Source organism: Simplicispira sp. GW247-4R2A (genome assembly GCF_059424465.1).
In genome coordinates this window covers 133,936-190,348 of record NZ_JBWKZM010000001.1, presented here as the reverse complement: position 1 = coordinate 190,348, position 56,413 = coordinate 133,936, and the positions used below count along the sequence as shown (strand labels likewise).

The following is a 56,413-nucleotide window of genomic DNA, read 5'->3' as shown; positions in this document are numbered from 1 at the left end:
TTTTGCAGATCTTTGATGATCACCTTGGCCTCGGAAAACGCCTTTTGGTGCTCTAGCAACGAGGCAAGTTCGCTTTCGCGCCGCAGGGTAAGCGCCTGCAGCTCTTCACGCAACTGATCCACCTGCGCGCGCGCGGCGGCGCCTTCCCATGCAACTGAATTGTTCGACGCGGTAGCCACTACCATCCATTGGTATACGTCAAAATCCTGCCAGCCGTCGCGCAGACTCGCGCGCTGTGTGTCGGTCAAATCCTTCCAGCATTCGGCGAATTCGCTTTGCTCCAGCGGGACCCGGTTGGCCTCCCAGACCCTGGGCGCCCAACCGCAGTCAAGCAGGTTTCTCTCCAGACTGCGCCGGGTAAAGAAGTGCACATGGGTGCGGTCGAGCTGCCCCTTGTCTGCATAGTCGAACAGCCCCTGCCGCAAACCGGCCACCACCCCGGCGTACGCAATGTTGGGTACGGAAATAATCAGGCTACCCGTGGGGACCAGCACCGAGTTCAAGGCGCGCAACACGTCTTCCGGCCGCCGCAGATGCTCCAGCACGTCGCACGCCAGGATCACGTCAAACTGCCGGCCCGCCAGAGCAGCCATCCAATCGCTGCCATCGAGATCGCCCGCAATGCACTCTGCACCCAGCGCCTGCAGGGCGGACAGCGCTTGCGGGTCGTTTTCGACCACCGTCACAGCGTAGCCGCGCGCACGCAGCACGCGCGTCATGGCGCCTGGGCCAGGGCCGAGCTCAAGCACCGAGCCTTGCGCTGGAATCCGGCGCAGCACGCGCGCCGCCCAGGCGTCGCCCTCGGGGTCAAACGCATAGTCGTAGCGGTCAATGTGCGTCACGGTTCACCTCCTGTGCTGCAGGATGCCACATCTGGTCCCACAATCCCCAATGCCACCAGGCCCAGGGGCGCGCCTGCACGTCGCAATGCAGTCTTTGAATAACCTGATCAATCGCCTGTTCGGGGTCATCCGGCAGCGGCTCTACCATCACTTCAAGCTGATCTGGTCGATGCGTGTACGTCGCCGCATGCAGCAAAGGAACTCCGGTAGAACGCGCCAGGCGCTCAATTCCCGTTGGCAATTGCAAAAATCCACCCAGAAAACTGTGCGGCCTCAAGCGCGCGAAATCGGCGCGCCAAGCATCTGCCAAAATCACCCAAGCTTGGCCAGCTCGCAGACTCTCGTGAACCGTTCGCATTCCATCGTCCGTGGTATGCCAAAGACCGCCGGTAATTTCTGTATATCTATTTATTTTGCGCAGCAGAAAACGCCGATGTGCAGGATCGAGGTCGGGATTGGTGAGCACAGGCATCGTCAACACATTGGACTTGATGCCATGCTGCGCCAAAGCAATGGGAGCAGTGAGCAAACGATCGAAATGATTCAGCACCAAAATGAAGCCCTTCCCCGCTTGCGCCAAACTCCGAGCATGTTCGATGCCCCTGAGTGCAATGGCGGGCCCTCCAGAGTGACCGAGCCGATGAAAAGCCATGGCATCGATTCGCTCCTGACCCAACATGCGAACGTGAAGCTTTGCCCACAGGGTTTGTTCAGCACGCGTTGACTGCGGAAATATGTCTTCAAATCGTTTCTGGAGCCAGGTCAGCAGTTCTTGATTTCGCCTGTCTGCCCTGCCTGCCAGCTGCCATGGAAGCGCTGTAGGCAGTTTGGCCATACAGGGAATGGCAAGATCAAGCGAGAAATTGAAGTTCATTCAACCAACAACCATTCGTGCTCGAGCCAGGCGACACCAAACTCGCGGTGCTTCTGATTGAGCACCGTGAACGGCTGAATCAACTCAGCCATATCCAGCACCTGGATCCCCGTATCATCCAGGGCATAAACACTCCACAGGTACTCGCCGGACAAAAGTACCAATCTGGGAAAACGCACGCGAATACGGTGAATCCCCACGCCGACGATGGCCTGTCCGCCCGGCCGAAACTGCGTGCTTGTACCGAAAACGTTGTCCTTGTCGGGTCGAACAATCGAAAAAAGCACGTGAAACGCAGACTCCCCGTAGGCCTCTAGTTCAAGCGCGACCGTGACATCCTGAAAAGTGTCCACCTGCGCTGGATTAATGCCGTCTCCGGTTTCTAATGTGAGACTGAGAATCTTGACAAGGTTCACTGTCGCCGTGGCTCGCGGAAGCGCTCCGTCGGGCGCAGAGCTGTCCTTCTCATTGCCCGGTTCTACGCGCAATGACACATAGCGTCGCCGCTCATGCGCTTCGTAGGCCGTGACTACGTCTTCGGTATTGCCAATCGCCTCAATGCGCCCCCCATGAATCCATGCCACTCGCTGGCACAGGCTGCGCACCTGGTACAGGTTGTGGGAGCAAAACAGCACCGTCGCCCCCTGCTCGCGCAGCGCGAGGATGCGGTTCAGGCTCTTCTTCTGGAAGTGCAGGTCGCCCACCGACAGGGCTTCGTCCACGATCAGCACCTCCGGGTCGATCGCCGTGGCCGCCGCGAACGCCAGGCGCATGAACATGCCGGACGAATAGGTCTTCACCGGGCGCTCCAGCGTCTCGGCTGTCAGCTCCGAGAACGCCGTGGCGCGCTGGTGGAAGGCTTCCATGGCCGCGCCCTCCAGCCCATGGAGCGCTGCCATGAAGCGAATGTTGTCGTAGCCCGACTCCTCCGGGTGAAAGCCCGCGCCCAACTCCAGCAGCGCCGCCACCCGGCCTTCGCGCGCCACCTCACCCCGCGTCGGACGGATCGTGCCAGCAGCGATCTTCAGCAAGGTGCTCTTGCCGGCCCCGTTTTCGCCGATCAGCCCAAAAGTCTCGCCTGCCTGCACAGCAAAATCGATACCGGCCAAGGCCACATGCACGCGGTGGCGCTGCCGCCCGGTGAGCCATTCCAGCAGGCGGTCCTGCGGCCTGGCATAGACCGGGTAAGTTTTTTCCACCCCCTCAAAGCGAATGCTCATGGCCTACAACGCCTCACCCAGCACGGGTTTCATGGAACGGAAGAACCACCAGCCCCCGCCGCCTAGCAACACCACCCAGACCGCCAGCGCCCAGCCAGTCCCCTGCGGAACGGGCATATGAAGGACCACCGATTGCACGGCCAACACCAGGCATGCCACAGGGTTGAGCAGAAACAAGATGTGAAACCGCTCGGGCACCTGGGCCAACGGGTACACGATAGGCGCCAGGTAAAACCCGAGCTGCAGCGCAACCGCCACAGTGGAGCCTACATCGCGCCACAGAAAATGCGCCATACTGAGCACCAGGGTCAGGCCAAACGTCAGCACGACCTGTGCCAGTACCAACAGCGGTAGCCAGGCCCACGACAGGAAGGGCCCCACGCCTTGCCCGATCGAAAGCACCAGCAGCAGCCCATAACCGATGCCCAGCACCAGCAGGCTGCCGCCCACCGACACTGCAGGCAGTATCTCGGCGGGCATGGGCTGCTTGCGCAGAAAGTCCTCATAGGCGGCCAAACTGCCGACCCCCCGACCAATGGCATCGGTAAATGGCAGCCAGATGGCCAGGCCAGCCAGCAGGTGCAACAGGTAGCCGTTGCTCGCCGCCAGGCCCGGCACCCGCACCGCCAGAATCAGGCCAAACAGCACGTAGAAAATGGCCAAGCTTGCCAGCGGCTGAACGAAGGCCCAAGCGAGGCCCAACACCGAACCGGCGTAACGCGTCTTGAACTCGCGCAGCAGCCAATAGCGCCACAGCACCCAGGCGCGCTTGGCGCCCCCCGCCGACTCCGCCCGAGACACCCCGGCCTGGAGCTGATCATGGAGCTTTACATTCATTGGCGCCTCGCCTGCCCCGAGGCCAACACGCGATACAACTCAGATCGATTCCACTGCATTCGCTGGTCCATGGTTCGCTGCTGCGTCAACAGCAGGGGTCAGTGCCTTGCGCGCCGCCAGCAGGCCTTGCGTGAAAGCTTCAGCCGACGCTTCCCAATGCTGCTGGCGCGCGAAAGCCAGAGCCCGTTGGCACAATGCGTGACGCGCCCCATCGTCCTGCAGCACATGGCACAACGCATCCGCCAATGCCTCCAGCGTGGGATCGGTCAATAGCGCCACATCGTCATTGAGCAGCCACTCGACGCAGTCACCCCGGTTAGACACCACGGCACAACCGCTGGCCATCAACTCCAGCGGCATCAGCGACAGGTTGGTCAACGACAGTATCAACGCAGCGTCGCACTGGCTGAACACATCCGCCAGCTCTTGCGGCGAAACAACGCCGGCAGACAAATGAGGGAATGGAATGAGGTAATCGCTGACGTCCCACCCGGCCAGGATGAACTGCGTATCGGGCAGCCTGCGAGAGACCGCATCCAAAACCAACAAACCAAACTCGAAGGCCCGCCGTGGTGTGGGGGGGCGTGCATAGAAAAACACACGCTTGATTTCTCGCTCCCGTCTCGGTCGCTGGCGATAGCAATCATGATCGACACCGAAACTAATGGCGTGCGTCCGCATGCCATAGTCATCCTTCAGTTTTTGCGCCAGCCATCCGCCAGCAGTAATTCCAAAGAAACCAAAACGATAGGTATTTTCAGCAAGAACCGATTCTGTTCCCATGGGATAAAAGCTGGGCTCGAAATCCTGAACAAAATACAGCTTTTTCGCTTCCCCTGCGACCGCTCGCACCGGATACGCCGTTTGCCAACCGGTGGCAATCACGAATTCACTGTTGGGCAAGCCGTCGAACCCCATGAAGACCTTCGCCTTCAGAGAGAAGAAATGCTCACAGATATCCTGGCGCGCCGACTCGGCGCTTGCATGGTTGGTCGGACTGACGATGACGATATTCGACTCCCACCCCATGCGCTCCAGATGCATGATGGTGCGGAAAATCGTCTGATGTCCGCCAGAGCCGATGTTGAAGTCTGGAATGAACCACAGCAAGGTTCCCGCGCGCGCCGTCCCCGAGGCCAGCTCCACCTTGGCAACGCGAACGAAATCGTAATGCGTGAAAACGTTGCGGCTCTTCAAGCTGCCGGGCCCTTGGCTCAGCCGCCGCTTCACCATGGACATAGCGCCCCACACCCCATGGCGTCGCGCCAAATCCCACACCTGCCGCATGCGCAGCCCGATCAACCCTGCCATAAACACTCCAAAAACGCATCGCTCACGCGCATCCCGACATTTCCCGACAACGGCGGTAAGAGCCAATTTCAAACTGACCCTTGACGCCAACCTCTTGCCAACGATGTTGCCTGATACCGTTCATGTTCTGTGCCACAGAACCTACGCAGGGCGGCCACGCTGCAAGGTCTGGTCGCGAGAGAGCACCCCCAACAGCCATCCCGGCAAACGCCGGTGCTGTGTCCCCAGGAATTGCCCCGAAGTGCGCGCCAGCTCAATGCCCGCCATATGGATGGTGCTCTTCACCCAGCTCCAGCCACGCTGGCCCGCCTGGCGCAGCCAGCCGGCATCACGCCGCGCGAGCAGCCCGGCGCTCGCCCAGGCACGCAAAAGACTGCGCTGCATGTCATAGCCAAAGTCACGTTGAAACGAGCGTGCCTCGTCAAAATTGCGTTGCAGGGTTTCCCAGATGCCGAAATCGTGCGAGTGGTACACCGCTGCCTCTGGCGCATAGGCTTTGCCATACCCCGCTTTGACAGCAGCAAGCGCCCAGGTCTGGTCTTCGGCAAAGGCGACATCGGGAAACGGCAAACGCTGCCAGACCGAGCGGCGCAGGCAGGAATTGTTGTTGGAGAAAAAGTGCAGCCACTGGCGGTAGCCCGGATCGCTGGCAAAGCGGGCGCGGTCGTCGAGCCGCACCACGCTTTGCGTCTGCCCAAAGCCGGCAAAGTGCTGCGCCAGTTCGCGCTGCGTGACGAGGCGTGCATCCGGGTGGGCCCTGTGCGGGCCGAAAGCACCCGCCACGTCGGGCTCGGCGTCGCAGGCCGCGACCAGGTTAGCAAGCCACTCTGTGCTCGCGGGCCTCGCGTCCTGCGTGATGAAGACCAAAAACTCGCCAGTGGACAAGGCTGCCAACTGGTTGCGCGTGCGCCCATGGCCAAAGGCTTCGGGTGCAATGGTCTCGCAGCGCACGCCGCGTGCGCGCACCAACGCAACCGAACCATCGGTGGAACCCGAATCCATCACGATCACCTCAAACGGCCAGGGGGTGCGCTGCGCCAGCACGACGTCCAGCACCTCGCCCAGCAAGGCGCCACCGTTCTTGACGGGAATCAGCACGGAAGCGCGCATTTTGGTCTCGGTCATGGCCAGGGGTTCGCTCAACAAGTCGCAGTTCCAACCCGGAGCGCCTTGGTGTGGCTCCTGCTCACAGGCTGCAGTGAACGAAAAATGGATAACCGAGAATTCTACTGTGCGGGTCCGCCCCCATGCCAGCGCTTACCAAGCGTTGCCGAAATACGTGATTTATTTCTTCACTTCGGATTGCGGACTCTTGAGGGCCTCGTCCGAAAACAGATTGTCAATGGCCTTCTGGTCGAATTCCACACTGTATTTCTTGAACATGGTGTCGAGCAGCTTCTCGTTGGCTTCCTGGCGGCACAGGTTCACCGCGCGCGTGGGCACAGAGACCGCCACCTCATCCCATGCAAGCTGGCGGCTCTCGCGCTTGGCCGCCACATAGAAAAGGTAGCCGAAATCCCCTTCCCGCACCGGCCCGACCAGTTCGCCCTGTTTGGCACTTGCGAGTGCACGCAAAATCTTTTCGTCGTCGGTGAGCGTCACCCAGCCGATATCGCCTTGCGCGTCGAGTTGGTGCACGACCGCCGCCTGCGCCACCACGTCGTCGAGCTTGCGGGTGCCCGATGCGATGGCCTGTGCCTGCTTCATCAGCCAAGCCATGGCGTGCTCGCCTTCTACGGTGGCCGATGTCGGCAGCATGACGCGGCTCAGGCGCGCCATGGGCGGCACGCGGAAGGCCTGCGGGTGGTCATCAAAGAATTTGCGTGCAGCAGCGGCGTCGGCTGGCGGCTCGCAAGCGGGAATCAATTTCTGGTAGATCGCGTGGCTGTAGATGTCATCAAACCGCTCCTTGGCGTGCTCGGCGATCCGCGGCACCCGCATGGCGTCACCTTCAAGACCCAGGGTACGTGTCAGGGCCATTTCGCGCAAGATGGTCTGCACGCCCCAGACGTTGCGCCGAGCTGGCCGCAGGTCGATGCGCCGGTCCAGATAGTCCGACAGGTCTTGCGCGGTAATGGTTTCCGCTTTGCCAAGGTGCACCAACACGGCCTGGTTGTCGACGGCCGCTGTGGCAGCCACAGCCGAGGCCAGGCCCATCAGAATCATTGCAAAACGGCCAATTTTTTGAATCAGTTTCATAGTCAATAAAGGATGAATCACATTGCTCAGGGGCGTGGTGTCGCGTGCTCCCAGAGGGGGCCATAAATCACGTCTGAGCGCTCGCCGGATGAATTGAGCACGACCAGATCCAACTGGCCATCACCATCGACATCTACCAATTGCAAGCCGGTAGAAAACCCGCTGGTGCGCAGCCCACGGGTTTCCAGAACCGCTCCCTGGGCATCCAGGCGCTGAAGGGTGAGTTGGCTGTCTTCTCCCCAGATCACCAGATTGTCCGCCAGAGGGGCCACGGAAACCGAGCCATTCGGAGTACCAGCAAGCCACTGAAGTTCCCCGTTCACCATGTTGATGCGCGCATTGCGCCCCCCAGTCTCCAGCGCCACGTAAAGCCAGTGCCCAGAGGGCGAGGGGCGCACTTGGCGTGGCACCGCTGGAAAGGTGGCGAGCACGCGCGGGAGTTCTGTCATGGCCTGCCCCACCTTTCCATCGGGCACGGCGACCACGCGGCGGCCATCCAGGCACGCCACGGCAAATCCACCGCCACTCACGCCAGGAAGGTGATCGACATGCACCGGGTGCCACGGGGTTTCACACCAGCGCTGCGTTTGCACCTTGGCTGCTGCGGGGTTGCCCTCTGGCCAGTCGACCCAGGCGACCGCGCTTCCGCTGTACGGCGTGGCCAGCACGCGGTGGCGCCCAGCCTCGGAGGGCGCCACGACCACGTCGCGCGGAGAAAACCCGACGCCAACTTGGTGCACGCGAACCAAGTGGTCTTGTTCAATGCGGAAAATATCAATGCCCGCAGAGCCCTCAACGGCGGCGGCGAGCAGCGTGTCCGTCAACCAGACGGCCGAATCGGGATGGTAGGCAAGCGGCTGGTGATCGAGCAGTCGATAGGTGCGACCATGCAGCGCGTACAGAACAAGGACGCCGTCTTCATGGTCCACCACCGCCAATCGGCACGATGCGCCGCTGCAGCGCACCTGCCCACCCCAAGCCATGGGCGAATCCAGGGCGATGCGCGCAGGCACGCTTTCGGATGCAGCCACCGGCGCCACAGACGCGGCAGACCCTTGCACCACCTGTGTCTGGCAGCCCGCCGCCAACGCAGCGACAACCACCACCAGCAGCAGCCTGCCATTTACCCATTGAGCCAACTTCATGCGACTTCTTTCCAAAAAAATAGCGCCTTTCGGCGCTATTTTTTTTGCAACAACCCGAAAGCTGCTGCTGTGCAAAACTTCCGTTTGCGGGCGGCGTAAGCACCGCCAGCATCAGGAAAGATTAACGGTGTGCGCCCAGGACGGACTGCAGAGCACCAAAGGCGGGAGCAGCGATCACAGAGTACGTGAACGCAGAACCACCAAGGGTAGCCAGGCCTTGACCAGCGACGCCTGGGTAATCTGCAGGCAGAACACCAGAATTCCAATCGATGAAACCATCGGTGAAGGTAGCAGGACGGCCGGCAATGGTTTCAGGGTCAAACCAGTCGAGCTCAGCAAAGCTCAGCTTGAACTTGACCGACTTGCGGTTTTGCGCATTGTCGTACATGTTGACAGTGTGCGTGCCGCGTTGGTCGCCCGTGGACCAGACCACGATACGCGTGTCGTTGCCACCGGCAGCGCCGTCCACAAAGTAGCGCATGCTGAAGGTTGGGCCAGCGCCAGGAACCACGGTAGCGGCACCGGCCACAGCGGTCAAGCTCACGTTGTTCATCGTGCTCAGGTTGGTACCAGCGGCCAGCGTCAGAGGGCCGTCGATCACGGGGGTGAATGCAACAGACTTGCCGACTGCATCCACATAGAAGGCGTTGGCCGCCAGCTGACCACCCACCAAGCCTGCAGCGGCGGAAGCAGCCGAGCAAGCAGTCGGGCCAGGAGCCGGGGCTGCAGCACCCGTAGCAAACACGAGGTAACCGCGCATGCCTGCCAGACCCGTGCCCGACTCAGCCGACCAAACGAAGGACCGGTAGGCCTTGTCGGTCATGGGGAAGCAGCCGTCGGTGACGTGCTGGGAGTTCTGGTCAAAGAACGTCCAGAATACGGACACGGTTGCGCCGGATTGGTTGATCAGGCCAACAGCCGTGGTGTCGGCTGCGCCGTCGTGAATGACGTTGGGAACCACAAGACCGTTGCTGAACGTGCCAACGGTGTATGCCTGCGCGACGCCAGCGCCCAGTGCGGCGGCGGCCGCGACGGCTGCCAGTGCAAATTTTTTCATCTTCTCAGTCCTTAAATAATTGAACGAAGCTTTCCCAGCGTTGCGGGATCTGCAACCCATCCGTCACTCCGTTTGGGTTGGCGCCATCTTATCCCGAGACTTTTACGTTTTCAATCGAAACCCAGGAGAATTTGGCCGTTCGTGATTTTGTTGTCAGTCAACAACGTTATTTGCAGCCTCACGAGGGGAACATTGCGCTTTTCTTGATGACATGGAACCACACACCGTCAATCAGGCGCCAATGGTCCTGCGCCAGCGCCTCTTGCCCTTTGATACGCAGCAGGGGAACAGAGAAGCGCATCTGTACGTCCACCACCGCTTCATCCCCTTCGATGCTCTTGACATCGCGCACCTCGACCGAGTCGTACACGATACCGCCCCGCTTGAGGTAGGCCTCCAGCGTCCAGGCCGGGTCCTTCGATACCTCTTCAAACGACCAGGCTGCCACGCTGTCGTTTTTCTGCTGTATCGCCCAATAGGCCTGTGCGCGCTGCAGCAACGCTGCCTTGTCGCCACCAGCGCCGGCATGCGCAACACCCGTTGCACCGCCTATACCCGTGGCGCAACCCGTGGCCAAAGCCAGAACAACGGGAGCGCAGCAGCGCAGCACCCAGCGGCGGCGAGAGAGTGACATGCCCATGAAGTAGATCTCCTAAATGAATAAATGACGGATGTTGACCTGGCTTCAGCCCAGGAGTTCACTGCTTGGCAGCGGGCGCGACGAGATCGCCCCGTGGCGGGAAGGCGGTGTTGTCGAGCGACATGGTGTGCATGCGCTGGCGCATTTCGGCGCTGGCGGCACGCAAGTCGTCGTCGTTTTCCAGCACACGCGGCGTCAGCATCACCAGGAGCTCGGTACGCGCACGGTTGTTGGTTTTGGTGGAGAACAAGGCCCCCAGCACCGGAATGTCGGCCAGGCCTGGTATGCCGCTGCTGCCGCGCGTTTCGTTGTCGCGAATCATGCCGCCCATCACGACGGGCTCGCCCGAGCGCACCGCCACACGGCTTTGAATCTGCCGCGTCTGGAAGCTCCGCTGGCCGGTGGCGGAGTCGATGGTACCGACATCGGTGACCTGCTGGGCAATGTCCATGGTGATCAGGCCCCCGGCATTGACCGATGGAGTCACCGAGAGCATGACCCCGGTGTCCTTGTAGGTGATGGCCTCGGTGATCAGGTTGCCGGTGGTCACCGTGGTGGAGCTCTTGATGGGCTGCTGGCTGCCAATTTGAATGGTGGCGTTGTGGTTGTCCAGCACCAGCACCGAGGGGTTGGACAGCACGCGAAGCTGAGATTTCGCGGCCAGCGCATTGAGCGTGGCTTTGACGATCCCGGCCTTGTTGAGAATGGTGTACGAGAAGCCGGGCTGTTTCGCGCCAATGCCGCCGCTGTCGTTGAGGTTCAGCAGTGCCTGGCCGGTGCGACCGTTGCTCAGGCTGTTTTCCACAAACCATTCCACGCCGTAGGCCAGGTCGCCAGTGAGGCTGACCTCGACGATACTGGCTTCAATGAGCACCTGGACAGGCGCTGTGTCGAGCTCGCGCAGCGCTTTTTCGATGCGCCGGTATTCGGCGCGCGGCGCGCGGATCAGCAGGGCATTGCGTTTGTCGTCGGCGACCACGCGCACATTGCCTTCGAGTTGGCTGGTGGTTGTCGAGGGCGATGCGCTGGCCGCGGTATTCGTGGCCTTCAGTGGCGTCATCCCGGTGGAGCCAGAGGCGCTGGACATGCTGCCAGCACTGGCGCCGCTCATGCCCGATGTCCCGGTGCCAAGGCCGGAGGCGCTGGAAGTACCGCCAAATGGGTTGCTGCTGCCCGTGGACCCGCCAAACTGGGTCGGCGCCGAGCCCGCGGCCACGCCGCTCTTGGCACGCGTGGTGTCGTTGCCAAACAGGCCGTTGAGCATGTCGGCCAGGTGCTCGGCCGAGCCGTTCTGCACTGGGTAGACGAACAGGCCGGGCTCGAGTGCGTCGCTCGGCTGGTCGAGGCGGCGAATCCAGGTTTCCACCTGGCTGAGCAATTGTTTGCGCGGCGTGACGACCACGAGCGCATTCAAACGCTCGACGGGAAATACGCGAATGAGGCCAAACAATGGGTTGGTCGCCGCGGCAGCGCTTGCGGAACTTGCGTTCGCCGCGCTTGCGCCCGGTGCGCCAGCGGCCGACCCAGACGCCGCTGCGGCGCCAAAGGGCGACGCACCGGCAGTGCCCGACCCGCCATACGGGTCGGCCGATTTGTCCGGGCCGAGCATGGCCTGCAGGGCATCGCGCACCACAGTGACGTTGGCGTTTTCCAGCACGAACACACCCAGCGACATGCCGGAGAGGAAATCGACGTCAAATGCGTCCACCATTTCCAGCCAGCCAGCCAACTGCGCCTTGCTGCCCTGCAGCACGAGCAGGTTGCGCAGGGTGTCCACATAGACAATGGCCTCGCGCGGTGCGATGGGCGCCAGAATCTTGGCCATTTCGCCAGCGGCAATGTAGCTGAGCGGCACGATCACGGTGCCCGAGCCGGTCAAGTCTTTGAAGTGCGACGCCCCCAGGACAGGGCGCGCGCCGACCGTCACTGTCCGTTTGGTGACGTGGTAGACGCCCGCGTTGTCGCGCACGATGGCAAGGTCGTGCGGCAGCAATACGGCGTCGAGCACATCGAGCACCTCTTTGCGCGGCAAAGGCTGGCTGGTGCGCAGGCTGACCACCGTGTCGCCCCCCGCATCGACGGTGTAGTTGAGCTTGAGCAGGTCACCCAGCAAGGCAGTGGCCAGGTTGCCGACGGTGGCATTTTCGAAGTTGAGGGAAACCTTTTCGCCTTTGGCCAGCACCGGGTCGGGCTTGGGGCCAATGTCGCGCTTGAAGAGCTGGTCGTTCCCCGCAAAGATGCGCGTTTTGGTCTGGGGCTTGGCCTCGGGCTCGGTGGCGGGTTGTTCCTGATCCTTGGGCGTTGCATCGGCCGACTCTGTCTCGCGGGCTGGTAGCGGCGCCTCCTGGACAGGCACTGACTCGGTCACGATGTTGGAGGTCGTCACCGCGGCCTTGGCGCTGGCAAATTGGGCCGAGAGCGAGCCCGGCGGTGGCTGCTGTGTGGTGGCGCAGCCTGCGGCCAGCAAGGCCAGGAAAAGGATGGAAGGCCGAAATGTCATGAACAGAAGCTCCGAATAGAGGGTGTGCGTGGTTTATTGACCCGCTGGTGGCATAGACGGCCGCCCTTGGGGTTGGCCAGGCTTGGGCTCAGGGCTTGCGGCGTGCTCCAGGGGGCGCTCCACGCGTTGCTGATCGACAGACATGAAGACTGCCTTGCGTCCGTCAAAGGATTCAATTCGCCAGGGCCTGGAATCGGTGCTCAGCTTCAAGGTGCTGCCGTCCTTGCGCTGCAGGACGGCCAGTTGGTCTTTGCCCGAAGCGAATACCGCAGTAAGGCGCGATTCCATCAGTTCCTGGGCCAAACCACCTTTGGCATCGCCCGCACCCGTGGGTCGCCGTGACGTCCAGAGCACCGGACGCTTGAGCGCCTGCTGGGCATGAAACACCGGTGGCGAGGGAAGTTCAGCCACCGCTGGCAGTTCGGGCATGCGGGCAGGTGGCGCGCGCCAGGCGTCTTTGCCTGTCTGCCACCACCAGGCGCTTGCCGCGAGCGTTGCCACCGCCAGTAAGGGCGCTACTTGCCAGGGTTTGGTCATGGCTGCCCTTTCTGCGGCGCAATTTTCTGCGGGGCAATGGGCGCTTCGAGTTGCAAGGCGAGGCGGGCGCTTTGCGGGCCGGGGCCGTTGCCGGCACCGTCGCGCGATACGATGGCAGAGCGCACCCAGAAGGGTGGCAGGTGCGTCTGCAACGCTTCCAGGAACTGGACGAGTTTGGACCAATCGCCCGTGATGGTGGCAGTCAGGCGAATACGCGCCATCTGGCCATCGGCGCCGGGCTCGAGCGCGACCTGCGAAGACACCAGGGTGCTGCCCGAGTTGACGATGAGTTCACGCAGCTTTTGCTGTACGTCGTTGGGGGCATTTTCACCACCGGGATGCACCCAGGGAGTCACATTGGCGCGTGCCTTGGTCAGCAGCGCTTCGATTTGCGGCCCGGATTTGACAATGCCGTCAAGGCGCTCGCTGCGCGCCTCGAGTTGCTGGAGACCACTGTCATAGCGTGTCCAGAGCGAACGGTACACCAGCGCCCCCGCAGCCAACAGGCACAAGGCCAGCAGCGCCAGCGCGATACCGGTCCGGCGCATCCAGATATTGGGCGTCATGGCTGCGCTCCATCGGCGCGCCAGCGCATTTCAAAGGTGAAACGTTCCTTGTTCAAGGTGTTGTCGCGCACGTTGGCGCCAGTGGCACGGGCATCTGCCAGACCCGGCTGGCGGCCAAGCTGCGCCAGCAATTCGTTGGCGTTGCCCGTCAAACCCGTGACCCGAATATCACGCCCATTGACTTCAATGCGGTCAAGCCAGGCGTCGTCTGGCAGCGCAGCCGATAAACGGTCGACAAGGCTCGCCAATGGCAAGTCGTCACTGATGCTCTTCGAAATCTCGTCGCCCACCCGGGCCTGGTTGCGCAGCTCGTCAAGCTTCTGGCGCAGCGGCGCGGCCTGTGTCTCGAGCCCCTGGACATGCTGCAGGGCCAAGACCACCGCCTGGCGCTTGAGCATCAGCGGCATGAGGGCTGGTGCGAGGAGCATGGCGAGCATGAGTAGCAGGGCCGCGCCTGTCAGGCCGTCCATGCGCCGCTGGCGCTTTGCCTGCGCCTGCAAGGCCGACCCATGGACAGCGAAAACCCGGCCAGAATGGGTCAGGTACACCGGGGCGTCGTCGGCAAGGCTCTGCTGTGCCAGCATGTCCTGCTGCAGGCCGCGCCGACACATAAGCCATTGCACCTGCCAGCTCGAAAACGTATCAGGGACCGCGGCCCACGCAAAAGAGATCTGGTCCGGCGGTATGGGCGAAAGGCGCCACAGAGCCTCTTGCACGGCAGCTCCCAGATCGGACCGGCGCACGTCGGGCAACCGCATCTCGCCGCTGAGGCAGTTGGCCTCGGGCACCACCAGGCCAGCGGCTTTGCCTTTGCCGCTGCGTGGCAGCACGCGGTTTTCGCGAACGGAGGCAGGTTTGCCTTCAGCAGTGACCACGGCCACTTCGTAGGCAGGCCAAAAACCACGCCCGACCAGCGCGCGCCGAATCGCGCCCAGACCCCATACGAGCCGATCCGACGCCCTTTGCACCTGCAGAATGAATTGCCCCCAACCTGTCATTGCTTGAATTCCTGTTCTGGCCCATCTGCGCGGCGCGTCGGCTCCAGCGAGAGCGTTGTCCATGGAGTCAGGGTGTCTGGCCGGGCGCTGAGATCCAGCCAGGCCTGCCGCTGCCACCAACGCCCATCCTCTGCTTGCATGGCGGCTTGAACTCTCACGGTCTGCCCCACCGCCGACGCTGTCGCGGTGAAAAACGGGGCGGCTGCTCCCGAGAGCAATTCGCCAGCCCGCATTTCCGGGGAAGAGGAGTGAACACGCGCGCCAAAACCCTGCTGGCCCGTGAGTGCGTCGATGAGCGCCGGGGGCGCAGAACCGATTTCTATGCCCTGCTGTCCGTTGATGCCCAAATAGGGCGCGATTGTCTCATACAGCGCAGCCGTCATCCCCATGACGGACTTGAGTTCGGAGAGGTCTTCCGGCGCCGAATTTCGGGGCAGGGAAGGCCAGCCGGCAGCGCGGTACTGGGCGGCTTCGGCACCACCGATGCCACTCGGAATATCGTCCGGGTCGATGTAATCGTGGATGCGGGAAACGAGTATGGCCGCTTCACCCGGCGCCAAACCGCCCACTCTCTGCAGCAAGGTTTCCAGCAAGGCGTCGCTGGCCACGTTCACGTCCACGAGGCCTCCTGAAGGCGTGATTTCAACCCGCACCTGGTTGGTCCCCAGTACCATCTGCTCAGTGCTGTACTGCGCGCCGAGGCTTTTGTCCGCCGTCAAACGCTGCGCCGTGAGTTGAATGGCGGCATCGAGCACCGATTCGGCGCGCATGCGTGCAAGACCGAAGCCGACGTTCTGCGTCTGCTGCCGAATCCCGCGGGCGCTGGCCAGCACGACCAGAGAGAGCGCGGCCACCAGCCACAGCACCAGCACCAGCGCGGCGCCAGAATGGGCACGCCGGCCTGTCATCGCGCCCTCGCCAAAGCAAACACCAGGGGGGGCCAATCGCCACGTTCGTCGCCGATTTCGAGCTTGATGCGGGAGGGGAACTCTTTGCGCGTCGAATCCCAGTTGCGGGTCCACTCGGCGGTGCGGCCGTCCTGGTAGTACCACTGCAAGGTCCGCACGTCGCTGAGCAGGGTTTCGCGCAGGGCCACGCCCCAGTCGAGGGCCATGGAGCCGCCGTCGTACGGCAGCGCCTCCACCACCAAGTCGGTACCGCCACCCTCGTGGCGCAAGGGACTGGCGCGAAAGACGTACAGCCCCCCCGCATCGCCACGTTCCGGCAGTGGCGCCACCCAGAGTGCCCCGGCAGCATTGCCGGTGAAAAAGATCACTGCGTTGGCCCCGTCGCTGCGCCCGAGGAGCCGCAAACCATCGAATTTGCGCCCCAGCCACTGGCTGACCACCAGCATGTGCTCGGAGCGATCCATCAGTTGCTGGTTGCGATCCTCAGACTTGCCGATCAGCGCAAAGCCGGCAAACATCAAGGTCACGACGGCAGCGGTGATGGCCAGCGCTATGAGCAGTTCCAGCAGGGTGAAGCCGGACTGCAGCCGGCGCGTGGAATGCCTCATGGAGCGGTCCGCCAAGGCTTCCAGGTGGTCCAGCTCGCTACCGGAGCGCCACCGCTGGCGCGGGAGACCTCAATCGTCACACGGGCCGCCGATACCGGAGACGCAGCCGGGCGACCGCTCTCTTCGGTGATCTGCACCTGTTCCGGTGCCGTGCGCACCACCCAGCGCCAGGCGCCCGCCTGTCCAGACGCCGACCGGGCCAGATCTTCCGCGTAGGTGGCGCCGGCAAGGACCGACCTGGCGAGCAAAGTGGCCTCGACCCGGGCCTCGACATCGCCGACATTCTTGGATCCCTGGCCCACGCTTCGGTACAAGGTGGCCAAGGCTATGGAGGCAATGGCCATGGCGACCAGCGCTTCGAGCAAGGCAAAGCCGAGGCGCCCTTTGCGCGGTACGCCACTGCGGCGACCGATTACCGCCGCGCGGCGTGAGGAAGAAAGCAGCGTGGTCATGAGCTGCCGTCCACTCCAACCTGTTCGACTGTACCCAGCAGCCAGCTGACACGGAACATCACACCACGGCCGCCGCGCAACACGGCCAACTGCCCGCCCTGGGCACCCCCGTCGGCGTTGAACACAAACACCGGTTCACCGGGCGCCGGGGAGGCTTTAGGGTCGTGCGCCAGCGGCTTCCACGTCACCTCGAGCGACGGCGGAATCACCAGGGGCGGCTGTCCCTGCACCAGCAATTGCCGCGCCTGCGGTTCATAGGAGACGGAGATGCGCTTTCCTTGCTGTACACAGAGCGCACGCGCCTGGCTGAGGCGGCTGGCCACGTCCCTGACGGTCTGGTGGTACCGCGCCCGGTCCATGAAGGACTGCGCTCCGCCGCCCACCACAGCCGCAGAAAGACCAGCCAGCACCAGCACCACCAACAGTTCGAGCAAGGTAAAGCCCGCCACCTGGGAACGGCAGCGCATCGCATGCACTTCGCGGCTGCCCGCCACACAAGTCCGCAGGTTCAATTGAAAATATCTGCGTTGTCGCCGTCACCGCCGGGCTTTCCATCGGCCCCGAGCGAAAACACGTCCGGTTGGTTGTTGCGACCAGGGTTTTTGTACAGGTAGGCTGCGCCCCACGGGTCGGTGGGCAAGCCCTTCTTCAAATAAGGGCCGCTCCAGCCGGGAGCCGTACTAGGGCGCTCAACCAGCGCACGCAGACCTTCGGCATCAGTCGGGTAGCGACCGATATCGAGTTTGAACAAATCGATGCTTTGCTCGATTTCCCCAATCTGGATGCGCGCCGTTTTCACCTTGGCACCACCGAGCTGGTCGAGCACGCGCGGACCGACGAGGCCGGCCAGCAAGGTGAGGATCACCAGCACCACAAGCAGTTCGATCAGCGTGAAACCGGAGGACCGGCGTGCGCGAGCGGTGATCTGGGGAGCCGAAAAGAGAGTCTTCATGAATATTCCTTGTATTTACTATTTAAATGGTGTCGTTAATAGACAGGACGCCACCCAAAATCGCCACGATGATGAAAGCAACCAGAGCCCCCAATAAAATAATGATGATGGGCTCCATGGTGGCCAACACACGGTCCATGGTCCGCCGCCCCTGATCTTCATAGCGATCCGCCAAGCTCAACAGCGTCGAATCCATTTGCCCGGTTTCCTCGGCAACGCGAATCAATTGCGGTGTACCGGTCTTATCAAAGTGCGGCGATAGTAACCCCGTAGACAGGCGCTTGCCGGCCTTTACCCTGTCAACCAATGGCTCGAAATCCTTGCGCAAGGCGGTGTTGGTCAGGGTATCAAGCGCAATACGCAAGGCATCCACCATGGGAACGCCACGCTGCAGCAAATTACCGAAAGTCCTGAAATACACTGCAAATTGCAGATTCTTAATCACCTTGCCCATCAAGGGTATTTCAATCAACATGCTGTGCAAACGGATGCGCCCGCTTTCGGTTGCGCTCCAACGGGACAGCAAGAGCATCAGTGTGGCGAGTCCAGCCAGAATCGCCATCCAGTGGAATCGCACAAAATCGCTCAAGCCAATAACCAGTTTGGTTGAATAGGGCAGCGCGTCGCCCATGGAGTCAAAAATTTCGCGAAACTGCGGTACGACGAAGGCAAGCAAAAGGGTTACAGAGAGTACCGACACCACCAACAAGATGATGGGGTAGGTCATGGAGGATATGACATAGTTGCGCAACTTGTCGTCCGTTTCCAACTGCAGCGCAAGCTCTTTTAGCACCACGTTGAGGGAGCCCGAAGTTTCTCCGGCTCGAATCAAAACCAAGTACTGTTTTCCAAAATCTCTCTCAAATGGCAGCATGGATGCGTAGAGGGACTTGCCGCCACGAATACCTTCTTCCAGCGCCGAAATGAAATGCTTCAAACGCTCGGTTGCGGCTGTTTCCTTGAGCAGTGCCAGCGCCCTGTCCAGCGGCATGTTCGCCTGCTTCAGATGCGCCATTTCCCGGGTGAACAACAGCACTTCGGTGCGCTTGAGCTTGGCACCGCCGCCGCGTGCCACCTCGCCTGCAGGCGCATCACTTGCGGTGTCGATGCGGATCGGTGTGACGCCTTGCCCTATGAGTCGCAAGCGGGCGGCCTCCGGCGTCGGCGCGCGAACCGTTCCCTGGCAGGACTTGCCGTCGCTCGCCAGCCCTGTGTATTGGAAATCAATCATTCTGACGAGCGACGCGCAACACTTCTTCTGCAGTCGTCATGCCTTGAAGCACCTTGGTGGCCCCATCCTGCAACAAGTTCCCTGCCGCATACACACCGTCCTCCTGCGCCAGGGCAGCGCCCTTCTCGAGCACTTTTTTCTTGATCTCCTCAGACATGGGCAGCAACTCGTGCAGTGCGAGGCGTCCGCGGTAGCCTGTGCCCCGGCAGGCCGGGCAACCCACCGCGCGGTAGAGCGTCTGGCCTGCACCAAGCTCCACGCCGAGGGAGTCCGCCGCAGCTTGCGCCTGCTCTGGCGCAAGCGCTTGCCGGCAATCGCCGCAGAGCCTGCGCACCAGGCGCTGGGCCAGCACGCCAATCACCGATGCGGTGATCAAATAGGGCTCCACTCCCATGTTGATGAGGCGCACCACGGCGCCCAGCGCGCTGTTGGTGTGCAAGGTGGAGAGCACCAGATGCCCGGTCAGCGCGGCCTGAACGGCGATTTCTGCCGTTTCCCCATCGCGCATTTCCCCGATCATGATGACGTCGGGGTCCTGGCGCAGAAAGGAGCGCAGCACCTTGGCGAAAGTCAGTCCGATCTGGGGCTGGACCTGTACCTGGTTGAGCCATTGCAGGCGGTATTCGACCGGGTCCTCGACGGTCAGTATCTTGAGGTTGGCGCCTTCAAGCTCTTGGAGCGAAGCGTACAGCGTGGTGGATTTGCCGGAACCAGTAGGACCGGTGACAAGAAAAATACCGTGCGGCACAGTGAGCACTTGCCGCAAGGCTTGCAGCGTGGGCGCCGTGAACTGCAGACTCTCCAGAGAGAGCAGATCAAAATTCTTTTCCAGCAAACGCATCACCACCGACTCGCCAAACATGGTCGGTATGGTCGATACACGCGCATCCATTTCCTTGCCATGCACACGCAACTTGGTACGTCCGTCCTGCGGCATGCGGCGTTCGGCAATATCGAGCTGGGAAAGAATCTTGATGCGAGAGACCACGGCCGGCGCGTCTTTGTTGTCCAGTTCATCGACCTGGAACAACTCGCCGTCCACCCGAATGCGAACTACCGATTTTTCTTCATAGGTTTCAATGTGGATATCGGATGCCTGCGACGCCACTGCGTTGGAGATGATCTGGTTCACCCGTTGGATGATGGGCGCCTCCGATGCCATGTCGCGCAGGTGCTCGATGAACTCTGCCGCCTCGGGCTGTCCATCACCACCCATGCCCTCATCGTCTGCCTCCTGAAGGTACCAGGCATTGAGTTGTGAAGATATTTCGGTCTCTAAACCCAAATAAATATCGGGTACGCGGTCAAACACCAGCGCCAACGCGTTTTTCAGAGAATTGCTTGTCGGATCTGGACTGGCAAATGCGGGGGGCTCCTGGGTTTGATCAATATCCCCCAGCGGCAAAAGATGGTTGGCCAGAAGAAAACTCGTGTTCAAGCTGGATGTTTCCGGCTTGGTTTTGGGAAAATTTTCCGACCGCACCAGCGGCAAATCGAATTGGTGCGCCAGCGCACCAAATACATCAGCTTCCGAAACAATACCCAGATTGACAAGCAAGCGGCCCAGACGCGCACCCATCGAACGCTGCACTTCCAGCGCGCGATCGAGGTCGTTACGGGATATTTTCTGCGCTGCAAGCAGAATTTCTCCAAGCTTCAAAGGCTTGGCATCCAGGCTTTCTACAGCGCCCGCATCAGTCATAGAGTTCATTGTCCGTGCCTATTTCTGATTTTTTTGAATATTGTGAGTGGCAAATATTCTCTAGCGAGAAAAGAAACAATAAATCACACGTTCCGCATGAATGTTTCTATTTTTTATCAGCAATGGCCGACCCGAAAAACCGTGCAATTTACCACGAAGCGCCGGCCCGGCGCCCGGTCGGTACGCTTGCCGATGGGGTCACAAAGGCCCCGCCCTGCCGCATGCGCCATGCCAGAGGCCACGCAGCGTCGCTTTGAAATGCTGCCACCGACTGCGCCCGGCGACGCAGTTGAAGCCGATCTTCATCAGCAGCCGCCAGGCAGACGCCAACGCCCAACGCAACGGCACGAAGGGTTGCCGGTACAGCAGCACCGCATTGCGCACCTGAAAGTAGTGCCGCCATGGCGGATACGCCAGAAACCGGCGCCCCATGAACACAATGGGCGGTCCCCCCAGGCCATGCGCCATACGCGCAGAGCAGACGCCCAGCAAATCCCACCCTGCGGTACGCGCACGCAGGCTCCACTCCACATCGACGAAGTCGATGAACCAGTCGGCGCGCATGGCCCCCACCTGATCGAGCACGGCGAGAGGAATGAGGCAGCCGGAAGCGATCAGGTGGTCCACCACATGCACCGTGTCTGGTGTACAGGGAAGCCGGCGAAAACGCAGGCCTTCTAGCCATACGAACGGGGAATGCGCAATGGGCTGGCGCGGGTCGGCGTGCAGTGGGCCGGCAGCGCCAGCGCTGGGATGCATCTGCAGCGCGCCGAGGAGTTGCCCGACCATGTCGGGCTCGGGCACGCTGTCCTGGTCCATGAGCAGCACATGGCTGGCGCCTTGGGTTCGGGCCCAGGTGATGCCGTGGTTCTGGGCGCCCCCTATTCCCAGGTTGTGCTCCATGCGCAGGACGGCATCGACCTGTGGAGCCGCAGCCCGGCACCACGCAGCCAGGTCGGCAGTCGAGGCGTTGTCCACGATGACCAAGCGCGCTACCTGCGGCCGCAGGGCCTTGATCTGCACCAGCAGCGCCGCCAACTCGGGCTGAAAAGTGATCACCACCGCCACGACAGACGCCGAAGGCTGGGGCACGGCCTCTGACAGTGGGATGTCCAGCAGACTATCGGCAGAGGGCTGCCGCGCCAGCGTGCGCTCGGTCATGTCGAGCACTCTCGCCGGCAGAGCAAGGCATAAGCCCCTGCAATGCGCGCCCACTGGTAGCGAGCGGACAATTCTCCCTGCGAATCTGGCGTCCAGGCGGGCGCATCCGGCTTGCGCAAGCGCTCCGCAAGCTCTGGCACGCTTGCAAAGTACCCGCCGCGCCCTCCCAGGGTGTGGCGGTTGAAGATGCAATCGAACACCAGAATGGGGCGACCGTAGGGCAGCATCTCGATCAGCGAAGGGTTGGTGCCGCCCACGCTGTGGCCGTGCAGGTACAGGCGGCAGCCGGTGCGCAGGGCCGCAAGCGCCTGTGGTTCGAACAGCGAATCGATGCACCGGATGCGCGGCTCGTTGCGGCAGCGCTGCAGCAGGTGCCGCCCGAGGGCCGTGGTGCCGAAGTTTCCCACCACGACGTAGCACTCGGACCCGGCGGCCAAGGCCGCCTCCATCATTTCGGCAATCTGGTTTTCGGGCTCTATGCGGGCGACAGTCAGCAGGTAGCTGCCGGGCTCCAGGCCAAAGCGGTGCCGCAGGATGCCCTGCACCTGGGCGGGTTCCAGGTGCAGCACATGGTCGTTTCCGTAGGGGATGACGGTGCTGGCGCGGCCATAGGTGCTGGAGACGATGTCGGCAATGCCCTGGTTGTCGCTGACCACGTGGTGGGCGTGGCGGATGGCGAGCTGTTCGCTCAGGCGCAGAAAGGCACGCGGCAACCCTCGCCACTTGCTGCGCCGAGCCTCCAGGCCATCGACGTTCACCACGATCCGCCGCGGCCCGGCGAGCCAGCGCATGAGCGGCATGAACACTCCCGCCGAAACCCCCATGACCACGATAGCGTCAGAGCGGCGGTAGCTCAGCAGGAAACTGAGCAGGTCGTAAGGTACCGACGCGGCCCCGTTGGCACGCAAGGGCAGGTAGCGGTGCCGCAACCCAGGGCCATCGGCCGCCCGGGCGCTGCGCCCGTGGGAGGACCCAAACACCTCCACCTGGTGCCCGAGCGCCGCCAGACGCGGGGCAAGCTGTGCGACACAGGTTTCAAACCCTCCGTAGCGCGCCGGAAGGCCATCCGTGCCTATCAGGGCGATTCGCAGGCGAGGCTGCAAGGCGCCCCTGTCCACCACGGGGTTCGAGCCGCCGAGGTCTTCAGGTGCGGCCCATGCGGCACCGTTCGGCGTGGTGGCATTCACGTCATCAGGCCGCGGCTTGCACATGGGCAAGGCTCAGGCCTGCAAGGTCCTTGGCCGACAGCACCGGCGCTTTGCCCAGATCCGGCCAGGCAATGGCCAACTGGGGGTCGTCCCAGACGATGCAGCGCTCGTGCTCGGGGCTGTAGTAGTCGGTCGTCTTGTAGAGAAAATCAGCGGACTCGGACAGCACCAGGAAGCCATGGGCCAGGCCCGGCGGAATCCAAAGCTGGCGATGGTTGTTCTCCGTCAGCTCAACACCCGCCCATTGGCCGAAGGTGGGCGAACCCTGGCGAATGTCCACCGCCACATCGAACACCGCGCCACGCACCACGCGCACCAGCTTGCCCTGCGCCCTGGGCGGCACCTGGTAGTGCAGGCCGCGCAGCACGCCCTGGCTCGAACGGCTGTGGTTGTCCTGCACAAACTGGAAGTCGGTGCCGGTGGCTTCATTGAAGGCGCGCTGGTTGAAGCTCTCATAAAAGAACCCGCGTGCGTCGCCAAACACCTTGGGTTCAATCAGCAGGACGTCGGGGATGGCAAGGGGTGTGGCTTGCATGGCGTTCAATACACTTTCTCTTTGAGCAGGCGCATCAGGTACTGGCCGTAGCCGTTCTTGGCCAGCGGCTGTGCCAGGCGTTCGAGCTGGGCGTCGCCGATCCAGCCGCTGCGCCAGGCGATCTCTTCGGGGCAGGCAATTTTCAGGCCCTGGCGGCGCTCCAGCGTGGCGATGAACTGGCCGGCGTCGAGCAGGCTGTCGTGCGTGCCGGTGTCAAGCCAGGCGTAGCCCCGGCCCATGATTTCCACGTGCAAGGCGTCTTGTTCGAGATAGAGGCGGTTGAGGTCGGTAATTTCCAGTTCGCCACGGGGTGAAGGCGCCAGGTGGCGCGCCAGTTCCACCACGCGCTCGTCGTAGAAGTACAGGCCGGTGACGGCGTAGTTCGACTTGGGAACCTGGGGCTTTTCTTCGATGGAGAGCACCTTGCCGGCGCCGTCGAACTCGGCCACGCCATAGCGCTCGGGGTCGTGCACGTGGTAGGCGAAGACTGTCGCTCCGCTCGTGCGCTGGCCGGCGCTGGAGAGCAGCTCGTGGATGTCGTGGCCGTAGAAAATGTTGTCGCCCAGCACCAGGGCGCTGGGGTGGCCGCCCAGGAATTCCTCGCCGATCAGAAACGCCTGCGCCAAGCCGTCGGGGCTGGGCTGCACCGCGTACTGGAGCTTGAGGCCCCATTGGCTGCCATCGCCCAGCAACTGCGCAAAGCGCGGCGTGTCCTGCGGCGTGCTGATGAGGAGGATCTCGCGGATGCCGGCGAGCATCAGGGTGGCGAGCGGGTAGTACACCATAGGCTTGTCGTACACCGGCAGGAGCTGTTTGCTGAGCGCCAGCGTGGCAGGGTGCAAGCGGGTGCCGGAGCCGCCGGCAAGCACGATGCCTTTGCGGGTGGGGGTCGTCATGTCGGGGCTTTCAAAGGATTTCGCGCAGCATGCGGGCCACGCCCTGCTGCCAGGGCGGGAGTGTGAGGCCGAAGGTATTCCGCAGGCGCGCGGTGTCCAGGCGCGAGTTGTGGGGCCGGGCGGCGGGCGTGGGGAAGGCACTGGTGGGCACGGGCGCCACTTCGGTTGCTTTTAATTTGATAGCTGGTTGCGCAATAGCAGCCTGCGCTAGCACCTCTTTTGCATACAAATTCCAGTTCGTTTCGCCGGCGGCCACGCAGTGGTACAGGCCGCCGTCCTGGGGGCGCGCCTGCAGGTGGCGAAGGGCGTGGGCGGTGACGTCGGCGAGCAGGTCGGCGCCGGTGGGCGCGCCCCACTGGTCGTCGATGACGGTGAGGCGCTCGCGCTCCTGCGCCAGGCGCAGCATGGTCTTGGCAAAGTTGCTGCCGCGCGCCGCATAGACCCAGCTGGTGCGCAAAATCAGGTGCTTGGCGCCCGATTGCTGGATGCGCTGCTCACCTTCCCACTTGGTGCGGCCATAGACGGAGAGCGGTGCGGGCCGGTCGGTTTCCACCCAGGGGCGAGTGCCGCTGCCGTCAAAAACGTAGTCGGTGCTGTAGTGCACCAGCCAGGCGTTCAAGCGCGCGGCCTCACCCGCCAGCACGCCGGGCGTGGTGGCATTGAGCAACTGCGCCAGCGCGGGCTCGCTCTCGGCCTTGTCCACGGCCGTGTGGGCGGCGGCATTCACGATGATGTCGGGCCTGAGCGCGCGCACGGTCTGGGCGATGCCGTCCGGGTTGGCAAAGTCGCCGCAACGCTCCTGGCTGTCAAAGTCGAGTGCGGTGACCCGGCCCAGCACCGAGAGGCTGCGCTGCAGCTCCCAGCCGACCTGGCCGCTTTTACCGAAAAGAACAATGTTCATGCGCTGGTGGCGGCGGGGGCCGCTTCGTAGTGCTTTTGCACCCAGTCGCGGTAGGCGCCGCTTTGCACCTGCGCCACCCATTCGGGGTTCGCCAGGTACCACTCCACCGTCTTGCGAATGCCCGACGCGAAGGTCTCGGCGGGCTTCCAACCGAGTTCGCGCTCGATCTTGCGCGCATCAATGGCATAGCGGCGGTCGTGGCCGGGGCGGTCCTGGACGTAGCTGATCTGCTCGGCGTACGGCTTGCCATCCTCGCGCGGACGCAGTTCGTCGAGCAGGCGGCAGACGGTGCGCACGATCTCGATGTTGGGCATTTCATTCCAGCCGCCGACGTTGTAGGTCTCGCCCGGCTGGCCGGCTTCGAGCACGCGGCGGATGGCGCTGCAGTGGTCGGCCACGTAGAGCCAGTCGCGCACCTGCATGCCGTCGCCGTACACCGGCAGGTTCTTGCCGGCCAGGGCGTTGACGATCATCAGCGGGATGAGTTTTTCCGGGAAATGCAGCGGGCCGTAGTTGTTGCTGCAGTTGGTGGTCAGCACCGGCAGGCCGAAGGTGTGGTGCCAGGCGCGCACCAAATGGTCGCTGGCGGCCTTGCTGGCCGAATAGGGGCTGTTGGGCTCGGTGGCGTGCGTCTCGGTGAAGGCCGGCGCATCCGCCGAGAGGGTGCCGTAGACCTCGTCGGTGCTCACATGCAGGAACCGGAACGCTTCTTTTTCGATAGCTGGTAGCGCTTGCCAGTATTGCCTTACAGCCTGCAAAAGCCTGAAAGTTCCAACCACATTGGTCTGAATGAAGTCTTCGGGACCGTGAATGGAGCGGTCCACATGCGACTCGGCGGCGAAGTTGACCACGGCACGCGGCCGGTAGCTGGAGAGCAGGCGCTCGACCAGCGCCGTATCCGCAATGTCGCCTTGCACGAAGACGTGGCGCGCATCGCCATCGAGGCTTGCCAGATTGCCGCGATTGCCCGCGTAGGTGAGCTTGTCGAGGTTGAGAACAGGCTCCTCGCTGGCGGCCAACCAGTCGAGCACGAAGTTGGCGCCGATGAAGCCAGCACCGCCAGTAACGAGGATCATGGAGTTGCGAGGGGGCAAGGAAAGATGGCGCCGATTATCCATCCCCCCCGCAACCGCCCGGCGCCTCAGAAATGGATGCCGCGCATCATCTGCTGCAGTGCCACCGCCTCGGCCGAAAGCTGGGGCTTGGCGCCCTTGTCACCCTTGGCCGCGGTCGAATCCGGGAACATGCGAAAGCTGGTGTTCATGGTGATCTGCGCGACGCGTGGCAGGAAGGCATGCAGCACCTGGCCAACGACACCGAGGCGGGTGGCGATGCGCACCGGCTTGAAGATGCAGGCCTGGGCAATCATGTCCGCCGCCTCCTCGGGCGCCAGCGTGGGCACGTTGTTGTAGATCTGCGTGGGGGCGATCATGGGGGTGCGCACCAGCGGCATGTTGATGGTGGTGAAGGTGATGCCCTGGTCGGCAAACTCGCTGGACGCGCAGCGCGTCCAGGCATCGAGCGCCGCCTTGCTGGCGACGTAGGCCGAGAAGCGTGGGGCATTGGTCAGCACGCCAATCGAGCTGATGTTCACCACATGGCCCTTGCGCTTGGCGGCCATGCCGGGGAGCAGCCCCATGGTGACGCGCAGGCAGCCGAAGTAATTGAGCTGCATGGTGCGCTCGTAGTCGTGAAAGCGGTCGTAGCTCGACTCGATGGCGCGGCGGATGGAGCGGCCGGCGTTGTTGATCAAAAAGTCCACGCCGCCATGGTCCGCCAGCACCTGCTGGATGAACCGATCGCAGTCCTGCATGTCGGCGATGTCCACCGCGTAGGCGATGAAGCGGTTGCCGCGCGCCTCGGCCTCGGCGCAGGCCTCGTCGAGCTTGGCCTGGTCGCGCCCGCAGATGAGGGTGGTGGCGCCGGCTTCGGCGAACTTGTGCGCGGCGGCCAGGCCGATGCCCGAGCTGCCGCCCGTGACCAGCACCACCTTGCCGACCACCGTGCCCTTGAGGCTGCGGTCGATGAAAAGCTCGGGGTCGAGGTGGCGCTCCCAGTAGTCCCACAGGCGCCAGGCATAGTCCTTCAGGTTGGGGCAGGTAACGCCTGTGCCCTTGAGCGCCGCCTGCGCCTCGCGGCTGTCGAAGCGCGTGGGGTAGTTGACGAAGGTGAGCATGTCCTCGGGCAGGCCCAGATCCTTGAGTACGGCGTCGCGCACGCGGCGCACCGGCGCCAGGGCCATCAGGCTTTTCTTGATGCCGCGGGGCAGAAACCCCAGCAGCGCCGCATTGACAAACAAATTCATGCGCGGCGCGTGTGCGGCGCGGCTGAAGATGTCCAGCACATCGCCGACGCGGTAGCCGACCGGATCGACCAGATGAAAGCACCGGCTGGCGATGCCCGCCTGGTGGCTGATGGCATCGAGCGCATCGACCACGTAGTCCACCGGCACGATGTTCACGCGGCCGCCTTCCAGGCCCACCGAGGGCATCCAGGGCGGCAGGATCTGGCGCATGCGCTGAATCAGTTTGAAAAAGTAGTACGGGCCGTCGATCTTGTCCATCTCGCCGGTCTGGCTGTCGCCCACGACCATGGCGGGGCGGTACACCGTCCAGGGCAGCTTGCAGTCTTCGCGGACGATTTTCTCGCTCTCGTGCTTGGTGCGAAAGTACGGGTGATCGAGCCCTTCGGCCTCCGCGAACATGTCTTCGCGGAACACGCCTTCGTACAGGCCGGCAGCGGCGATGGACGAGACATGGTGGAAATGCCCGGCACCAATGGCCTTGGCAAACTCCACCGTGTTGCGCGTGCCGTCGATGTTGACGGCGACCTGGCTCTCTTCGTCGGCCGACAGGTCGTACACCGCGGCGAGGTGGTGGAAATGGTCGATCTGGCCCTTGAGGCGCTTGACGTCTTCCGCGGCCACCCCCAGGCGCTTGGCCTTGAGGTCGCCAAACACCGGCACGGCACGTGCCGACCCCACACCCCAATAGCGGCGCAGTTCCGCCACCTTGTCTTCACTCTCGCGTCGCAACAGGAAATGCACCACCGAGCCCTTGCGTGCCAGCAGCTTTTTGACCAACCGCCGACCGATGAACCCCGTTGCGCCCGTAACGAAATACTGCATGAATCTCTCCCTTTGCGAAGGTCTCCATTCTTGCCCAGCATGGCACCGGTCGGTTCAGCGAAAACCCGTGTCAGGACTGGAGCGCTCAGTCTAGGTTTTTAGGAGCCCCCCCCTACACCTGACCCTGCTGCGCGCGTACAGTGGCTCCATGCGCTCTGGCTCCTGCCGCGGCGTCCAATCAACCCTTCGGAGGAACCATGGTCAAGAAGCTTCAAAAAATCAGCAACGACAAGAAAAAAAGCGGCGCACAGCTCGCAGGCACGGTGAAGGAATCGGCTCAGCAAATCTGGCTGGCTGGACTTGGCGCGTTCTCGAAAGCGCAAGAAGAAGGCACCAAGGTTTTTGAAGCCCTGGTCAAGGAAGGTCTGTCCATGCAGCGCAAGACGCAATCGGCTGCCGAAGAAAAGCTCTCCGAAGCCACAAGCCGCATGACCAACATGGCCAGCGACATTGGTTCGCGCGCTGCTGGCCAGTGGGACAAGCTGGAAAACATCTTTGAAGACCGCGTCGCCAAGTCGCTTGCCAAGCTGGGCGTGCCCTCGTCGCGCGACCTGGACGTGCTGAACGCCCGCATCGACGCGCTGGCCAAGAGCATGGGCAAGAGCGTTCCTGCTGCTGCAAAGCCTGCCGCAAAGGCGGCCGCCAAGCCGTCGAGCGCCAAGCCTGCTGTCAAACCCGCTGCCAAGGCCGCCGCCAAAGCGCCTGCCAAGAAGCCTGCGGCAAAGGCTCCTGCCAAGAAGGCTGCCGCCAAGCCGCGCACCGCTCGCACACCTTTCCCCAAGGCAGCACCGCGCGCTGCAGAAGCGCCTGAGGCAGCAAGCGCCTCCTAAGCCCGAACGCACTGCGCCGGCCAGTTCCGGCGCGCACGGCCGCCACACCCACCGAGGGTCTGGCGGCCGTGGCGTTTGCGGGGCATCAAGATGGTGCACCGCAGCATCAGAAAGACACTTGCGCGTCGGTTAAAGTGGCCTGCACACCCCCCAACGCCCCGCCCGAATCGCCCGACGCAACAGACCGCACTCCATGGTGAAAAAAGCGCCACGGCGCACCGCAGAACGCATTCTTGAGGTCACGCTCGAACTCTTCAACCGGTTCGGCGAGCCCAACGTCTCGACCACGCTGATCTCGGCCGAGCTGCGCATCAGTCCGGGCAACCTGTACTACCACTATCCCGCCAAGGACGAGCTCATCAACTCCTTGTTCGAGCGCTACGAGCGCGCGCTGGGCGAGTTGCTGGCGGCTGCGGGATCGGTCCGCAATGTCGAAGACGCGTGGTTCTTCATGCACTCGCTGTTCGAGCTCATCTGGCAGTACCGCTTTCTGTACCGCGACCTGAACGACCTGCTCTCCAAGAACCGCTTGCTGGAGACGCATTTCCAGACGGTGCTCGCGGACAAGACACGCGCGGTGCGCAGTCTGCTTGTGGGCATGGAGCGCGCTGGTGCGCTGCAAATCGACTCGCGCGAGGCTGGGCCCACGGCGACCAGCATGGTGGTCGTGCTCACCTACTGGCTGAATTTTGAATACGTGCGCGACCCGCGCCGAGCACTGGAGCCGGAAAGCGCACAGGCCGCCCTGCTGCGCGGCGCACACCATGTACTGAACCTGCTCATGCCCTACCTGCACGCCGACCAGCGCCAGCATCTGCTCGCCCTGGCCGATGCCTACCAGGACAAGGGCGATTGAACCCTCTCAAACGGAGATCCCCATGGCGAAATGGACCCCTTTCCCGCATGCAGGCCAGTACCACTATGACGCGGCACAGTTGAAGAAACACTGGGTGCGCCTGCATACCGGCGACGCCGAACCCCTGCCCAAGGATGCCAAGGTGCTACAGGCGTGGACACATTTTCACAACGGCGAATTTCAGGAGGCCGCACAGCTCGGCCTGGCCGCCGGTGGCGCTGGCGTGACCGCGGCCAACAAGGCCACGGCCATCTACGCCAACTATCTAGAGAAAAAGGAAAAGACGCGCCTGGAACTCTTCATGCAGGTCGCCGAGCAGGCCCAGGCACAGGCCCAGGAAGACCCGGACAACGCCAACGCCTGGTACTGGAACGCCTACGCGCTGGGCCGCTACAGCCAGGGCATCAGCGTGGCAAAGGCGCTGGCACAGGGCCTTGGCAGCAAAATTCGCGAATCGCTGGAAAAGGCCATTGCCCTGGCACCTGCGCATGCCGATGCCCACATTGCCCTTGGCGCCTTCCACGCTGAAGTCATCGACAAGGTGGGGGCACTGATCGGCGGGATGACCTATGGCGCCAAAAAGGACAAGGGGCTCAAGCTGTTCCAGGAGGCGCTGCGCCTGAACCCTGATTCGGCCATTGCCATGATCGAGTACGCCAACGCACTCGTCATGCTCGAAGGCGACCGCAAGATGCGCGAAGCCACTGCCTTGTACGAGAAGGCTGCTGCCTCCAAGCCGCAGGATGCCATGGAACAGCTGGACGTGGACCTGGCCCGCGCCGAGCTGGAGGAATAGGGGACAACCCCCTGCGCGGCTTCGCCGCTCCGAGCAAGCGCCAGAGGCGCCAGCCCTTCGGAGCCGTCCAAGCCTGCGCAGGCAGGCTTGGAGCCGCAGCCCTCAGCCCCTTCTCTTGCATCGCTGCGCGATGCGGAAGGGAGACACCGCCAGCGCTGCGGGGCGGCCCTTGCGCGGCGGTCGCTGGTCTAAGCCACGCCGGTTTCATGCGCTGCTGGCGCTCAGGCGAAGCGCCGGGCAGCGATTTCCAGCAATCCGTCAAAAATCAGGTTGTCCACCAGCTCGAACGGTCGCGTCATGCTGGGCGCCATTTTCCAGCCGGCGCCACCAGTCATCATGCAGGCCGGCTCGCTGCCGCAGTGCGCCATCACGTGCTGCACCATGCGCTCGACCGCCCCGGCAATGGCGTAGGTGCCGCCGCTGGTGAGCGCATCGCTGGTGTTGGTGGGAAACAGGCAGACCTCCCCCGTCGGCACGTGCAGACCTGCCGTGCCCGATTCAAGCGCCCGCAGCATGATGCCGTGGCCCGGCAGGATCAGTCCGCCCAGAAACCGCCCGTGCGCGTCGATGGCTTCCACGGTAACGGCCGTGCCCACCATCACCACCACCAGTGGACGCTCGGGGCCCTGGGCAAGCATGCGGTGGCGCGCGCCAATCATGGCGACCCAGCGGTCGCAGCCCAGGCGCGTGGGGTGGTCGTAGCCGTTGATGAGGCCCGCCTCCTGCGCGCTGGCCACCACCCATTGGGGGGACACGTCCCACAGTTCCATCTGTTCTTCGACACGGCGCTTGACAGCGTCGCCCGCCACCACGCAGCCCAGCATGCGTGCCGGGTGCGGCAGCTTCGCCCACGCCCCTTCGGCGAGACGTTCGATGTGGTCCAGGAATTCCGCGCCCTGAGCCAGCAGCGCGGCGCCAGGACCGGGGGCTTCGTACAAGGCCCACTTGAGCCGGGTGTTGCCCACGTCGATCGCAAGAAAGGTCATGGCGGGAATTATGCGGAGTTTCGTGGCACGTGGGCGCTGCACAGGGGACATGCCCAAAACCGGCATGATGCCGCGTTTGCGGCCTCCTCCCACATGCGGGCAAGCGCGAGCGCGTGTATGGTTCACAGGCGCGCTCACGGTGCGCCATCAACAGACCGATTCAACATTCGACATCAGGGAGCTCACACCATGGGTTTTTTCAGTTTCATCAAAGAAGCCGGCGAAAAACTGTTCGGCGGTAAAGAAGTCGAAGCCGCTGTCACGAAAGCCGCAACCGACGCAACGGCCAAGCCGTCGCTCGACGCGCTCAATGCACAGGCAGCACGCGCCATCGAAAGCTACATTGCCAGCCAAAAGCTCGGCGTGGAAGGCGTGCATGTGGACTACGACGGCGCGACCGGTACGGTGAACGTCAGCGGCCAGGCGCCATCGCAGGAGTCTCTGGAAAAAGTAACCCTCTGCTGCGGCAATGTCGCCAGCGTCAAGCAGGTCAACAACCTGATGGCAGTATCCGCGCCGGCGCCGGAAGCGCAGTACCACGACGTGGTGCGCGGCGACACGCTCTCGGCGATTGCCAAAAAATACTACGGCGACGCCAGCAAATACCCGAAAATCTTCGAAGCCAACAAACCCATGCTGAGCGACCCGGACAAGATTTATCCGGGCCAGAAACTGCGCATTCCAGCGCTGTAAATTTCAGAAACTGCTCAGGTCTGCCGCCAAGGCAGGCCGCGCGCACGCCAGCCACCGCTGTGGTTGCGCTGCGCGCTGGCATCGGGGTCGCCCTCGAAGCCTTCCAGCACGTTCCAGGCTTCAAAGCCTAGCTGCGTCGCGCGCTGCGCCGCCGCAATCGAGCGTACCCCGCTGCGGCACAGCAGCACAGCCCGCTGGCCGGCAGGCACTGCGGCGCGCAGCTGCGCATCGAAGTCGGGGTTCAGCAGCATGCCGGGCCACTGCTTCCAGGCCACCGCTGCCGCACCCGGCACTTCGCCAACCCAAGCGCGCTCGGCATCACTGCGCACATCCACCAGCACCGCTTCGCCTGCGCTGACCCAACCCCACGCCTGCTCGGGCGTCACGTCGCCAGCGTAGCCCTGCTCGCGTCGCGCAAACGTGGTCGGTGCAGCGTGTACAGGCGCGGCCGGCTGGAGCAGCCGCGGCGTATCGCACAAGGTGTCGCCGGGCAGGTCAGCCATTTCCTGCAGCAACTGGGCAAGACCTGCCCCTGCAGCTTCCACCAGCGCGCGTCCCTTTTCTGATGTCGCCGCGGCGGCATTGCCCACCGCACCCGCCAGGTTGTAGTCCTGCATCTGCCAGCCGAGCTTGGCACTCTTGCCGTTGCCCAGCAGCGGGTAGCGCGCCGCGCGGTCTTGCGAGGTGGAGTGAAAGTGCTGCGCCTGCTCCATGCGCACGGTGTGCGGTGCAAGGTGCAGCATCATGGACGTTTCGATATCGCCTGCGTGGATGCCAAAGCGGTGCTCTTCGGCACTGAAGCGCGCGCTCACTTCCTGCGGCAGCGGCAGGCTGAACCAACTGGCGCTATAGACCAGCAGGCCACAGCGGGTGCGCAGCTCGCGCGCGACGATGTCCATCACGCTGACCTGGCCGCCATGGCCGTTGAACAGCAGGAGCTTCTTGATACCGGCGCGCGCCACGCTCTCGCCCAGCTCGGTCCAAAGCGCGATCAGCGTGGCGGGAGCAAGCGTCAGCGTGCCCGGGAAGCGGATGTGCTCCGGACTCAGGCCGACGTTCTGCGGTGGCAGAAACAGCACCGGCAGTTCGGGGGGCAGCAGCGCAAGGGCCGCGTCCATCACGCCCTGCAGCAGGGTGGCATCGACCGATACCGGCAAATGCGGGCCATGCTGCTCCGTGGCGGCCACCGGCAACACAGCCACAGTGCGCTCAATGCCAGGGGAGGCGGCGAGTTGCGCGAAATCGCGCGTCCCCAGCTCCGACCAGAAACGGGAGGGCAGCGCGGGAGGGGAAAGTGGTTCGGTCGGCATGGTCGCATGGTAGCGGCGCGAAGACAGGTTCGGCATTGCGCTATACGATTCGCCCCATGACAGAAGAGCTTTTTCGCAAGGATGCGCGCTTGGCCATGTGCAGTGCGCAGGTGATCGCCACCACGCCGCAAGGCATCGTGCTGGATCGCACGGTGTTCTACCCGCTGGGGGGTGGCCAGGCAGGCGATGCCGGCATGCTGCTGCTCGAAGACGGCAGCGAAATCGCCATTGCCGATACCCGCAAGGAAAAGGACGACGCCGGCACACCCACCGGCCGCATCGTGCATATCGCTGCCCCCGGGCAGGAGGCGCTGCTGGCGCAGCTGCAGCCGGCCGATGGGGTGGCCGCGCGCATCGACTGGGAGCGGCGCCACCGCATGATGCGGCTGCACAGCGCCACGCACCTGCTGTGCCACCTCGTGCCGCAACTGGTCAACGGCTGCTCCATCACGCCTGACTACGCACGTATGGATTTCGCCATGACCGATCCGCTCGACAAGGATGTGTTGACGCAAGGCCTGGCGGCCCTGGTGGCCGCCTCGCTCCCTTTTGCGGTGGAGTCGATCAGCGACGAAGAGCTGGACGCCAACCCGCAGCTCGTGAAAAGCATGAGCGTGCAGCCCCCGCGCGGCACGGGTCGCATCCGCACCATTCGCATCGGCGGTGCGGAGGGCGCTGCGCTGATTGACCTGCAGCCCTGCGGCGGCACACATGTCGCCAATACGGCGGAAATTGGACGCATCGCGGTCACGAAAATTGAGAAGAAGAGCGCCACCACCCGCAGGGTGGTGCTCGGCTTTGCCGAGTGAGCAAAGCGAAATGCGTTTTTTTGAGACAGCCTCATAGGCGCGCAGTGCATGTGACGACTGCACATTGAAAAGTGCCACGATACGGAGGATCGCCCCGAGCCTTGTCTGAACACGACTGCCACCCACGTGGCGCCTGATGCGGATAATCGCCTCCCCGTCTTTGCTCGCAGCGCTCCCAATGCCCCATTCCCTGTCTTTTCCTGCGCTAAGCCGTCTGCACAAGCACCGCTGGGTACGCCGCGCTGTGTGGGCCGTTGTGACCTTGCTGCTGCTGTGGCTGCTGAGCTGGCTGCTGGTACCGGTGCTTGCCAAGGGCCCGCTGGAGCGCAAAGCCAGCGAACTGCTGGGGCGGCCTGTCACGCTGGGCGCCATCGAATTCAAGCCCTGGACGCTGGAGATCACGCTGCGCGACCTCGTCGTTGGCGGTCTCAATGGCGCAGCGCCGCAATTGGAGATTGCGCGGGTGTATGCCGATGCCGAGCTGCAATCGCTGGTGCGCCTGGCGCCGGTGGTGGATGCTTTGGCCATTGACAGCCCCCATCTGCGGCTGACATTGCTGGCGGATGGCCATTACGATGTGGACGACATCCTGGCGCGCTTTGCCACCCCTGCCGATGCGCCCAGCACCGCGCCCGCACGGCTGGCGCTGTACAACCTGACGCTGACGGGTGGTGCCATCGACTTCACCGATCGCACGGTGAACCAGAGCCATGCCGTGCGCCAGCTGTCGCTGCAAGTGCCCTTCCTCAGCACCCTGCCCTCGCAGCGCGATATCAAGGTGGAGCCCCACCTGTCGTTCGATCTGGGCAGCAGCCACTTCAGCTCATCGGCCCAGGCGACACCGTTCGCACAAACCGGCAAGGGCGAAGCGACGATCAAATGGAGTGGTCTGGACCTGGCGCCGTATCTGGCTTACCTGCCCGCCAGTCTGCCCGTGCGATTGCAGGGCGCCGTGCTCGACCTGGACCTGAAGCTCGCTTTCGAGCAAAAGCCGGAAGTTGCCGTGAAACTGACAGGCACGGCCCAGGCGCGCAAGGTGCAGATCGCCGACCGCAGCCAGCAGCCTTTGCTTGCCTGGGACCGCCTGAGCGTGGCGCTGGACGATGTGCGTCCGCTGGATCACGTTCTGCGCCTGGGCAGCATCGAACTGGATGCGCCGGTGCTGAGCGCGGCGCGCGATGCCGCTGGCGCCGTCAATCTGGCGCAACTGGGCGCGCCCGCGCCTGCCCCGACACCCGCTACAAGCGCCCTTGCAAGCACCCATGCCTCCGCTGCACCTGCACCTGCACCTGCACCTGCACCCGCAGCCAGCCAAGCGGCGAGCAGCGCCAAGGGGCATGCTGGCACCCCCGGCAAGGCGCCTGCCTGGTCGGTCTCCGTCGCGCAGATCGCCGTGCGCCAGGGCACGGTGCACTGGGCCGACCAGAGCACGCGTCCGGCCGCCGCGCTGGAGGCCACGGGGCTCAGCGTCGATGCCAGCGCACTGGCGTTTCCGTTTCAGAAGCCGTTTCCATTTCACGGCGCGCTGGGCCTGCAGGGCAGCACGCTGTCCTTCGAGGGCCAGGCCAGCGACCAAACTGCGCAGCTGAAGCTGTCGGTCAAGGGCCTTGCCCTGCCACTGGCAGCGCCCTACCTGGCCCAGGTGCTGGAGCCCGCACTCGTCGGACAGATCGACGGTGACCTGGGTGTGCAGTGGGACGCAGCGGCAGCCGGAAAGCCAGGCGGGACGGGCGTCACGCTGGAGGTGGGGCCGCTGACCGTCTCGCAGCTCGCGCTCAGGCAAGGCAAGACCAGCCTCGCAAGCGTGGACCAGATCGCGCTTGAGGGCGCCAAGGTGGACCTCGATGGCCGTACGGTGGGCATTGAGCGCCTCGCCATTTCCCAGCCCCAGGCCAGCGTGGAACGCAGCGCGGACGGGCGCTGGATGTTCGAGCGCTGGCTGAAAGGCGCTTCTTCCGACACCCCCCGTACCAGCACTCCCCCCGATGCCGCCGCGCGCCCATGGCGCGTGCAGATCACAGAAGCCAGCGTCGAAGGCGGCAAGCTTGGCTTTGCCGACCGCAGCCAACCGCGCCCGGTGGCGCTCAACGTCTCAGCCCTGGACCTGCAGGCCAGCAACCTGGCGCTCGATGGCAGCAAACCCGAAGCCTTCGCAGTCTCGGCTCGCGTGGGTGCGGGCACGGGCAAAGGCAAAGGGGAGGCCGGCAAGCTCAGCTACAAGGGCACGCTGACGCCCCAGCCCTTTGCCACCCAAGGCCAGCTGGACGCCAGCCGCCTGCCATTGCAAGCGCTCGACGGCTACCTGGCCGACCGGCTGGCGATCGAGCTGCTGCAGGGCGAAGCCGGTTTTCGCGGCACGATGGCCTTTGCGCAAACCGGGCGCGGAAATACCTTGGGCCTGAACGGCGACGCCGCCATCGACCAGCTGCGGGCCAACAGCACCGGCGCCACCACGGCCAAGACCGCCTCGCAAGTGGGCGAAGAGCTGCTGGCCTGGAAGAGCCTGGGCCTGCGCGGGCTGCATGTGGCGCTGGCCCCCGGCACCGCGCCGCGCGTGGAGGTCAAGGAAACCAGCCTGGCCGATTTCTACGCGCGCCTGTCCATTGACGAGACCGGCCGCATCAACCTCGACCAACTGGTGAAAGCACCGGGCCAGGCGGCAATACCACCCGCTGCCGGGGCGGCTGCACCGACGAACCCTGCTCAGGCGCAGGCCACTCCCGCCGCGCCCGCAGCACCTGTCACGGCCCAGGCCGCCGCGCCAGACCCGCTGGCCCCGGTGCTGCAGTTCGGTCCGATGAGCCTGGTCAACGGCAAGGTGCTGTTCTCGGACTATTTCATCAAGCCCAACTACTCGGCCGACCTCAGCGAGCTGACCGGCAAACTCAGTGCGTTTTCGTCGCAACCCGCTGGCAGCGAGCCCGTGCTGGCCGACCTGGAGCTGCGCGGGCGGGCCGAGGGCTCGGCCTCGCTGGAAGTGACCGGCAAGCTCAACCCCCTGGCAAAACCGCTGGCGCTCGACATCCAGGGCAAGGTGCGCGACCTGGAGCTGCCACCGCTCTCGCCCTACGCCGTGAAATACGCCGGCCACGGCATCGAGCGCGGCAAGCTGAGCATGGACGTGGCCTACAAGGTGCTGCCCAATGGCCAACTGACCGCCAGCAACAAGCTGGTGCTCAACCAGCTCACGTTTGGCGAGCCCGTGGCGGGCGCCCCGAACAGCCTGCCCGTCAAGCTGGCAGTGGCCCTGCTGTCGGACAGCCATGGCGTGATTGACCTGGACCTGCCGATCAGCGGCTCGCTCAACGACCCGCAGTTCAAGCTCGGCCCGGTGATCTTCAAGATCATCGTGAACCTCATCGGCAAGGCGATCACGGCACCGTTCAGCCTGCTGGCGAGCGCGCTTGGCGGCGGCGACGAGCTCAGCAGCGTGGCCTTCGCCCCAGGCAGCGCCGAGCTTTCCCCACAGGCACAGCAAAGTCTTGGCAAAGTGGCGAAAGCCCTGACGGACCGCCCGGCGCTGAACCTGACAGTCACTGGCACCGCCAGCCTGCCGCGCGAGCGCGAGGCCATGCAGCGCGAACGGCTGCAGCAACTGGTGCTGGCGGAAAAGCGGCGCGCCAATGCTGAAGACGACACGCCTGTGCAGGCCGCCGAATACCCGGCTCTGTTGAAAAAGGTCTATGGCCGCGCCGACATGCCCAAGCCGCGCAACCTGGTCGGCATGGCCAAGGACCTGCCGGTAGCCGAGATGGAGGCCCTGCTGCTGGCGCACCTGCCCGCCGCAACCGAAGCCCAGGCCAGCGCACTGGCGGCCGAGCGCGGGCAGGCGGTGAAGCAGTTTCTGGTGGCGCAAAAGCTACCGGAAGGGCGGCTTTTTCTCGCCGCGCCCAAGCTGGCCGCAGACGGCGCAGGGTGGACGCCGCAGGCCGAGCTGAGTCTGGCGGCAAAATAGGCGGCTTAGGAGCCTGTCGGACTTGGAAATCGTCGGCTGCAAATCCGACAGGCTCCTAGGCAAGCGACTTCAGGCTTTGGATTCGCTGCCACCGCTGGAACCCCTCAGGCTCCCGGCACTCACACTCTGGGACCATGCGTACCATTTTCTCGCCCCGGCAACTTTTTGCTCTGCTTTTCATAGCTTTATGCGCTTGCGCATCAAGCGCTAGCGCCCAAATAAGCTTCAAATCTGGCGCCATGGGCAGCAGCCTTGGCAGCGCCAGCAACGTGGTCACCACGCCGCGCGTGCGGGCAGAACTCGTGGCACACGCCCCGGACGGCCTGGCGCCCGGCGCATCCGCCTGGCTGGGCCTGGTGCTCACGCACCAGCCTGGCTGGCACACCTATTGGAAGAATGCCGGCGACTCCGGCCTGCCGACCGAGCTGCGCTGGACGCTACCCGCCGGCATGGACGTGGGCGAGATTGCATGGCCGGTGCCGCACCGCATCCGCGTCGGCCCGCTGGCCAACTACGGCTACGAAGGCGAGGTGCTGCTGGCCGTGCCGCTGCAGGTCTCGCAGGCCTTCAAGCCGCCACTGCTTGCCGGCGCGGCCGACGCGCTCACGGTGCGCCTGCACGCCAGCTGGCTGGTGTGCCGCGTGGAATGCATCCCTGAAGAAGGCGATTTCGAACTGGCAGTGCCCCTGCGCGGCTCCACGGCGGGCGACGCGGCCCGCTTTGCCCAGGCAGCGGCGCAGCAGCCCGTCGCGCTCGTCGGCGCGAGCACCGTGCGTGCCGACGGCGAACGCCTGCACTGGCGCATCGCCGGCCTGCCCCAGGCCCTGCAGGGCAAGGCGCTGGATTTGTTTGCCGAAACCCCTAGCGTGCTGGTGCCCGCCGCCGAGAGCGGCAAGGACTGGACGCAGCGCTGGGACGGCGCCGTGTGGACCGCCGACACCCCCCTGTCGCCAGAGCGCGATGCCGCCCCGCGCAGCGTGCCGGCCGTGCTCACGCTCGCGGACGGCAAGGCGCCGGGCGGCGCCGCCGGCTGGCGCGCTGTCGCCACGGTGGAGGCCGGCTGGAGCGCCGGCGCGCCGCGCGCCGAGGTATCGCCGGCGCTCGCAGCCGCACTCGAAGCCAACCGCACCGCAGCGCCGCCGCCCGCGCCCGCTGCGGCGCCCTCACTGGCCGGCCTCGCCACCGCGCTGCTCGGGGGCTTGCTGGGCGGGCTGCTGCTCAACCTCATGCCCTGCGTGTTCCCGGTGCTGGCCATCAAGCTGCTGGCCCTGGCGCGGCACGGTGGCCGGCCGCGCGCGCAGCGCCTGGCGGCGCTGGCCTATACCGTCGGCGTGGTGCTCTCCTTCCTGGCCCTCGGTGGGCTGCTGATGGCGCTGCGCGCCGCGGGCGAGCAGCTCGGCTGGGGCTTTCAGCTGCAGTCGCCCCTGGTGGTGGCGCTGCTGGCCGGGCTGTTCACGCTGATCGGGCTGAACCTGGCAGGGGTGTTTGAGTTTGGCCAGTTCGTGCCGGGGCGCCTGGCGACGCTGCAAGCGCGCCACCCGGTGACCGACGCACTGCTCTCGGGCGTGGTGGCCGTCGCCATCGCCTCGCCTTGCACGGCGCCCTTCATGGGCGCGTCACTCGGCTTTGCCATCGCCATGCCCGCGCCGCAGGCCCTGGCCGTGTTTGGTGCGCTGGGCCTGGGCATGGCACTGCCGTACCTGCTGGCCGGCTTTATTCCAGCGCTGGCACACGCCCTGCCGCGCCCGGGCCCGTGGATGGGCACCTTCCGCCGCGCCATGGCCTTCCCCATATTTGCCACCGTGGTCTGGCTGGTGTGGGTGCTGGGCCAGCAAAGTGGTATCGATGGCGCCGGCGCGCTGCTGGCACTGCTGGTGGCAGGCAGCAGCCTCGTCTGGACGTTGACGCTGCGCGGCCGCACACGCCTGCTGCTGGGCATCGCAGCAGCCGCCGCCAGCGCAGCGCTGCTGCTGGGCCTGGGGCCGAACGTCGTGCGCATGCTGCCAGCCGGTGGCACGTCGGTGGCAACCTCGCAAGCCTGGCAGCCCTGGTCGGCCGCGCGCGTGGCCGAGCTCACCGCGTCGGGCCAGCCGGTGTTTGTCGATTTCACCGCTGCCTGGTGCGTCACCTGCCAGTACAACAAGCGCACCACCCTGGCCGACCCCGAGGTGCTGGCCGACTTTGCCCGGCGCAAGGTCACGCTGCTGCGCGCCGACTGGACGCGCCGCGACCCGGCCATTACCGCCGCCCTCACCCAGCTCGGGCGCAGCGGGGTGCCGGTGTATGTGCTGTACGCCAAGGGCAAGCCGCCCGTGGTGCTGAGCGAGATTCTGGGCAAGAGCGAAGTGCAGGCGGCGCTGGCCGGGCTTTGAGGCCTGCCTGAAGGAGGGCGTGTCGCCGCCTGCGACAATCGCCCCATGAGCTTCGCACCCCTTACCAACGACACCTTTTTGCGCGCCTGCCGCCGCCAGGCCACCGACTACACGCCTTTGTGGCTGATGCGCCAGGCCGGGCGCTACCTGCCCGAGTACAAGGCGACGCGCGCCAAGGCCGGCAGCTTCATGGGCCTGGCGACAAACGTGGACTACGCCACCGAAGTCACGCTGCAGCCGCTGGAGCGTTTCCCGCTCGACGCCGCCATCTTGTTCAGCGACATCCTCACCGTGCCCGACGCCATGGGCCTGGGCCTGTCGTTTGCCGAGGGCGAAGGCCCGCGCTTTGCCAAAGTGGTGCGCGATGAAGCCGCTGTGGCAGCGCTCACCGTGCCCGATATGGACAAGCTGCGCTATGTGTTCGACGCCGTCACCAGCATCCGCAAGGCCTTGAACGGCCGGGTGCCGCTCATTGGCTTCTCGGGCAGCCCCTGGACACTGGCCTGCTACATGGTCGAGGGCAAGGGCAGCGACGATTACCGCCTGGTCAAGAGCCTGATGTACAGCCGCCCCGACCTGATGCACCGCATCCTGGCTGTCAACGCCGACGCCGTGGCCCAGTACCTGAACGCCCAGATCGACGCGGGCGCCCAGGCGGTGATGGTGTTTGACAGCTGGGGCGGCGTGCTGGCCGATGGCGCCTTCCAGGAGTTCAGCCTGGCCTACACGCACCGCGTGCTGGCGCAGCTCAAGCGCACCGGCGTGGACGGCCAGGACGTGCCCCGCATCGTCTTTACCAAGGGCGGCGCCCTGTGGCTTCAAGAGATGAACACGCTCGACTGCGAGGTGCTGGGCCTGGACTGGACCGCCAATCTGGCCAAGGCGCGCGCCTTGGTCGGCGGCAAGGTCGGCGGGCCCGGCAAGGCGCTGCAGGGCAACCTCGACCCGAACGTGCTGTTTGCCCCGCCCGCGCAGATTGAAGCCCAGGTGCGCAAGGTGCTGGAGAGCTTTGGCACCCCGCACACCGACCGCACGGCGACCGGCCCGACGCACATCTTCAACCTGGGCCACGGCATCAGCCAGTTCACGCCACTCGACCATGTCGCCGCGCTGGTGGAGGCGGTGCACCAGCAGTCGCGGGCGATGCGCGGGGCTTGACACACAGCAATTTTTTTGCTGGTTGTACACACAAACCTGAAAACACCGCACCACCGGCTTGCGTTTCCCCAAGCCTCTCGTAAGTATTTGATTTGTATAGGGTGAACGGCACTGCTGATTTGCTGAGCAACGTAAGCAAAGCCCCTGTTTTCAAGGCTTCGCGGCGGGTCGGGTCGTTCTATCCACAAAGTTATCCACAGAACCCCTGGATTCTTTAAAAACTTCTGAAGGATCAGCCACTTGCACCCGGATGCGCCAAAGAAGGATGAAGTCCGACATACCGATGCGGTTGTGTCCTGCACGGTGCAAGTGGCAGTGCACACCCCCGCCCACAGCGCGCTGGGCGGCTTGCTGACCTACGCCAGCCCCCAGCCCCTCGCTCCCGGCACGCTGGTGCGCGTGCCACTGGGCACGCGCGAAGTGCTGGGCGTGGTGTGGGAAGCGCCCGCCAGCGAGCCGGGCGCACCCCCCGCGCAACTGCGCGCCATCGCCGGTGTTCTTGCGGGCCTGCCGCCGCTGAACGCGCACTGGCGCGCCCTGGTGGCCTTTGCCGCGCGCTACTACCAGCGCAGCCTGGGCGAAGTGGCGCTGGCCGCCCTGCCGGCGCAGCTGCGCACCCTGGGGCCCGAGCAGATGGCGCGCCGGCTGCGCAGGCCCGCTGCGGCGGGTACGGACACCGACGCTACTCCATTGATAGCGCTTAGCGCAGAGCAGGAAAGCGCCAGAGCCGAAATTGACTCTAAAAATGGGCCTTTCCTGCTGTTTGGCAGCACCGGCAGCGGCAAGACCGAGGTGTACCTGCGCTGCGTGCAGGACCTGCTGCTGGCCGCCCCGGCAGCGCAGGCGCTGGTCATGGTGCCCGAGATCAACCTCACGCCGCAGCTCGAAGAGCGCTTTGTCGCGCGCTTTGGCGCCGGCCAGGTGGTCTCGCTGCACAGCGGCATGACCAACCCGCAGCGCCTCAAGAGCTGGCTCGCCGCGCACAGCGGGCAGGCGCGCATTGTGCTGGGCACGCGGATGGCGGTGTTTGCCTCTATGCCTGGCCTGGGCCTGATCGTGGTCGACGAGGAACACGACGCCAGCTACAAACAGCAGGAGGGCGCCCGCTATTCGGCGCGGGATCTCGCCGTCTGGCGTGCCCGCGCCTGCGGCGCCAAGGTGATCCTGGGGTCGGCCACGCCCTCATTGGAGAGCTGGCACGCCAGCCGCCCGCCAAGCGAGGGCGACCCCGAGGGCGGTCGCTACCAACGGCTTGAGATGCCCAGCCGCATCGGCGCCGCTGCCCTGCCCCGCGTGCGCCGCGTTGACATGGGGCAGCAGCCGCGCCGCGCCGTCTTCTCGGCCCCACTGCTGGCCGCCATCACCGAGCGCGTGCAGCGCGGTGAGCAGTGCATGGTGCTGCTCAACCGCCGTGGCTATGCGCCCGTGCTGCATTGCCAGGATTGCGACTGGAAGAGCGACTGCCCGCACTGCAGCGCCCACCAGGTGTTCCACAAGATCGACCGCAGCCTGCGCTGCCACCATTGCGGCTACGCCCAGCGCGTGCCGCGCGCCTGCCCGGCCTGCGGCAGCCCCGACATTGCGCCCATGGGGCGCGGCACCGAGCAGTTGGAAGAACATCTGGCCAGCCTGCTTGAAGGCGCGTCCCGGCAAGGCGGCGGCCCGGTGCGCATCGCCCGCATCGACGCCGACAGCACGCGTGCCGCCGGCGCGCTGCAAAGCCAGCTCGCCCAAGTGCACGCGGGCGAAGTGGACGTGCTGGTCGGCACGCAGATGATCGCCAAGGGGCACGACTTTCGCCGCGTCAGCCTGGTCGCCGCGGTGCAACCCGACGGCGCCTTATTTTCGAGCGACTTTCGCGCACCCGAGCGCCTGTTTGCCCTCTTGATGCAGGCCGCAGGCCGCGCCGGGCGCGACGCCGCATGGATGGCCGAGCGCGGCACCCCGTGCGAGATGTGGGTGCAGAGCCACCACCCCAAGCACCCGGTCTACGAGGCGCTGCGCCGGCACGACTATGCCGCCTTTGCCGCGCAGCAGCTCACCGAGCGCGAGCAGGCGGGCATGCCGCCTTTTGCCTTCCAGGCACTGGTGCGGGCCGACGCGCGCACGCAGGAGGTCGCCCAGGGGTTTCTCGCCGCCGCCGCCAACGCCGCGCGCGAGGCCGCATTGCCCGGCGTGGAACACATCAGCCTGTACCCACCCATCCCGCTGGCGGTGCAGCGCGTCGCCGGCGTCGAGCGGGCCCAAATGCTGGTGGAGAGCGCCAGCCGCCCGGCGCTGCAGCATTTTCTGGCCGCCTGGCAACCGCTGCTGCATGCGCTGCGGGCAGACCCCGCGCACAAAGGGCTGGTGCGCTGGCTGGTGGACGTGGACCCGCTGGCGATCTGATTCGTTTCGCAGCCGGTGCACAATGAAAAGCATCTTTCCATGTCCGCCTTGCCCGAATCCCTTGCCGCTGCCAGCGCTCCCGGAGCGCCGGCCCCAGGCCGTGTGCACGCCGTGCGCGGCGGCGTGGTCGAGGTGCGCTTTCCTCCCTCGATCCTGCCCACGCTTGGCACGGCGCTGCTCGCCTGCCCGCCCGGCGCCCCCACACTGACACTGGAGGTCGAGAGCCAGGTGGACGAATGCACCGTGCGCAGCGTCGCCCTGCAGGACACCCAGGGCCTGGCCCGCGGCGTGCCGGTGCGCTCCATGGGCGGGCCACTGGCCGTGCCCGTGGGCGACGCCCTGCTCGGGCGCCTGATCAACGTGCTCGGCGAGCCCGGCGATGGCGGCGCGCCGATTCCCGAGGACACGCCGCGCCGGCCGATCCACCGCCCGCCCCTCCCACTGGGCCAGCGCCGCGCGGTGGCCGACGTGTTTGAAACCGGCATCAAGGTGATCGACCTGCTGGCCCCCCTGGCCCTGGGCAGCAAGGCCGCCATGTTTGGCGGCGCGGGCGTGGGCAAGACGGTGCTGGTGATGGAGCTGATCCACGTCATGGCGCAGACCTACCAGGGCCTGTCGGTGTTTGCCGGCGTGGGCGAGCGCACGCGCGAGGGGCACGAACTGCTGCTGGACATGCGCAACTCGGGCATGCTGGCCAATACCATCCTCGTCTACGGCCAGATGAACGAGCCGTCCGGCGCGCGCTGGCGCACCCCGCTCACCGCGCTGACGCTGGCCGAGTACTTTCGCGACGAACAGCAGCGCAATGTGCTGCTGCTGATGGACAACGTGTTCCGCTTCGTGCAGGCGGGCGCCGAAGTCTCGGGCCTGCTCGGGCGCCTGCCGTCCCGCGTGGGCTACCAGCCCACCCTGGCCAGCGAGGTGGCGGCGGTGCAGGAGCGCATTGCCTGTGGCGAACACGCTTCGGTCACCGCGATCGAGGCGGTCTACGTGCCGGCCGACGACTTCACCGACCCGGCCGTCACCGCCATTGCCGTTCACCTCGACAGCCGCATCGTGCTCTCGCGTTCGCTCGCCGCCGAGGGCATGTACCCGGCGGTCGATCCGCTGGCCTCGCAGTCGCGCCTGCTCGACCCGGCGGTGGTCGGCCAGGCGCACTGCGACCTGGCCCGCGAGGTGCGCGAGGCCATTGCGCGCTACCGCGAGTTGCAGGACATCATTGCGCTGCTGGGCGTGGCCGAGCTCAGCGCCGAAGACCAGACGCGCGTCAAGCGGGCACGCCGGCTGCAGCGCTTCCTGACCCAGCCCTTCAGCGTGACCGAGGCCTTCACCGGCCAGGCCGGGCGCCAGGTGGCATTGAGAGACACGCTGGCCGGCTGCCGCGCCATTCTGGACGGCGCGGGCGACGATCTGCCCGAGAGCGCTTTCTACATGGTGGGCACGCTGGACGAAGCCCTGGCGAGGAAGACCCCATGAACGCGGCCGACGCCTGGCCACGGGCCAACGCCATCCACCTCGTGCTCTCCAGCCTGGGCGCCGTGGTGGTCGATGCACCGGGCGTGCGCTCGGTGCGCGCACAGGATGCCACGGGCAGCTTCGGCCTGTGGCCAGGCCATGAGGACCTGTTGGTGGTGCTCAGCGTCGGCCTGCTGTCCTGGCGCGACGCTCAGGATGCCTGGCACTGGTGCGCGGTGCGCAGCGGCGTGCTCACGCTGCGGCGCGGTTGCGAGCTGCAGATCGCCAGCCGCGAGGCCGTACTCGGCGGCGACCCCGCGCAGCTTGAGCACACCGTGCTGGAGCAGTTGCGCCAGCGCCAGCTAACCGAGGAGCATGCACGCCGCGAAAGCCACCAGATCGAAGTGCAACTGCTGCGCCAGCTGCAGCCCGGCAGGGCCGGCATGGGCACTGCGCCGGGAGTATGGCCATGAGCGAGAGCCCCTTGCCAGAGGAAGACCGCACCTGGATCGCACAGCTGCGCCAGCAGTGGGAGCGCCAGCAGCGCAGCCGCCGCGAGGGCGAACCCAGCCTGCTGCACCAGCTCGCCAGCGTGGGCGTGCTGGGCTGGGTGGTGGTCGTGCCCACGCTGCTGGGCATCGCGCTGGGGCGCTGGCTGGATGCGCACTGGCATACCGGCATCACCTTCACCGCAGCGCTGCTGCTGCTGGGCCTTGTGCTCGGCGGCTGGTCGGCCTGGCGCTGGATACACCGACCATGACGGCGCTGTTTTTCTTCCCCGGCCTGCTGCTGGGCGCATGGCACTTCGGCAGCCTGCACTGGCTCACCGGGCGGCTCACGGGCAGCGGGCAAGCCCCGTGGGGCCGTCTGTTGGCACTGCAATTGCTGCGCTTCGCGCTGCTCGCCGGTGCCTGCTACGGCGCCGCGCGCGTTGGGCCATTGGCGCTGGTGGCCCTGGGACTCGGGGTACTGGCGGCGCGGCCGCTCGTCATTCACCTTACCAAAACCCGCCGGCCACCCCCATGACCAACAGCCCGTTCAAGCACGAAGTCCTGCTGCACCTGGGGCCGCTGGCCATCACCGCGCCCGTGGTCACCACCTGGGGCGTGATGCTGGCGCTCGTTCTGGGCGCCGCCTGGCTGCGCAGCCGTCTGTCGGTGCGCACCCCAGGCCGGGTGCAGGCGCTCGCCGAACTGGCCTTGGACCTGGTGCAGACGGAGATGCGCTCGACCATGAATGCCGACCCCGCGCCCTTCCTGCCCATGATTGCCACGCTGTTCGTCTTCATCCTCACGGCCAACCTGAGCGGGCTCATACCCGGCGTCGAGCCGCCCACCGCCGCCCTGGAGACCGACCTGGCGCTCGCGCTGGCCGTGTTTGCCGCCGTGCTGGGCTGGGGCATTCGCCGGCACGGCCTCTGGGGCTACCTGCGCAGCTACGCCCAGCCCAGCCTGCTGGTACTGCCGCTGAACCTGATCGAGGCGCTGACGCGCATCGTCTCGATGTCGGTGCGCCTGTTTGGCAACATCATGAGCGGCGTCGTGATCTCCACCGTGGTGCTGGGACTGGCGGGGCTGCTCGTGCCCGTGCCGTTCATGGCACTCGAACTGCTCACCGGGCTGATCCAGGCCTATATTTTTACCGTGCTCGCCATGGTCTTCATCGCTGCGGCCGCGAGCGAATCTTCTGAACCGGAGTGACCCTTATGGACAACCACTGGATTGAACTTGTCAGCATCGTCTGCGCCGCCTTGACGGTGTCTTTTGGCGCCATTGGCCCGGCGCTCGCCGAGGGCCGTTCGGTGGCTGCGGCCATGGATGCGCTGGCCCGCCAACCCGAGGCCGCCAGCACCATCTCGCGCACGCTGTTTGTCGGCCTGGCCATGATCGAAACCACCGCCATTTACTGCCTGGTGATCGCCCTGCTGCTGCTGTTTGCGAATCCGTTCCTGCGCTAACGATGCACATCGACCTCTCCACCCTGCTGCTGCAAGCGGTCAACCTGCTAGTGCTGCTGGTACTGCTGCGCTGGCTGCTGTACCGGCCGTTGCAGTCCGTGATCGCCGCGCGGCGCGCGCTCGTCGCCAAGGAGCTGGCCGACGCCAGCGACAAAGCGGCACAGGCGCAGCAGGCCGCCAGCGCGCTGGCGAGCCAGCAGCAAACCCTGGAAACCGAACAGGCCCGTCTGCTCGACGCCGCACGCCAGGACGCCGCCGCCGAGCGCGAACAACTGCTCGCCAGCGCCCGCCTTGAGGCCAAGGCACAGCTGGACGCTGCACGTGCACAACTGGCGAGCGAACGCCAGCAGGCCGAGTCAAAGCTCTTTGTCGAAGCTTCCGGCCTGGCGGTGGATTTGGCCAGTCGGCTGCTCACATACACACCCACCGACGACAGCGCCTTCATCGAGAGTCTGCTGGCCCAGGTGGCCGCAACGCCCGAGGCGCAGCGCGCACAGTGGTTCGCGCCAGGCCGTGCGCCAGCGGTGGAGCTGTGCACCGCGCGCGCCTTGGCGCCTGCGGCGCAGCACGCGTTGCGCACGCGCCTGCAGGCCTTGCTGGGCGACAGCGTGGCCCTCACCTGCACGCACGACAGCGCCCTCATTGCCGGCGCCGAACTGCGCTTTGCCCTGGGCACGCTGGCGCTGCACTGGGCGCGTACGCTGCAAGAGGCCCGGCAGGCCCTGGCCCCGGTGGCGCAGGAAGCGGCATGAGTGAGGCCCTCTCCGAAGGTTCCGAGGTCTGCGAGACCGCGCCCGTGCCCGAACCCCTGGTGGCCAGCCTTCAGCGCTGGCGCAGCGCCGCCGCCGCGCGCCTGCCCGAAGGCGCTCAGCCGGCACATTTCGAAGAAATCGGCCGCGTGCACGCCACGGGCGACGGCATCGCAGAAATTCGCGGTCTGGCCGGAGCACGCCTGGGCGAACTGCTGCGCTTCTCCAGCGATCGCATGGGCTACGCGGCCAGCCTCAATGCCGACAGCATCGCCTGCGTGCTGCTCGACGACAGCGCTGGCGTTGCCGTGGGCGACGCCGTGCGCCGCACGGGCGACGTGGTGCAGGTGCCCGTGGGCGAGGCGCTGCTGGGCCGCGTCGTAGACCCGCTGGGCCGCCCGCTCGACGGCCGTGGGCCGGTGGCAAGCACCGAGCGCCTGCCCGCCGAACGGCGGGCGCCCAGCATTCTCGAGCGCGCACTGGTCCAAGAGCCGGTGCACACCGGCACGCTCGCCGTCGATGCCCTGTTTCCCCTGGGGCGGGGCCAGCGCGAGCTGCTGATCGGCGACCGCGGCACGGGCAAGACGGCGATTGCGGTCGATGCCGTCGTTGCGCAAAAGGACAGCGAGCTGATCTGCGTCTACATCTGCGTCGGGCAAACCTCGGAATCGGCCGCCGCCGTGGTCGCCGCCATTGAAAAGTTTGGCGCCCCCGAACGCTGCATTGTTGTCGTGGCCAGTGGCAGCACCGCCCCCGGCCTGCAATGGCTGGCGCCCTTTGCCGGGTTTTCGATGGCCGAGTGGTTCCGCGACCGGGGCGGCCATGCGCTGGTGGTGGTGGACGACCTGAGCCAGCACGCGGCCACGCACCGCGAGCTGGCCCTTCTGATGCAGCAGCCGCCGGGGCGCGAAGCCTATCCGGGCGACATTTTTCATGTGCATGCCCGGCTGCTCGAGCGCGCGGCCATGCTCTCGCCCGAGCGCGGCGGGGGCTCGCTGACGGCGCTGCCGGTGGCGCGCACCGAGGCCGGCAACCTGAGCGCCTACATCCCGACCAACCTGATCTCGATTACCGACGGGCAGATCGTGCTGAACCAGCGCCAGTTCGAGCTGGGCCAGTTGCCTGCGGTGGACACGGGCCTGAGCGTGAGCCGCGTCGGCGGCAAGACCCAGGCCCCGCTGATGCGGGGCGCGGTGGCGCAACTGCGCCTGGCTTACGCCCAGTTCCTTGAACTGGAAGTGTTCACCCGCTTTGGGACCGAGCTGGACGCGCGCGTCCAGGCGCAGATCGCCCGGGGCCGCCTGATCCGCGCGGCCCTGGGCCAGCCACGGCTGGCGCCGCAGGACTCGGCGCTGCAGGTGGCCCTGCTGATCGCGCTGCAGACCGGGCTGCTCGATACCGGCGGCCCGCAGGCACTGCCGGCCAGGCTCGCGCAACTTGGCGCCACCATTGCCGCTGACCCCGTGCTGGCGGCAGCGCTGCGCACCCGCGGCAAGCCCCCACCCGGCCTGCAGGAGCGCCTCAGTGCGCAACTGGCCCAGGTGCTGGGCGAGCCGGCAACGGCAGTGGTGTGAACCGTGGACCGCACTGCCGCCGACGTGCAAGCACGGCTTGCCACCACGCAAGGTTTTGGCGAACTGGTCAATGCGCTGCGCGGCATGGCGGCAGCCCGCTCCGAACGCGCCCGCGCCCGCATCGCCGGTGCGGACGCCTACAGCCGCACCGTGGCCGCGGCCATCGGCCAGGCCCTGGCGCTGCTGCCCGAAAGCGATGCGCCAGCGCCCTCTGCCGCCGACCACAGCCCCGGCCCCAGCACCGGCGAAGCGCTGTGGCTGGTGTTCGGTGCGGAGCAGGGCTTCAACGGCGGCTACACCGAGCGCGTGCTGGACGCCTTGCCCACCGGGACGCCAGCCGTGCGCACCGTGCTGCTGGGAGAACAGGCCCAACACATCGCGCACGTGCGCGGGCTCAAGATCGAAGCCCACGCCCCTCTGGTCGCGCACGCGGATGCCGTGATCCCCACCAGTGAACGGCTGCGCAGCTTGTTGCTTGCCACGCTGGCAAAGCGGCCTGCGGCCAGCGTCGAATTGCTGTTTGGCGAGATGGGGGCCGGCAACCACTTCGAACTGCGGCGCCAGCGCCTGCTGCCACTGGACCTCGCCACCCTGCGCGCCGCGCCCGAGCAGGCGCCGCGCGTGCACCAGAAGCCCGCCGAACTGCTGGACCTGCTGGCAGGCGAATATGTCTCGGCGCGGCTCGCCAGGGCCACCCTGCACAGCCATGCCTGCGAAAACCTGGCGCGGCTCTCGGCCATGGCGGCGGCGCACGAGAACATCACGAAGATGGGCAGCACACTGCAGGACGAGCTGCGCCGCCTGCGCCAGGAGGCCATCACCGCCGAAGTGGTGGAACTGGCCGCCGGCCTGCGCTCCCTGCGCCGGCAAAGCGACGCGGGCGCCGAACCCTAGGCCCTGCTGCCGGAATCTCAGGCCCGGCGTTGGTCGAAGCCGCCTGCACCCCAAAGCTTCAGGCGGTCTTGTAAAACGCCTCCACCACGCCCTTGAGCGTGATCAGCAGCGGCCGCCCCTTGCGGTCCAGCGTTTTGCCCGCGGGCACTTTCACCCAGCCTTCGCTCACGCAGTATTCATCGACGTCAAAGCGCTCCTTGCCGTTGAGGCGGATGCCAATATCGTGCTGGAACACCTCGGCGACGTGGTGGGCGCTGCGCGGATCGACGCTGAGGCGGTCGGGCAGCGCGGGGGGAACATGGGGCTGGGTCATGGTGGCAAATACAGAACGTAAAAAATATTACTCAAAAGTGGCTCTAGCGCTTATCTGGCATACGCTGAAAGCTATCGTAAAAATAGCATTCAAGTCAGCAATGCCACCGCTCCCGAAAAGCTCAGGAACGCCAGCGCCGTGGACACCAGAATGATGCGGGCAATGCGCCCGTTGTGCGCGCCAAAGCGCTCGGCCAGCAGCGAGACGTTGCTGGCGCTGGGCAGCGCCGCCAGCAGCACCAGCACGGTGAAGGCGAAAGGGTCCAGCGGCACACCCAGCGCCATCGCGCCGCGCCCGACCAGCCACACCAGCAGCGGGTGCACGAACAACTTGGCCAGCGCCAGCGGCACGTAGTCGCGCACCAGCACGCGCTCGTGCTGGTTCATCTGCGAGCGCGCCAGCACCGCGCCAATGGTGAACAGCGCCACCGGCGAGGCGGCATCGGCCAGCATGGCGATGGTCTTGTCCACCGGGCCGGGCAGCGTCCACGCCGCCGCCGAGGCGACCGCGCCCAGCGCGATCGACCAGGGCATCGGGTTGGTCAGCATGCCCCGCAGGGCGCGGCGCAAGGCCACCGCCATGCCATGCGTGCCGGCGCCGTCGAGCTGCGACAGCGCAATGCACAGCGAGGTGGTCAGCACCATGTCGATCATGATGGTGACGATGGCAGGCCCCGCCGCAGTGGCCCCCAGCAGGGCCACCAGCAGCGGCACGCCCATGAAGCCGGTGTTGGGAAACGCCGCCACCAGCGCGCCAAACGCCGCGTCGTTCCAGTTGGTGCGCGGGCCGCGCGTGGCCAGCACCGCACCGCCCACCATCAGCACGGCGCACAGCGTGTACACGCCGGCCACGGCCGGGTCCAGCAGTTGGGCAATCGGCGTCTGGGCGCCAAAGCGGTACAGCAGACAGGGCAACGCAAAAAACAACACAAAGGCATTGAGCCCGGGAATCGCCGGCTGCGGCAACACGCCGCCGCGCGCCGCCAGGTAGCCGCAGAGCACCAGGGCGAAGAAGGGAAAAGTAATGAGGAGGACGTCGAGCACGGGCGGTATTGTCGGGGCTTGGCCGGTGCTGCGCTTGAGCTCGCTATCATCCACGGCTCCCTTCCCCATGGCCGCGCCTGCGAGCGCCGCGCCACTTGCCCGTTGCCTACCCCCATGTCTCCCGGTCTCAACCTCGCCCAACTGCGCGCCGTGCATTTCACCGAGGGCCCCTGCCTGGTGCTGGCCGGCGCCGGCTCGGGCAAGACGCGCGTCATCACGCACAAGATTGCGCACCTGATCGAGCGCGGCATGGCCCCCAAGGCGATTGCGGCGATCACCTTCACCAACAAGGCAGCGGCCGAGATGCGCGAGCGCGCCAAGGGCCTCATCGGCCGCCAGGCCAAGGACGTGCTGATCTGCACCTTCCACTCGCTGGGCGTGCGCCTGGTGCGCGAGGACGGCAAGCTCCTGGGCCTCAAACCCCAGTTCAGCATCCTCGACAGCGACGACGTGACCAGCATCCTGAAGGACGCCGCCGGCGGCACCACCGACGCAGCCACGGCGCGCCAGTGGCAATGGACCATCAGCCTGTGGAAAAACATCGGGCTGACTGGCGCGCAGGCGCTGGCCCAAGCCAAGGACGACCACGAGCGCAGCATTGCCCTGCTGATGCAGCGCTACGAAGAGCGTTTGACGGCCTACCAGAGCGTGGACTTCGACGACCTGATCGGCCTGCCGCTCAAGCTTTTGCGGGACTTCCCCGAGGTGCGCGAGAAATGGCAGCGCCAGCTCGGCCATGTGCTGGTGGACGAGTACCAGGACACCAACGCCACGCAGTACGAGCTGCTCAAGCTCCTGGTGGGCGAGCGCGGCCACTTTACCGCCGTGGGCGACGACGACCAGAGCATCTACGGCTGGCGCGGCGCGACGCTGGACAACCTCAAACGCCTGCCGCTCGACTACCCGACCCTGCAGGTGGTGAAGCTGGAGCAGAACTACCGATCCACCTCCGCCATCCTGCGCGCGGCCAACAACGTGATCGGACCCAACCCCAAGCTGTTCCCCAAGACGCTGTTTTCCGAGCTGGGCGAGGGCGAACCGGTGCGCGTGGTCGATGCCGACAGCGAGGAGCACGAGGCCGAACGCGCCGTGGCGCGCATCCAGAGCCTGCGCGCCGCCGCCAACCCACCGCCCGAGTGGAAGAGCTTTGCCATCCTGTACCGCGCCAACCACCAGGCCAAGCCGTTCGAGAAGGCGCTGCGGCGCGCCAACATTCCGTACAAAGTGTCGGGTGGCACCAGCTTTTTCGACCGCGCCGAGATCCGCGACCTCTGCGCCTGGTTTCGCTTGTGGATCAACCAGGACGACGACCCGGCCTTTCTGCGCGCCATCACCAGCCCCAAACGCGGCATCGGCCACACCACGCTGGGCGCTTTGGGCGGCTTTGCCACGCAGCACAAGCTGAGCCTGTTTGCCGCCCTGTTCTCGCCCATGCTGCCCGCCGCCCTGCCGCGCCGGGCGCTCGATGGCCTGCATGAGTTCGGCCGTTATGTGAACGACCTGGAATACCGGGCACGGCAGACGCTGGGCGCTGAGAATGCCCGCGGCTTCCTGGCCGACTGGCTGAAAGAAATCGACTACGAAAAGCACCTCTACGACGGCGAAGACAGCGAAAAAGTCGCCGCCGCCCGCTGGACCAATGTGCTGGAGTTCTGCGACTGGATGGCCCAGCGCGCCGGCGGCCAGGTGGATGACACGGCGGGCGGCGGCGTCACGCAGGAGGCCAAAAGCCTGCTGGAAGTGGCGCAGACCATCGCCCTGCTCTCGACCTTGTCGGACCGTGAAAAAGACCAGGACGTGGTCACGCTCTCGACCCTGCACGCCTCGAAAGGGCTGGAGTGGCCGCATGTGGTGCTGGCCGGGGTCACCGAAGGCATGCTGCCCTTCAAGCTCGACGACGATGGCGGGCGGCAGCTCAAGGTGAGCGACGAAACCCTCTCGCGCCTGCAGGAAGAGCGCCGGTTGATGTACGTGGGCATCACCCGCGCCCAGCGCACGCTGGCGGTAAGCTGGACCAAGAAGCGCAAGAAGGGCCGCGAAATGGTGGCCGCGCAACCCAGCCGCTTCATTGCCGAAATGGCGCTCTCTGCCACGACGGCACGCGAAGACCCGCGCGAGAAGCTCAAGGCGCTGCGGGCGGAGTTCGCACGCAAGGTGGCGGCAGCGCCTGGGGCGACTGCCTGAGAATCTGTTGCATTTGCACTACAGACAATACTACAAAAACAATAGCTTCCTGCGCTTACTGCATAAGCGCTAGAGGCCAAAAATGCTTAAACTTTTTGCCTTGCGTGCGCGCCCATGCGCCATGACAAGGCGGTGCTTGCGGCGCGCTCCCACAGGCCGCCCGCCGCGCGCGGCCAACAATCCAGACATTCCCCATCGCAATTCGCCTGGTATTTTTCTCACCCTTCTCTTCATGACCCTGTCTGCATTCACCCCCCACGGCGCTGCCCGCGCCTGCCCCTTGCTGGTGCTGGCCCTGACGGCCAGCGCCGCCGCGCTGGCCCAGGGCGGCGGCGCTGCCATGTCTGGTGCCAGCGCGCCCGACGCCGCCTGGCGCAGCTGCGCGGCCATGACGGCCGACTCCAACGCCCGCCTGGCGTGCTTTGACGGCTGGGCGCAGCAGCAGTCACTGGGCACGCCCGTGGCCGCGGGAGGCGCGCCCGCCGCCAGCGCCATCGAAAACGCCGCTGCCCCCAAAGCCCAGGTGGACACCACCCTGCCCGCCACGCGCGTGATCGAAGTCGCCCGCACCGAGGGCTGCCGCGACCCACAGTACAGCGAGCTCTCGCGCTTCTGGGAGCTCGAATCGGGCACCGACTGCGGCACCTTCAGCTTTCGCGGCTACCGACCCATTTCCGTCTCCGTGGTGGCTGCCAGCAACGTGGACCGCGAGCCCACTTCACCGGCACCCGACCATTCGGCGCTGCAATCGGTCCCCTACCGCCGCACCGAGGGGCGCTTGCAACTCTCCGTGCGCACCAAGGTGGCCCAGGGCCTGCTGACCCAGGGCAACCCTACGCTGAGGGATTCGCTGTGGTTTGGCTACACCCAACAGTCGTACTGGCAGGTGTTCACGCCGCAGATCTCGCGCCCGTTCCGCACCACCGACCACGAGCCCGAGGTCATGTACGTCTACCCCACCGACGCACAGCTCCCCTTTGGCTGGCGCTGGCGCTACAGCGGCATCGGGCTGGTGCACCAGTCCAATGGCCAGAGCGAGCCGCTGTCTCGCAGCTGGAACCGCGCCTATCTGATGACTGGCATCGAGCTCGATAGCCGCTGGCGCCTGCAGGCCAAGGTGTGGAAACGCATTGCCGAAGACGCCAGCAGCGACGACAACCCGGACATCAGCGACTACATCGGCCGCGGCGAGCTGTCGGCGTTCTGGAACGCCACCCCGGACAGCACCCTGGGCCTGACCGTGCGCAGCTCACTGGGCAGCACGGCGCGTGGCTCGACACGGCTGGAGTGGCTGCAGGCCTTGGGCACGGGGCTGGGCGGCGGCAAGAGCAACCTGCGCCTGCACACGCAGCTGTTCTCGGGCTACGGCGACAGCATGATCGACTACAACCACAAGCGCACGGTCTTCAGCGTCGGCCTGAGCCTGGTGGATTTCTAACAGGAACACCCCCCTGAGGCGCTGCGCGCCTTCCCCCCGCTCTCGCTACGCTGCGCTGCGCGGGCAGGGGGACGACGCCCTCGCTGCGGGGCGGCCCTTGCTCGGCGTCCCACGCCTGGGGCCGCGCCAGTGGTGTGCGCTGCTGACGAGCGCGCAAGACGACCAGCAGCCCCTGAGGCGCTGCGCGCCTTCCCCCCGCTCTCGCTACGCTGCGCTGCGCGGGCAGGGGGACGACGCCCTCGCTGC

Annotated in this window: 52 protein-coding genes and 1 pseudogene (1 of these 53 cut by a window edge); 20 read left to right on the top strand and 33 right to left on the bottom strand. The window is 65.4% G+C overall.

Annotated elements, in window-relative coordinates:
- The 28 genes from AC07ZH_RS00910 to AC07ZH_RS00775 all read right to left on the bottom strand — a co-directional run.
- A protein-coding gene (locus tag AC07ZH_RS00910) for a class I SAM-dependent methyltransferase (RefSeq protein WP_495198158.1) crosses the window boundary here: on the bottom strand, positions 1-842 show its 5' portion. The gene continues 121 nt to the left of window position 1, outside the view; 842 of the gene's 963 nt are visible here — the first part of the coding sequence; its start codon is at positions 840-842; its stop codon lies off the left edge, out of view.
- Positions 829-1,716, bottom strand: coding sequence for an LpxL/LpxP family acyltransferase (locus AC07ZH_RS00905; protein WP_495198157.1), 888 nt, complete (start codon positions 1,714-1,716; stop codon positions 829-831). Before AC07ZH_RS00905 ends, AC07ZH_RS00910 begins: the two co-directional genes overlap by 14 nt.
- Positions 1,713-2,936: an ABC transporter ATP-binding protein gene (locus tag AC07ZH_RS00900; RefSeq protein WP_495198156.1), complete on the bottom strand. Its 1,224-nt coding sequence runs from the start codon at positions 2,934-2,936 to the stop codon at positions 1,713-1,715. Before AC07ZH_RS00900 ends, AC07ZH_RS00905 begins: the two co-directional genes overlap by 4 nt.
- Positions 2,937-2,939: 3 nt before the next feature.
- The gene (locus tag AC07ZH_RS00895; protein ID WP_495198155.1) at positions 2,940-3,773 is read right to left on the bottom strand and encodes an ABC transporter permease; all 834 of its coding nucleotides are present in this window, start codon (positions 3,771-3,773) and stop codon (positions 2,940-2,942) included.
- Between the two features lie 39 nt (positions 3,774-3,812).
- On the bottom strand, positions 3,813-5,084 hold the full coding sequence (locus tag AC07ZH_RS00890) for a glycosyltransferase family 4 protein (protein ID WP_495198154.1): 1,272 nt from the start codon (positions 5,082-5,084) through the stop codon (positions 3,813-3,815).
- A gap of 141 nt (positions 5,085-5,225) precedes the next feature.
- Entirely contained in the window at positions 5,226-6,209 is a 984-nt protein-coding gene (locus AC07ZH_RS00885) for a glycosyltransferase family 2 protein (RefSeq protein WP_495198153.1), read from the bottom strand.
- 159 nt (positions 6,210-6,368) lie between these two features.
- Positions 6,369-7,283, bottom strand: coding sequence for a peptidyl-prolyl cis-trans isomerase (locus AC07ZH_RS00880; protein ID WP_495198152.1), 915 nt, complete (start codon positions 7,281-7,283; stop codon positions 6,369-6,371).
- A 26-nt stretch (positions 7,284-7,309) separates the two neighbouring features.
- A complete protein-coding gene (locus tag AC07ZH_RS00875; protein ID WP_495198151.1) occupies positions 7,310-8,428 on the bottom strand; it encodes an FG-GAP repeat domain-containing protein in 1,119 nt (372 codons plus the stop codon).
- Between the two features lie 121 nt (positions 8,429-8,549).
- Positions 8,550-9,485 carry a hypothetical protein gene (locus AC07ZH_RS00870; protein WP_495198150.1) on the bottom strand — a complete coding sequence of 312 codons (936 nt, stop codon included), beginning with the start codon at positions 9,483-9,485 and terminating at the stop codon, positions 8,550-8,552.
- Between the two features lie 178 nt (positions 9,486-9,663).
- Entirely contained in the window at positions 9,664-10,119 is a 456-nt protein-coding gene (locus AC07ZH_RS00865) for a hypothetical protein (RefSeq protein WP_495198149.1), read from the bottom strand.
- Between the two features lie 64 nt (positions 10,120-10,183).
- Positions 10,184-12,625: a type II secretion system secretin GspD gene (gene gspD / locus AC07ZH_RS00860; RefSeq protein WP_495198148.1), complete on the bottom strand. Its 2,442-nt coding sequence runs from the start codon at positions 12,623-12,625 to the stop codon at positions 10,184-10,186.
- 33 nt (positions 12,626-12,658) lie between these two features.
- The gene (locus AC07ZH_RS00855) at positions 12,659-13,162 is read right to left on the bottom strand and encodes a hypothetical protein (RefSeq protein ID WP_495198147.1); all 504 of its coding nucleotides are present in this window, start codon (positions 13,160-13,162) and stop codon (positions 12,659-12,661) included.
- A complete protein-coding gene (gspM, locus tag AC07ZH_RS00850; RefSeq protein WP_495198146.1) occupies positions 13,159-13,728 on the bottom strand; it encodes a type II secretion system protein GspM in 570 nt (189 codons plus the stop codon). The genes AC07ZH_RS00855 and gspM overlap by 4 nt, the downstream gene beginning before the upstream one ends.
- Complete coding sequence (locus AC07ZH_RS00845) at positions 13,725-14,726, bottom strand: PilN domain-containing protein (RefSeq protein ID WP_495198145.1); 1,002 nt, start codon at positions 14,724-14,726, stop codon at positions 13,725-13,727. Before AC07ZH_RS00845 ends, gspM begins: the two co-directional genes overlap by 4 nt.
- Entirely contained in the window at positions 14,723-15,634 is a 912-nt protein-coding gene (locus AC07ZH_RS00840) for a type II secretion system minor pseudopilin (protein WP_495198144.1), read from the bottom strand. The genes AC07ZH_RS00845 and AC07ZH_RS00840 overlap by 4 nt, the downstream gene beginning before the upstream one ends.
- On the bottom strand, positions 15,631-16,242 hold the full coding sequence (locus AC07ZH_RS00835) for a prepilin-type N-terminal cleavage/methylation domain-containing protein (RefSeq protein ID WP_495198143.1): 612 nt from the start codon (positions 16,240-16,242) through the stop codon (positions 15,631-15,633). The genes AC07ZH_RS00840 and AC07ZH_RS00835 overlap by 4 nt, the downstream gene beginning before the upstream one ends.
- Positions 16,239-16,694, bottom strand: a complete 456-nt coding sequence (locus AC07ZH_RS00830) for a type IV pilus modification PilV family protein (RefSeq protein ID WP_495198142.1) — start codon at positions 16,692-16,694, stop codon at positions 16,239-16,241. The genes AC07ZH_RS00835 and AC07ZH_RS00830 overlap by 4 nt, the downstream gene beginning before the upstream one ends.
- Positions 16,691-17,161 (bottom strand): prepilin-type N-terminal cleavage/methylation domain-containing protein, encoded by a 471-nt coding sequence (locus tag AC07ZH_RS00825; protein ID WP_495198141.1) that lies wholly within the window; start codon positions 17,159-17,161, stop codon positions 16,691-16,693. Before AC07ZH_RS00825 ends, AC07ZH_RS00830 begins: the two co-directional genes overlap by 4 nt.
- 41 nt (positions 17,162-17,202) lie before the next feature.
- Entirely contained in the window at positions 17,203-17,646 is a 444-nt protein-coding gene (gspG, locus tag AC07ZH_RS00820) for a type II secretion system major pseudopilin GspG (RefSeq protein WP_495198140.1), read from the bottom strand.
- Positions 17,647-17,668: 22 nt separating this feature from the next.
- Complete coding sequence (locus AC07ZH_RS00815) at positions 17,669-18,877, bottom strand: type II secretion system F family protein (RefSeq protein ID WP_495198139.1); 1,209 nt, start codon at positions 18,875-18,877, stop codon at positions 17,669-17,671.
- The gene (locus tag AC07ZH_RS00810) at positions 18,870-20,588 is read right to left on the bottom strand and encodes a GspE/PulE family protein (protein WP_495198138.1); all 1,719 of its coding nucleotides are present in this window, start codon (positions 20,586-20,588) and stop codon (positions 18,870-18,872) included. Before AC07ZH_RS00810 ends, AC07ZH_RS00815 begins: the two co-directional genes overlap by 8 nt.
- A gap of 189 nt (positions 20,589-20,777) precedes the next feature.
- Entirely contained in the window at positions 20,778-21,740 is a 963-nt protein-coding gene (locus AC07ZH_RS00805) for a glycosyltransferase family 2 protein (protein WP_495198137.1), read from the bottom strand.
- A complete protein-coding gene (locus tag AC07ZH_RS00800) occupies positions 21,737-22,927 on the bottom strand; it encodes a DUF1972 domain-containing protein (protein WP_495198136.1) in 1,191 nt (396 codons plus the stop codon). Before AC07ZH_RS00800 ends, AC07ZH_RS00805 begins: the two co-directional genes overlap by 4 nt.
- A gap of 4 nt (positions 22,928-22,931) precedes the next feature.
- Positions 22,932-23,483 (bottom strand): dTDP-4-dehydrorhamnose 3,5-epimerase, encoded by a 552-nt coding sequence (rfbC, locus tag AC07ZH_RS00795; protein ID WP_495198135.1) that lies wholly within the window; start codon positions 23,481-23,483, stop codon positions 22,932-22,934.
- A 5-nt stretch (positions 23,484-23,488) separates the two neighbouring features.
- The gene (rfbA, locus tag AC07ZH_RS00790; protein WP_495198134.1) at positions 23,489-24,379 is read right to left on the bottom strand and encodes a glucose-1-phosphate thymidylyltransferase RfbA; all 891 of its coding nucleotides are present in this window, start codon (positions 24,377-24,379) and stop codon (positions 23,489-23,491) included.
- Between the two features lie 10 nt (positions 24,380-24,389).
- The gene (gene rfbD / locus AC07ZH_RS00785) at positions 24,390-25,280 is read right to left on the bottom strand and encodes a dTDP-4-dehydrorhamnose reductase (protein WP_495198133.1); all 891 of its coding nucleotides are present in this window, start codon (positions 25,278-25,280) and stop codon (positions 24,390-24,392) included.
- Positions 25,277-26,356 (bottom strand): dTDP-glucose 4,6-dehydratase, encoded by a 1,080-nt coding sequence (gene rfbB / locus AC07ZH_RS00780; RefSeq protein ID WP_495198132.1) that lies wholly within the window; start codon positions 26,354-26,356, stop codon positions 25,277-25,279. Before rfbB ends, rfbD begins: the two co-directional genes overlap by 4 nt.
- A 65-nt stretch (positions 26,357-26,421) precedes the next feature.
- Entirely contained in the window at positions 26,422-28,407 is a 1,986-nt protein-coding gene (locus AC07ZH_RS00775; RefSeq protein WP_495198131.1) for an SDR family oxidoreductase, read from the bottom strand.
- Between the two features lie 197 nt (positions 28,408-28,604).
- On the opposite strand from AC07ZH_RS00775, the gene AC07ZH_RS00770 reads away from it, so the two are divergent.
- The 3 genes from AC07ZH_RS00770 to AC07ZH_RS00760 all read left to right on the top strand — a co-directional run bounded on the left by AC07ZH_RS00770 (position 28,605) and on the right by AC07ZH_RS00760 (position 30,889).
- Positions 28,605-29,237 (top strand): phasin family protein, encoded by a 633-nt coding sequence (locus tag AC07ZH_RS00770; protein ID WP_495198130.1) that lies wholly within the window; start codon positions 28,605-28,607, stop codon positions 29,235-29,237.
- 193 nt (positions 29,238-29,430) lie between these two features.
- On the top strand, positions 29,431-30,093 hold the full coding sequence (locus AC07ZH_RS00765) for a TetR/AcrR family transcriptional regulator (protein WP_119109306.1): 663 nt from the start codon (positions 29,431-29,433) through the stop codon (positions 30,091-30,093).
- Positions 30,094-30,115: 22 nt separating this feature from the next.
- Positions 30,116-30,889, top strand: coding sequence for a hypothetical protein (locus AC07ZH_RS00760; protein ID WP_495198129.1), 774 nt, complete (start codon positions 30,116-30,118; stop codon positions 30,887-30,889).
- A 221-nt stretch (positions 30,890-31,110) separates the two neighbouring features.
- Here the strand turns inward: AC07ZH_RS00760 and AC07ZH_RS00755 are convergent, their stop codons facing one another.
- Positions 31,111-31,875 carry a type III pantothenate kinase gene (locus AC07ZH_RS00755; protein WP_119109308.1) on the bottom strand — a complete coding sequence of 255 codons (765 nt, stop codon included), beginning with the start codon at positions 31,873-31,875 and terminating at the stop codon, positions 31,111-31,113.
- Between the two features lie 189 nt (positions 31,876-32,064).
- Here AC07ZH_RS00755 and lysM point away from each other — a divergent pair, with 189 nt between their 5' ends.
- Positions 32,065-32,568 (top strand): peptidoglycan-binding protein LysM, encoded by a 504-nt coding sequence (gene lysM / locus AC07ZH_RS00750; RefSeq protein WP_495198128.1) that lies wholly within the window; start codon positions 32,065-32,067, stop codon positions 32,566-32,568.
- Positions 32,569-32,582: 14 nt separating this feature from the next.
- Here lysM and AC07ZH_RS00745 read toward each other — a convergent pair whose 3' ends face one another.
- Positions 32,583-32,954 carry a rhodanese-like domain-containing protein gene (locus AC07ZH_RS00745; protein WP_495198254.1) on the bottom strand — a complete coding sequence of 124 codons (372 nt, stop codon included), beginning with the start codon at positions 32,952-32,954 and terminating at the stop codon, positions 32,583-32,585.
- A 78-nt stretch (positions 32,955-33,032) separates the two neighbouring features.
- Positions 33,033-33,878: pseudogene (locus AC07ZH_RS00740) on the bottom strand (creatininase family protein); the annotation flags it as partial.
- 56 nt (positions 33,879-33,934) lie between these two features.
- On the opposite strand from AC07ZH_RS00740, the gene AC07ZH_RS00735 reads away from it, so the two are divergent.
- The 14 genes from AC07ZH_RS00735 to AC07ZH_RS00670 all read left to right on the top strand — a co-directional run bounded on the left by AC07ZH_RS00735 (position 33,935) and on the right by AC07ZH_RS00670 (position 51,189).
- A complete protein-coding gene (locus AC07ZH_RS00735; protein WP_495198127.1) occupies positions 33,935-34,687 on the top strand; it encodes an alanyl-tRNA editing protein in 753 nt (250 codons plus the stop codon).
- 178 nt (positions 34,688-34,865) lie between these two features.
- The gene (locus AC07ZH_RS00730) at positions 34,866-38,642 is read left to right on the top strand and encodes a DUF748 domain-containing protein (RefSeq protein WP_495198126.1); all 3,777 of its coding nucleotides are present in this window, start codon (positions 34,866-34,868) and stop codon (positions 38,640-38,642) included.
- 134 nt (positions 38,643-38,776) lie between these two features.
- Positions 38,777-41,014 (top strand): protein-disulfide reductase DsbD family protein, encoded by a 2,238-nt coding sequence (locus AC07ZH_RS00725; protein WP_495198125.1) that lies wholly within the window; start codon positions 38,777-38,779, stop codon positions 41,012-41,014.
- Positions 41,015-41,059: 45 nt separating this feature from the next.
- The gene (hemE, locus tag AC07ZH_RS00720; RefSeq protein ID WP_495198124.1) at positions 41,060-42,172 is read left to right on the top strand and encodes a uroporphyrinogen decarboxylase; all 1,113 of its coding nucleotides are present in this window, start codon (positions 41,060-41,062) and stop codon (positions 42,170-42,172) included.
- A gap of 309 nt (positions 42,173-42,481) precedes the next feature.
- On the top strand, positions 42,482-44,560 hold the full coding sequence (gene priA / locus AC07ZH_RS00715) for a replication restart helicase PriA (RefSeq protein WP_495198253.1): 2,079 nt from the start codon (positions 42,482-42,484) through the stop codon (positions 44,558-44,560).
- A 39-nt stretch (positions 44,561-44,599) separates the two neighbouring features.
- A complete protein-coding gene (gene atpD, locus AC07ZH_RS00710) occupies positions 44,600-46,036 on the top strand; it encodes a F0F1 ATP synthase subunit beta (protein ID WP_119109315.1) in 1,437 nt (478 codons plus the stop codon).
- Complete coding sequence (locus tag AC07ZH_RS00705) at positions 46,033-46,488, top strand: F0F1 ATP synthase subunit epsilon (protein ID WP_119109316.1); 456 nt, start codon at positions 46,033-46,035, stop codon at positions 46,486-46,488. The genes atpD and AC07ZH_RS00705 overlap by 4 nt, the downstream gene beginning before the upstream one ends.
- Entirely contained in the window at positions 46,485-46,775 is a 291-nt protein-coding gene (locus AC07ZH_RS00700; RefSeq protein WP_119109317.1) for an AtpZ/AtpI family protein, read from the top strand. The genes AC07ZH_RS00705 and AC07ZH_RS00700 overlap by 4 nt, the downstream gene beginning before the upstream one ends.
- Positions 46,772-47,041: an N-ATPase subunit AtpR gene (locus AC07ZH_RS00695; protein ID WP_495198123.1), complete on the top strand. Its 270-nt coding sequence runs from the start codon at positions 46,772-46,774 to the stop codon at positions 47,039-47,041. The genes AC07ZH_RS00700 and AC07ZH_RS00695 overlap by 4 nt, the downstream gene beginning before the upstream one ends.
- A complete protein-coding gene (locus AC07ZH_RS00690; protein WP_495198122.1) occupies positions 47,038-47,715 on the top strand; it encodes a F0F1 ATP synthase subunit A in 678 nt (225 codons plus the stop codon). Before AC07ZH_RS00695 ends, AC07ZH_RS00690 begins: the two co-directional genes overlap by 4 nt.
- Positions 47,716-47,720: 5 nt before the next feature.
- Positions 47,721-47,972, top strand: a complete 252-nt coding sequence (locus AC07ZH_RS00685) for a F0F1 ATP synthase subunit C (protein ID WP_119109320.1) — start codon at positions 47,721-47,723, stop codon at positions 47,970-47,972.
- A 2-nt stretch (positions 47,973-47,974) separates the two neighbouring features.
- Positions 47,975-48,724 (top strand): F0F1 ATP synthase subunit B, encoded by a 750-nt coding sequence (locus AC07ZH_RS00680; RefSeq protein WP_495198121.1) that lies wholly within the window; start codon positions 47,975-47,977, stop codon positions 48,722-48,724.
- Complete coding sequence (locus AC07ZH_RS00675; protein ID WP_495198120.1) at positions 48,721-50,295, top strand: F0F1 ATP synthase subunit alpha; 1,575 nt, start codon at positions 48,721-48,723, stop codon at positions 50,293-50,295. The genes AC07ZH_RS00680 and AC07ZH_RS00675 overlap by 4 nt, the downstream gene beginning before the upstream one ends.
- Positions 50,296-50,298: 3 nt before the next feature.
- Entirely contained in the window at positions 50,299-51,189 is an 891-nt protein-coding gene (locus AC07ZH_RS00670) for a F0F1 ATP synthase subunit gamma (protein ID WP_495198119.1), read from the top strand.
- Positions 51,190-51,247: 58 nt separating this feature from the next.
- Here the strand turns inward: AC07ZH_RS00670 and AC07ZH_RS00665 are convergent, their stop codons facing one another.
- Both AC07ZH_RS00665 and AC07ZH_RS00660 read right to left on the bottom strand, forming a co-directional pair.
- Positions 51,248-51,502, bottom strand: coding sequence for a DUF3297 family protein (locus AC07ZH_RS00665; RefSeq protein ID WP_495198118.1), 255 nt, complete (start codon positions 51,500-51,502; stop codon positions 51,248-51,250).
- A gap of 89 nt (positions 51,503-51,591) precedes the next feature.
- Entirely contained in the window at positions 51,592-52,545 is a 954-nt protein-coding gene (locus tag AC07ZH_RS00660) for an AEC family transporter (RefSeq protein ID WP_495198252.1), read from the bottom strand.
- A gap of 114 nt (positions 52,546-52,659) precedes the next feature.
- Between AC07ZH_RS00660 and AC07ZH_RS00655 the strand changes: the two genes are divergently transcribed.
- A complete protein-coding gene (locus AC07ZH_RS00655) occupies positions 52,660-54,729 on the top strand; it encodes an ATP-dependent helicase (protein WP_495198117.1) in 2,070 nt (689 codons plus the stop codon).
- A gap of 232 nt (positions 54,730-54,961) precedes the next feature.
- A complete protein-coding gene (locus AC07ZH_RS00650) occupies positions 54,962-56,167 on the top strand; it encodes a phospholipase A (protein ID WP_119109326.1) in 1,206 nt (401 codons plus the stop codon).
- Positions 56,168-56,413 lie beyond the last annotated feature (246 nt).

Excerpts from the sequence above, each read along its gene's own strand:
- AC07ZH_RS00830 (WP_495198142.1), bottom strand. The coding sequence starts at position 16,694 with ATGACCACGCTGCTTTCTTCCTCACGCCGCGCGGCGGTAATCGGTCGC.
- AC07ZH_RS00870 (WP_495198150.1), bottom strand. The coding sequence starts at position 9,485 with ATGAAAAAATTTGCACTGGCAGCCGTCGCGGCCGCCGCCGCACTGGGC.
- AC07ZH_RS00770 (WP_495198130.1), top strand. The coding sequence starts at position 28,605 with ATGGTCAAGAAGCTTCAAAAAATCAGCAACGACAAGAAAAAAAGCGGC.
- AC07ZH_RS00725 (WP_495198125.1), top strand. The coding sequence starts at position 38,777 with ATGCGTACCATTTTCTCGCCCCGGCAACTTTTTGCTCTGCTTTTCATA.
- rfbB (WP_495198132.1), bottom strand. The coding sequence starts at position 26,356 with ATGATCCTCGTTACTGGCGGTGCTGGCTTCATCGGCGCCAACTTCGTG.
- AC07ZH_RS00840 (WP_495198144.1), bottom strand. The coding sequence starts at position 15,634 with ATGACAGGCCGGCGTGCCCATTCTGGCGCCGCGCTGGTGCTGGTGCTG.
- AC07ZH_RS00845 (WP_495198145.1), bottom strand. The coding sequence starts at position 14,726 with ATGACAGGTTGGGGGCAATTCATTCTGCAGGTGCAAAGGGCGTCGGAT.
- AC07ZH_RS00805 (WP_495198137.1), bottom strand. The coding sequence starts at position 21,740 with ATGACCGAGCGCACGCTGGCGCGGCAGCCCTCTGCCGATAGTCTGCTG.
- gspD (WP_495198148.1), bottom strand. The coding sequence starts at position 12,625 with ATGACATTTCGGCCTTCCATCCTTTTCCTGGCCTTGCTGGCCGCAGGC.
- AC07ZH_RS00825 (WP_495198141.1), bottom strand. The coding sequence starts at position 17,161 with ATGCGCTGCCGTTCCCAGGTGGCGGGCTTTACCTTGCTCGAACTGTTG.
- AC07ZH_RS00700 (WP_119109317.1), top strand. The coding sequence starts at position 46,485 with ATGAGCGAGAGCCCCTTGCCAGAGGAAGACCGCACCTGGATCGCACAG.
- AC07ZH_RS00675 (WP_495198120.1), top strand. The coding sequence starts at position 48,721 with ATGAGTGAGGCCCTCTCCGAAGGTTCCGAGGTCTGCGAGACCGCGCCC.
- rfbD (WP_495198133.1), bottom strand. The coding sequence starts at position 25,280 with ATGAACATTGTTCTTTTCGGTAAAAGCGGCCAGGTCGGCTGGGAGCTG.
- AC07ZH_RS00855 (WP_495198147.1), bottom strand. The coding sequence starts at position 13,162 with ATGACCAAACCCTGGCAAGTAGCGCCCTTACTGGCGGTGGCAACGCTC.
- AC07ZH_RS00680 (WP_495198121.1), top strand. The coding sequence starts at position 47,975 with ATGCACATCGACCTCTCCACCCTGCTGCTGCAAGCGGTCAACCTGCTA.
- AC07ZH_RS00775 (WP_495198131.1), bottom strand. The coding sequence starts at position 28,407 with ATGCAGTATTTCGTTACGGGCGCAACGGGGTTCATCGGTCGGCGGTTG.
- AC07ZH_RS00900 (WP_495198156.1), bottom strand. The coding sequence starts at position 2,936 with ATGAGCATTCGCTTTGAGGGGGTGGAAAAAACTTACCCGGTCTATGCC.
- AC07ZH_RS00895 (WP_495198155.1), bottom strand. The coding sequence starts at position 3,773 with ATGAATGTAAAGCTCCATGATCAGCTCCAGGCCGGGGTGTCTCGGGCG.
- AC07ZH_RS00665 (WP_495198118.1), bottom strand. The coding sequence starts at position 51,502 with ATGACCCAGCCCCATGTTCCCCCCGCGCTGCCCGACCGCCTCAGCGTC.
- gspM (WP_495198146.1), bottom strand. The coding sequence starts at position 13,728 with ATGACGCCCAATATCTGGATGCGCCGGACCGGTATCGCGCTGGCGCTG.
- AC07ZH_RS00650 (WP_119109326.1), top strand. The coding sequence starts at position 54,962 with ATGACCCTGTCTGCATTCACCCCCCACGGCGCTGCCCGCGCCTGCCCC.
- hemE (WP_495198124.1), top strand. The coding sequence starts at position 41,060 with ATGAGCTTCGCACCCCTTACCAACGACACCTTTTTGCGCGCCTGCCGC.
- AC07ZH_RS00735 (WP_495198127.1), top strand. The coding sequence starts at position 33,935 with ATGACAGAAGAGCTTTTTCGCAAGGATGCGCGCTTGGCCATGTGCAGT.
- AC07ZH_RS00655 (WP_495198117.1), top strand. The coding sequence starts at position 52,660 with ATGTCTCCCGGTCTCAACCTCGCCCAACTGCGCGCCGTGCATTTCACC.
- atpD (WP_119109315.1), top strand. The coding sequence starts at position 44,600 with ATGTCCGCCTTGCCCGAATCCCTTGCCGCTGCCAGCGCTCCCGGAGCG.
- AC07ZH_RS00835 (WP_495198143.1), bottom strand. The coding sequence starts at position 16,242 with ATGAGGCATTCCACGCGCCGGCTGCAGTCCGGCTTCACCCTGCTGGAA.
- AC07ZH_RS00685 (WP_119109320.1), top strand. The coding sequence starts at position 47,721 with ATGGACAACCACTGGATTGAACTTGTCAGCATCGTCTGCGCCGCCTTG.
- AC07ZH_RS00730 (WP_495198126.1), top strand. The coding sequence starts at position 34,866 with ATGCCCCATTCCCTGTCTTTTCCTGCGCTAAGCCGTCTGCACAAGCAC.
- rfbC (WP_495198135.1), bottom strand. The coding sequence starts at position 23,483 with ATGCAAGCCACACCCCTTGCCATCCCCGACGTCCTGCTGATTGAACCC.
- lysM (WP_495198128.1), top strand. The coding sequence starts at position 32,065 with ATGGGTTTTTTCAGTTTCATCAAAGAAGCCGGCGAAAAACTGTTCGGC.
- AC07ZH_RS00760 (WP_495198129.1), top strand. The coding sequence starts at position 30,116 with ATGGCGAAATGGACCCCTTTCCCGCATGCAGGCCAGTACCACTATGAC.
- AC07ZH_RS00885 (WP_495198153.1), bottom strand. The coding sequence starts at position 6,209 with ATGACCGAGACCAAAATGCGCGCTTCCGTGCTGATTCCCGTCAAGAAC.
- AC07ZH_RS00755 (WP_119109308.1), bottom strand. The coding sequence starts at position 31,875 with ATGACCTTTCTTGCGATCGACGTGGGCAACACCCGGCTCAAGTGGGCC.
- AC07ZH_RS00810 (WP_495198138.1), bottom strand. The coding sequence starts at position 20,588 with ATGAACTCTATGACTGATGCGGGCGCTGTAGAAAGCCTGGATGCCAAG.
- AC07ZH_RS00690 (WP_495198122.1), top strand. The coding sequence starts at position 47,038 with ATGACCAACAGCCCGTTCAAGCACGAAGTCCTGCTGCACCTGGGGCCG.
- AC07ZH_RS00880 (WP_495198152.1), bottom strand. The coding sequence starts at position 7,283 with ATGAAACTGATTCAAAAAATTGGCCGTTTTGCAATGATTCTGATGGGC.
- AC07ZH_RS00705 (WP_119109316.1), top strand. The coding sequence starts at position 46,033 with ATGAACGCGGCCGACGCCTGGCCACGGGCCAACGCCATCCACCTCGTG.
- AC07ZH_RS00905 (WP_495198157.1), bottom strand. The coding sequence starts at position 1,716 with ATGAACTTCAATTTCTCGCTTGATCTTGCCATTCCCTGTATGGCCAAA.
- AC07ZH_RS00765 (WP_119109306.1), top strand. The coding sequence starts at position 29,431 with ATGGTGAAAAAAGCGCCACGGCGCACCGCAGAACGCATTCTTGAGGTC.
- AC07ZH_RS00865 (WP_495198149.1), bottom strand. The coding sequence starts at position 10,119 with ATGTCACTCTCTCGCCGCCGCTGGGTGCTGCGCTGCTGCGCTCCCGTT.
- AC07ZH_RS00815 (WP_495198139.1), bottom strand. The coding sequence starts at position 18,877 with ATGATTGATTTCCAATACACAGGGCTGGCGAGCGACGGCAAGTCCTGC.
- gspG (WP_495198140.1), bottom strand. The coding sequence starts at position 17,646 with ATGAAGACTCTCTTTTCGGCTCCCCAGATCACCGCTCGCGCACGCCGG.
- rfbA (WP_495198134.1), bottom strand. The coding sequence starts at position 24,379 with ATGACGACCCCCACCCGCAAAGGCATCGTGCTTGCCGGCGGCTCCGGC.
- AC07ZH_RS00875 (WP_495198151.1), bottom strand. The coding sequence starts at position 8,428 with ATGAAGTTGGCTCAATGGGTAAATGGCAGGCTGCTGCTGGTGGTGGTT.
- AC07ZH_RS00695 (WP_495198123.1), top strand. The coding sequence starts at position 46,772 with ATGACGGCGCTGTTTTTCTTCCCCGGCCTGCTGCTGGGCGCATGGCAC.
- AC07ZH_RS00890 (WP_495198154.1), bottom strand. The coding sequence starts at position 5,084 with ATGGCAGGGTTGATCGGGCTGCGCATGCGGCAGGTGTGGGATTTGGCG.